This window comes from Pseudomonas sp. P1.8 (assembly GCF_001269805.1).
In the GTDB taxonomy this organism is placed as follows: Bacteria; Pseudomonadota; Gammaproteobacteria; order Pseudomonadales; family Pseudomonadaceae; genus Aquipseudomonas.
Genome location: NZ_LHVM01000007.1, coordinates 513,318 through 568,520 on the forward strand (window position 1 = coordinate 513,318; position 55,203 = coordinate 568,520).

General features: G+C 56.2%; 56 protein-coding genes, 1 tRNA gene and 1 pseudogene (2 of these 58 running past the window's edge). 39 read left to right on the top strand and 19 right to left on the bottom strand.

What is annotated here, in order from left to right; translation table 11 throughout:
* A protein-coding gene (gene nadB / locus AD668_RS06180) for an L-aspartate oxidase (RefSeq protein ID WP_053155747.1) crosses the window boundary here: on the bottom strand, positions 1-1,345 show its 5' portion. The gene continues 272 nt to the left of window position 1, outside the view; the window shows 1,345 of its 1,617 coding nt (coding positions 1-1,345); it begins with the start codon at positions 1,343-1,345; its stop codon lies beyond the left edge, outside the window.
* Between the two features lie 552 nt (positions 1,346-1,897).
* Between nadB and rpoE the strand changes: the two genes are divergently transcribed.
* From rpoE to AD668_RS06200, 4 genes are all read left to right on the top strand, one after another.
* Positions 1,898-2,479, top strand: coding sequence for an RNA polymerase sigma factor RpoE (gene rpoE, locus AD668_RS06185; RefSeq protein ID WP_003172477.1), 582 nt, complete (start codon positions 1,898-1,900; stop codon positions 2,477-2,479).
* 31 nt (positions 2,480-2,510) lie between these two features.
* Positions 2,511-3,098: a sigma-E factor negative regulatory protein gene (locus tag AD668_RS06190; RefSeq protein ID WP_053155749.1), complete on the top strand. Its 588-nt coding sequence runs from the start codon at positions 2,511-2,513 to the stop codon at positions 3,096-3,098.
* Positions 3,099-3,106: 8 nt separating this feature from the next.
* Positions 3,107-4,066 (top strand): MucB/RseB C-terminal domain-containing protein, encoded by a 960-nt coding sequence (locus AD668_RS06195; RefSeq protein ID WP_053155751.1) that lies wholly within the window; start codon positions 3,107-3,109, stop codon positions 4,064-4,066.
* 178 nt (positions 4,067-4,244) lie between these two features.
* A complete protein-coding gene (locus AD668_RS06200; RefSeq protein ID WP_053155753.1) occupies positions 4,245-5,672 on the top strand; it encodes a DegQ family serine endoprotease in 1,428 nt (475 codons plus the stop codon).
* A gap of 62 nt (positions 5,673-5,734) precedes the next feature.
* Here the strand turns inward: AD668_RS06200 and AD668_RS06205 are convergent, their stop codons facing one another.
* Entirely contained in the window at positions 5,735-7,168 is a 1,434-nt protein-coding gene (locus tag AD668_RS06205) for a M48 family metalloprotease (RefSeq protein ID WP_053155755.1), read from the bottom strand.
* A gap of 99 nt (positions 7,169-7,267) precedes the next feature.
* On the opposite strand from AD668_RS06205, the gene AD668_RS06210 reads away from it, so the two are divergent.
* Positions 7,268-7,507, top strand: coding sequence for a sulfurtransferase TusA family protein (locus AD668_RS06210; RefSeq protein ID WP_053155757.1), 240 nt, complete (start codon positions 7,268-7,270; stop codon positions 7,505-7,507).
* Between the two features lie 32 nt (positions 7,508-7,539).
* Complete coding sequence (locus tag AD668_RS06215) at positions 7,540-8,610, top strand: AI-2E family transporter (protein WP_053155758.1); 1,071 nt, start codon at positions 7,540-7,542, stop codon at positions 8,608-8,610.
* Between the two features lie 87 nt (positions 8,611-8,697).
* On the opposite strand, the gene AD668_RS06220 is transcribed toward AD668_RS06215, so the two are convergent.
* Positions 8,698-9,171: a peroxiredoxin gene (locus tag AD668_RS06220; RefSeq protein WP_053155759.1), complete on the bottom strand. Its 474-nt coding sequence runs from the start codon at positions 9,169-9,171 to the stop codon at positions 8,698-8,700.
* Between the two features lie 10 nt (positions 9,172-9,181).
* A complete protein-coding gene (locus tag AD668_RS06225; protein WP_053155761.1) occupies positions 9,182-9,742 on the bottom strand; it encodes a glycine cleavage system protein R in 561 nt (186 codons plus the stop codon).
* Between the two features lie 326 nt (positions 9,743-10,068).
* Here AD668_RS06225 and dapA point away from each other — a divergent pair, with 326 nt between their 5' ends.
* From dapA to AD668_RS28600, 8 genes are all read left to right on the top strand, one after another.
* Positions 10,069-10,947 (top strand): 4-hydroxy-tetrahydrodipicolinate synthase, encoded by an 879-nt coding sequence (gene dapA / locus AD668_RS06235; RefSeq protein ID WP_053155762.1) that lies wholly within the window; start codon positions 10,069-10,071, stop codon positions 10,945-10,947.
* Positions 10,948-10,964: 17 nt separating this feature from the next.
* The gene (bamC, locus tag AD668_RS06240; RefSeq protein WP_053155764.1) at positions 10,965-12,080 is read left to right on the top strand and encodes an outer membrane protein assembly factor BamC; all 1,116 of its coding nucleotides are present in this window, start codon (positions 10,965-10,967) and stop codon (positions 12,078-12,080) included.
* Between the two features lie 4 nt (positions 12,081-12,084).
* Positions 12,085-12,843 (top strand): MBL fold metallo-hydrolase, encoded by a 759-nt coding sequence (locus AD668_RS06245; protein WP_053155766.1) that lies wholly within the window; start codon positions 12,085-12,087, stop codon positions 12,841-12,843.
* A gap of 28 nt (positions 12,844-12,871) precedes the next feature.
* Positions 12,872-13,585 carry a phosphoribosylaminoimidazolesuccinocarboxamide synthase gene (gene purC / locus AD668_RS06250; RefSeq protein ID WP_007944067.1) on the top strand — a complete coding sequence of 238 codons (714 nt, stop codon included), beginning with the start codon at positions 12,872-12,874 and terminating at the stop codon, positions 13,583-13,585.
* Between the two features lie 83 nt (positions 13,586-13,668).
* Positions 13,669-13,758 (top strand) — tRNA-Ser (locus tag AD668_RS06255).
* A gap of 551 nt (positions 13,759-14,309) precedes the next feature.
* Positions 14,310-15,380 (top strand): DUF262 domain-containing protein, encoded by a 1,071-nt coding sequence (locus AD668_RS06260; protein WP_053155767.1) that lies wholly within the window; start codon positions 14,310-14,312, stop codon positions 15,378-15,380.
* A 1-nt stretch (position 15,381) separates the two neighbouring features.
* The gene (locus AD668_RS06265) at positions 15,382-16,116 is read left to right on the top strand and encodes an MAE_28990/MAE_18760 family HEPN-like nuclease (RefSeq protein ID WP_053155769.1); all 735 of its coding nucleotides are present in this window, start codon (positions 15,382-15,384) and stop codon (positions 16,114-16,116) included.
* Positions 16,113-17,180: a DNA cytosine methyltransferase gene (locus AD668_RS28600; protein WP_256220571.1), complete on the top strand. Its 1,068-nt coding sequence runs from the start codon at positions 16,113-16,115 to the stop codon at positions 17,178-17,180. Before AD668_RS06265 ends, AD668_RS28600 begins: the two co-directional genes overlap by 4 nt.
* Before the next feature lie 48 nt (positions 17,181-17,228).
* Here the strand turns inward: AD668_RS28600 and AD668_RS06270 are convergent, their stop codons facing one another.
* From AD668_RS06270 to AD668_RS06280, 3 genes are all read right to left on the bottom strand, one after another.
* A complete protein-coding gene (locus tag AD668_RS06270) occupies positions 17,229-17,534 on the bottom strand; it encodes a hypothetical protein (RefSeq protein WP_053155771.1) in 306 nt (101 codons plus the stop codon).
* A gap of 1,135 nt (positions 17,535-18,669) precedes the next feature.
* Positions 18,670-19,431 (bottom strand): IclR family transcriptional regulator, encoded by a 762-nt coding sequence (locus tag AD668_RS06275; RefSeq protein ID WP_053155773.1) that lies wholly within the window; start codon positions 19,429-19,431, stop codon positions 18,670-18,672.
* 51 nt (positions 19,432-19,482) lie between these two features.
* Positions 19,483-20,037 (bottom strand): VOC family protein, encoded by a 555-nt coding sequence (locus tag AD668_RS06280; protein WP_218187250.1) that lies wholly within the window; start codon positions 20,035-20,037, stop codon positions 19,483-19,485.
* A gap of 102 nt (positions 20,038-20,139) precedes the next feature.
* Between AD668_RS06280 and AD668_RS06285 the strand changes: the two genes are divergently transcribed.
* The 10 genes and pseudogenes from AD668_RS06285 to AD668_RS06325 all read left to right on the top strand — a co-directional run bounded on the left by AD668_RS06285 (position 20,140) and on the right by AD668_RS06325 (position 29,611).
* Entirely contained in the window at positions 20,140-20,991 is an 852-nt protein-coding gene (locus tag AD668_RS06285; RefSeq protein WP_053155777.1) for a fumarylacetoacetate hydrolase family protein, read from the top strand.
* Between the two features lie 67 nt (positions 20,992-21,058).
* Complete coding sequence (locus AD668_RS06290; RefSeq protein WP_053155779.1) at positions 21,059-22,594, top strand: bifunctional 3-(3-hydroxy-phenyl)propionate/3-hydroxycinnamic acid hydroxylase; 1,536 nt, start codon at positions 21,059-21,061, stop codon at positions 22,592-22,594.
* Positions 22,595-22,707: 113 nt separating this feature from the next.
* The gene (locus tag AD668_RS06295) at positions 22,708-24,063 is read left to right on the top strand and encodes an MFS transporter (RefSeq protein ID WP_256220572.1); all 1,356 of its coding nucleotides are present in this window, start codon (positions 22,708-22,710) and stop codon (positions 24,061-24,063) included.
* A 78-nt stretch (positions 24,064-24,141) separates the two neighbouring features.
* Positions 24,142-25,392 (top strand): OprD family porin, encoded by a 1,251-nt coding sequence (locus AD668_RS06300; protein ID WP_053155781.1) that lies wholly within the window; start codon positions 24,142-24,144, stop codon positions 25,390-25,392.
* 39 nt (positions 25,393-25,431) lie between these two features.
* On the top strand, positions 25,432-25,716 hold the full coding sequence (locus tag AD668_RS29400) for a hypothetical protein (RefSeq protein WP_156322306.1): 285 nt from the start codon (positions 25,432-25,434) through the stop codon (positions 25,714-25,716).
* Positions 25,717-27,152: 1,436 nt separating this feature from the next.
* Positions 27,153-27,557, top strand: coding sequence for a lipid II-degrading bacteriocin (locus AD668_RS30290; protein ID WP_371259764.1), 405 nt, complete (start codon positions 27,153-27,155; stop codon positions 27,555-27,557).
* 89 nt (positions 27,558-27,646) lie between these two features.
* The gene (locus tag AD668_RS06310; RefSeq protein ID WP_053155785.1) at positions 27,647-27,910 is read left to right on the top strand and encodes a hypothetical protein; all 264 of its coding nucleotides are present in this window, start codon (positions 27,647-27,649) and stop codon (positions 27,908-27,910) included.
* Positions 27,911-27,943: 33 nt separating this feature from the next.
* Positions 27,944-28,146, top strand: a pseudogene (locus tag AD668_RS06315) (YegP family protein).
* A gap of 112 nt (positions 28,147-28,258) precedes the next feature.
* Positions 28,259-29,185, top strand: coding sequence for a LysR substrate-binding domain-containing protein (locus tag AD668_RS06320; protein WP_053155786.1), 927 nt, complete (start codon positions 28,259-28,261; stop codon positions 29,183-29,185).
* Between the two features lie 60 nt (positions 29,186-29,245).
* The gene (locus tag AD668_RS06325; RefSeq protein ID WP_053155789.1) at positions 29,246-29,611 is read left to right on the top strand and encodes a 5-carboxymethyl-2-hydroxymuconate Delta-isomerase; all 366 of its coding nucleotides are present in this window, start codon (positions 29,246-29,248) and stop codon (positions 29,609-29,611) included.
* Positions 29,612-29,614: 3 nt separating this feature from the next.
* On the opposite strand, the gene AD668_RS06330 is transcribed toward AD668_RS06325, so the two are convergent.
* Positions 29,615-30,547, bottom strand: coding sequence for a LysR family transcriptional regulator (locus AD668_RS06330; protein WP_053155791.1), 933 nt, complete (start codon positions 30,545-30,547; stop codon positions 29,615-29,617).
* Positions 30,548-30,660: 113 nt separating this feature from the next.
* Positions 30,661-31,578 carry a DMT family transporter gene (locus AD668_RS06335; RefSeq protein WP_053155794.1) on the bottom strand — a complete coding sequence of 306 codons (918 nt, stop codon included), beginning with the start codon at positions 31,576-31,578 and terminating at the stop codon, positions 30,661-30,663.
* Positions 31,579-31,954: 376 nt separating this feature from the next.
* Between AD668_RS06335 and AD668_RS06340 the strand changes: the two genes are divergently transcribed.
* The 5 genes from AD668_RS06340 (at position 31,955) to AD668_RS06360 (ending at position 36,930) form a co-directional block, all read left to right on the top strand.
* Positions 31,955-33,604, top strand: coding sequence for a phosphoethanolamine transferase (locus AD668_RS06340; protein ID WP_053155797.1), 1,650 nt, complete (start codon positions 31,955-31,957; stop codon positions 33,602-33,604).
* A 65-nt stretch (positions 33,605-33,669) separates the two neighbouring features.
* A complete protein-coding gene (locus AD668_RS06345) occupies positions 33,670-34,332 on the top strand; it encodes a class I SAM-dependent methyltransferase (RefSeq protein WP_053155800.1) in 663 nt (220 codons plus the stop codon).
* A gap of 123 nt (positions 34,333-34,455) precedes the next feature.
* Entirely contained in the window at positions 34,456-35,589 is a 1,134-nt protein-coding gene (rnd, locus tag AD668_RS06350) for a ribonuclease D (RefSeq protein WP_053155803.1), read from the top strand.
* Positions 35,586-35,879 carry a YcgL domain-containing protein gene (locus AD668_RS06355; RefSeq protein WP_053155806.1) on the top strand — a complete coding sequence of 98 codons (294 nt, stop codon included), beginning with the start codon at positions 35,586-35,588 and terminating at the stop codon, positions 35,877-35,879. The genes rnd and AD668_RS06355 overlap by 4 nt, the downstream gene beginning before the upstream one ends.
* 118 nt (positions 35,880-35,997) lie before the next feature.
* A complete protein-coding gene (locus AD668_RS06360; protein ID WP_053155808.1) occupies positions 35,998-36,930 on the top strand; it encodes a D-2-hydroxyacid dehydrogenase in 933 nt (310 codons plus the stop codon).
* 69 nt (positions 36,931-36,999) lie between these two features.
* Here the strand turns inward: AD668_RS06360 and AD668_RS06365 are convergent, their stop codons facing one another.
* Positions 37,000-37,593 carry a nitroreductase family protein gene (locus AD668_RS06365; protein ID WP_053155811.1) on the bottom strand — a complete coding sequence of 198 codons (594 nt, stop codon included), beginning with the start codon at positions 37,591-37,593 and terminating at the stop codon, positions 37,000-37,002.
* Positions 37,594-37,757: 164 nt separating this feature from the next.
* On the opposite strand from AD668_RS06365, the gene AD668_RS06370 reads away from it, so the two are divergent.
* Positions 37,758-38,207, top strand: a complete 450-nt coding sequence (locus AD668_RS06370; RefSeq protein WP_053155815.1) for a YcgN family cysteine cluster protein — start codon at positions 37,758-37,760, stop codon at positions 38,205-38,207.
* A 36-nt stretch (positions 38,208-38,243) separates the two neighbouring features.
* Positions 38,244-39,473: a hypothetical protein gene (locus AD668_RS06375; RefSeq protein WP_053155818.1), complete on the top strand. Its 1,230-nt coding sequence runs from the start codon at positions 38,244-38,246 to the stop codon at positions 39,471-39,473.
* 89 nt (positions 39,474-39,562) lie between these two features.
* Here AD668_RS06375 and AD668_RS06380 read toward each other — a convergent pair whose 3' ends face one another.
* From AD668_RS06380 to AD668_RS06390, 3 genes are all read right to left on the bottom strand, one after another.
* Positions 39,563-39,940, bottom strand: coding sequence for a DUF2892 domain-containing protein (locus AD668_RS06380; RefSeq protein WP_053155821.1), 378 nt, complete (start codon positions 39,938-39,940; stop codon positions 39,563-39,565).
* Between the two features lie 91 nt (positions 39,941-40,031).
* Positions 40,032-40,502: an RNA methyltransferase gene (locus tag AD668_RS06385; RefSeq protein WP_046816778.1), complete on the bottom strand. Its 471-nt coding sequence runs from the start codon at positions 40,500-40,502 to the stop codon at positions 40,032-40,034.
* 136 nt (positions 40,503-40,638) lie between these two features.
* On the bottom strand, positions 40,639-41,100 hold the full coding sequence (locus AD668_RS06390) for a MarR family winged helix-turn-helix transcriptional regulator (RefSeq protein ID WP_053155824.1): 462 nt from the start codon (positions 41,098-41,100) through the stop codon (positions 40,639-40,641).
* A 185-nt stretch (positions 41,101-41,285) separates the two neighbouring features.
* Between AD668_RS06390 and AD668_RS06395 the strand changes: the two genes are divergently transcribed.
* On the top strand, positions 41,286-42,020 hold the full coding sequence (locus tag AD668_RS06395) for a sulfite exporter TauE/SafE family protein (protein WP_256220575.1): 735 nt from the start codon (positions 41,286-41,288) through the stop codon (positions 42,018-42,020).
* On the opposite strand, the gene AD668_RS06400 is transcribed toward AD668_RS06395, so the two are convergent.
* On the bottom strand, positions 42,010-42,864 hold the full coding sequence (locus AD668_RS06400; RefSeq protein WP_053155830.1) for a LysR substrate-binding domain-containing protein: 855 nt from the start codon (positions 42,862-42,864) through the stop codon (positions 42,010-42,012). The genes AD668_RS06395 and AD668_RS06400 overlap by 11 nt on opposite strands.
* A 95-nt stretch (positions 42,865-42,959) precedes the next feature.
* On the opposite strand from AD668_RS06400, the gene AD668_RS06405 reads away from it, so the two are divergent.
* Positions 42,960-43,175, top strand: coding sequence for a DUF1127 domain-containing protein (locus AD668_RS06405; protein ID WP_053155833.1), 216 nt, complete (start codon positions 42,960-42,962; stop codon positions 43,173-43,175).
* A gap of 64 nt (positions 43,176-43,239) precedes the next feature.
* Positions 43,240-44,469: a winged helix-turn-helix domain-containing protein gene (locus AD668_RS06410; protein ID WP_053155836.1), complete on the top strand. Its 1,230-nt coding sequence runs from the start codon at positions 43,240-43,242 to the stop codon at positions 44,467-44,469.
* Between the two features lie 87 nt (positions 44,470-44,556).
* On the opposite strand, the gene AD668_RS06415 is transcribed toward AD668_RS06410, so the two are convergent.
* A complete protein-coding gene (locus AD668_RS06415) occupies positions 44,557-45,903 on the bottom strand; it encodes a class II 3-deoxy-7-phosphoheptulonate synthase (protein ID WP_053155839.1) in 1,347 nt (448 codons plus the stop codon).
* 149 nt (positions 45,904-46,052) lie between these two features.
* On the opposite strand from AD668_RS06415, the gene AD668_RS06420 reads away from it, so the two are divergent.
* Positions 46,053-46,808 carry a spermidine synthase gene (locus tag AD668_RS06420; RefSeq protein ID WP_053155842.1) on the top strand — a complete coding sequence of 252 codons (756 nt, stop codon included), beginning with the start codon at positions 46,053-46,055 and terminating at the stop codon, positions 46,806-46,808.
* A gap of 95 nt (positions 46,809-46,903) precedes the next feature.
* Here the strand turns inward: AD668_RS06420 and AD668_RS06425 are convergent, their stop codons facing one another.
* Positions 46,904-47,695, bottom strand: a complete 792-nt coding sequence (locus AD668_RS06425) for a crotonase/enoyl-CoA hydratase family protein (RefSeq protein WP_053155844.1) — start codon at positions 47,693-47,695, stop codon at positions 46,904-46,906.
* A gap of 422 nt (positions 47,696-48,117) precedes the next feature.
* Here AD668_RS06425 and AD668_RS06430 point away from each other — a divergent pair, with 422 nt between their 5' ends.
* Positions 48,118-49,791, top strand: coding sequence for a DEAD/DEAH box helicase (locus tag AD668_RS06430; RefSeq protein WP_034150150.1), 1,674 nt, complete (start codon positions 48,118-48,120; stop codon positions 49,789-49,791).
* 152 nt (positions 49,792-49,943) lie between these two features.
* Here the strand turns inward: AD668_RS06430 and AD668_RS06435 are convergent, their stop codons facing one another.
* Positions 49,944-50,711 carry a class III extradiol ring-cleavage dioxygenase gene (locus AD668_RS06435; RefSeq protein ID WP_053155848.1) on the bottom strand — a complete coding sequence of 256 codons (768 nt, stop codon included), beginning with the start codon at positions 50,709-50,711 and terminating at the stop codon, positions 49,944-49,946.
* A 102-nt stretch (positions 50,712-50,813) separates the two neighbouring features.
* Between AD668_RS06435 and AD668_RS06440 the strand changes: the two genes are divergently transcribed.
* Positions 50,814-51,470 (top strand): thiopurine S-methyltransferase, encoded by a 657-nt coding sequence (locus AD668_RS06440; protein WP_053155850.1) that lies wholly within the window; start codon positions 50,814-50,816, stop codon positions 51,468-51,470.
* 125 nt (positions 51,471-51,595) lie between these two features.
* On the opposite strand, the gene htpX is transcribed toward AD668_RS06440, so the two are convergent.
* Together htpX and AD668_RS06450 are read right to left on the bottom strand one after the other, a co-directional pair.
* Positions 51,596-52,486, bottom strand: coding sequence for a protease HtpX (gene htpX, locus AD668_RS06445; protein WP_008059113.1), 891 nt, complete (start codon positions 52,484-52,486; stop codon positions 51,596-51,598).
* Positions 52,487-52,803: 317 nt separating this feature from the next.
* Positions 52,804-54,015 (bottom strand): pyridoxal phosphate-dependent aminotransferase, encoded by a 1,212-nt coding sequence (locus tag AD668_RS06450; protein ID WP_008030363.1) that lies wholly within the window; start codon positions 54,013-54,015, stop codon positions 52,804-52,806.
* Positions 54,016-54,241: 226 nt separating this feature from the next.
* On the opposite strand from AD668_RS06450, the gene msrB reads away from it, so the two are divergent.
* Together msrB and AD668_RS06460 are read left to right on the top strand one after the other, a co-directional pair.
* Complete coding sequence (msrB, locus tag AD668_RS06455; RefSeq protein ID WP_053156062.1) at positions 54,242-54,637, top strand: peptide-methionine (R)-S-oxide reductase MsrB; 396 nt, start codon at positions 54,242-54,244, stop codon at positions 54,635-54,637.
* Between the two features lie 175 nt (positions 54,638-54,812).
* Positions 54,813-55,203: the 5' portion of a glutathione peroxidase gene (locus tag AD668_RS06460; protein ID WP_053155853.1), read on the top strand. The gene runs 95 nt beyond the window's last position; only the first 391 of its 486 coding nucleotides appear in the window; the start codon lies at positions 54,813-54,815; the stop codon falls past the right edge of the window.

The following is a 55,203-nucleotide window of genomic DNA, read 5'->3' on the forward strand; positions in this document are numbered from 1 at the left end:
CCCACATGAATCGGCGCAGTTCATCCCAGTTGTGCGCAATGATCACGTCTTCGTCGGAGTCGGTGACCTGGCTCGCGTCCCACGCGGGGAGGCAGTCTGGCATGGTTACACGGGGCAATTGTTCAATAATGTCCATTGCCGCCGAACGTGCGTAGACAAAGCATTCCAGCAACGAGTTGCTGGCCATGCGATTGGCCCCGTGCAGGCCAGTGAAGCTGGTTTCGCCAATGGCATACAGGCCCGGCACGTCGGTGCGGCCCTGTTGATCAACCATCACGCCTCCGCAGGTGTAGTGCGCTGCAGGCACGACCGGGATGGGTTGTTTGGTGATATCGATCGAAAACTCCAGGCAGCGTTCATACACTGTCGGGAAGTGTGTCTTGATGAACGCTTCGGGTTTATGGCTGATGTCCAGATAGACACAATCGACTCCCAGGCGCTTCATCTCATGGTCGATGGCGCGGGCAACGATATCCCGTGGCGCCAGTTCGGCCCTGGGATCGAAGCGCTGCATGAAGCGTTCACCGTTAGGCAGCTTCAAGTGCGCACCTTCCCCGCGCAAGGCTTCGGTGATCAGGAAGCTCTTGGCCTGCGGGTGATAAAGGCAGGTCGGGTGGAACTGGTTAAACTCCAGGTTCGCCACCCGGCAACCCGAGCGCCAGGCCATGGCAATGCCGTCACCGCAGGCACCGTCGGGGTTACTGGTATAGAGGTAGACCTTGGCTGCGCCGCCGGAGGCGAGAATGACAAAGCGTGCGCCATAGGTGTCGACTTGTCCGGTGCCGCGATTGAGCACATAGGCCCCGAGGCAGCGATCGCCTTCCAGGCCCAGACGCTTTTCGGTGATCAGATCGACCGCGACCCGCTGCTCCAGCAGTTCAATGTTCGGTCGTTTTCCGGCTTGATCGAGCAAGGTCCTGAAAATCGCCGCCCCCGTGGCATCCGCAGCGTGAATGATACGTCGATGACTGTGTCCGCCTTCGCGAGTCAGATGAAACTCGAATGCGCCATCGTCTGTACTGGAGTGCTCATCGCGGGTGAAAGGCACACCTTGGTCGATCAGCCACTGGATGGCTTCCCTGCTGTGCTCGACAGTGAAGCGTACGGCATCTTCGTGGCACAGACCGCCGCCAGCGTTGAGCGTATCGTCGACGTGGGACTCCACGGTATCGGTATCATCCAGAACGGCAGCAACACCACCCTGTGCCCAGAAGGTCGAGCCATTGGCGAGGTTGCCTTTGCTCAATACCGCGATGCGCAAATGACCGGGCAAGGTTAGCGCAAGGCTCAAGCCGGCAGCGCCGCTGCCAATTACCAGAACATCGTGTTGAAACTGTTGGCTCATTTCAGGATTCCGCTCAAAGCGACCCGGGTCGGGGTTGGCGCACCTGGACTGGCGAGTCGAGGCAGCCGCACAGCCCACTAGTATATAGAGGGGGGGAGCGGCACAATACCCGAGCGGGCATGGCATTGTGAAACTACTGTGACGGAAAATATCGGACGCTTCGTCGGATGGTTTTTCTGCCATTTGGGCGACACGAGGACTGTATCGTCGATTTAACAGTATTTTTCCCTGCAGGGTTGCACAATGTCGGGGTGATGCCGCATAAATATTTGGAACTTTTGCCAAAGGGCCAAGATCAATAGACCGTTGCCTGAATCAAGGGACAGTGTCGGTTTCGGTGCGGGATCGGGGTTTGATCCTTGCCGGTGAATCCGATAACAAGATTATTCGCGCAGCCGGGTCAACTCGCGCTGCGCTTTTCGTGCGTGCCAAATCAGAGCCCGCAGGAAACTTGCCTGGAGGGGGAGAACTTTTGCGAAAAGCCCGAGTCTATGTTTGCAAGTCTGGTGGTTTAGTTCTGCAAGCCTCCTCCGAGCTTATCGAGGAGTGTTCATGCTAACCCAGGAAGAGGATCAGCAACTGGTCGAACGCGTTCAGCGCGGCGACAAGCGCGCTTTCGATCTGCTAGTGCTGAAATACCAGCACAAAATTCTCGGGTTGATCGTGCGTTTTGTGCACGACACCCATGAAGCCCAGGATGTGGCACAGGAAGCCTTTATCAAGGCGTACCGTGCACTTGGAAATTTTCGCGGAGACAGTGCGTTTTATACGTGGCTTTACCGCATCGCCATCAACACGGCGAAAAACTATCTGGTTTCACGCGGCCGTCGGCCGCCGGATAGCGATGTCAGTTCTGAAGATGCAGAGTTCTACGATGGCGATCATGGCCTCAAGGATCTCGAGTCGCCAGAGCGGGCGTTGCTGCGGGATGAGATCGAAGGCACCGTCCATCGAACCATTCAGCAACTGCCGGAAGATTTGCGTACGGCCTTAACTTTACGTGAGTTTGATGGTCTGAGTTACGAGGACATTGCGAGCGTCATGCAATGTCCGGTGGGCACCGTGCGCTCCCGGATCTTCCGCGCCCGGGAGGCCATCGATAAAGCCCTGCAGCCGTTGTTGCAGGAAAACTAAAGACAGCGGCGACAGCCAAGAGAGGAACGCCATGAGTCGTGAAGCCCTGCAGGAATCGCTGTCCGCAGTGATGGATAACGAAGCGGACGAATTGGAATTGCGTCGGGTATTGAATGCCTGTGACGATGTTGAAACCCGTGAAACCTGGGCTCGTTACCAGATCGCTCGGGCAGTGATGCACAAGGATCTCTTGCTTCCACGCCTGGACATCGCTGCGGCCGTTTCAGCTGCACTGGCGGACGAAGCGGTGCCGGCAAAAGCCACCCGTGGACCATGGCGCAGCCTGGGTCGTCTGGCGGTCGCTGCTTCGGTGACGCTTGCAGTGCTGGCGGGTGTTCGCCTGTATAATCAGGACGAGATCGCCGGTGTCGAACTTGCGCAGCAATCGAACCAGCCAGGCTTGACCGTTCCTCAAGTAAAAGGCCCAGCTGTTCTGGCCGGCTACAATGAAAGTTCGGAAGCCACCGGTCCTATGGCCAATGGCGTTCTGCAAGGTCAGCCAGGCTGGCACGATCAGCGTCTGCCAGGGTACTTGCGTCAACACGCACAACAGGCTGCATTGAAAGGTACGGAGAGCGCGCTGCCTTACGCTCGTGCTGCAAGCCTGGAAAACCGTTAAGGAGGATCATGCGCGCCATACCTCTACTTACGCTTCTGCTCGGTGGCTGGTTCATTGTTCCAGCCCACGCCGATGAGGCCCAGGACTGGTTGAACCGTCTTGGCCAGGCCGAGCAACAGCAAAGCTTTAAGGGTACTTTCGTCTACGAGCGTAACGGTAGTTTTTCTACCCACAACATCTGGCATCGCGTCCAGGATGGCAAGGTCCGTGAGCGGTTGCTACAGCTCGACGGGTCTGCTCAGGAAGTCGTACGCATTGATGGGCATACTCAATGCGTTAGTGGCACACTGATATCGGGGCTTGGAGATTCACCCAGTTCTGGCGCTCGTGCACTCGATCCCCAAAAGCTCAAGAATTGGTATGACCTTGCGGTGATCGGCAAGTCGCGTGTTGCCGGGCGATCCGCAGTGATCGTTTCGCTGACGCCACGCGACCAGCATCGATACGGTTTTGAACTGCATCTGGACAAAGAAACCGGCCTTCCACTCAAATCCTTGTTGCTTAACGACAAGGGTCAATTGTTGGAGCGTTTCCAGTTCACGCAACTGGATACCGCGCAGATTCCATCCGACAGCGCGTTGCAACCCGGCGCCGATTGCAAGCCCGTCAATCTTGAAAATGACAAGGCTTCCGCGGTCAAGGCTGCACAGGTTTGGCATTCCGACTGGCTGCCCCCAGGTTTCGAGTTGACCAGCAGCTCCGCGCGCAAAGATCCAGACACAAAAACTCAGGTCAACAGTCTGATGTACGACGATGGTCTGGCACGCTTCTCGGTGTTCCTCGAATCGCTCAATGGTGCACCCGTCACCGATATTCGCACTCAGTTAGGCCCCACCGTTGCCGTGTCTCGACGCTTGACTACCCCGCAGGGCGATATGATGGTGACCGTGGTTGGCGAGATACCGGTCGGCACCGCTGAACGGATTGCGCTTTCAATGCGCACCGATGCCGCTGCAACCAAGCAGTGAGCTGAAATCGAAATGTTTGGTGAGCATTTCAATTTGCATAAATCCCTAAAATTTCTTATAGGTCACAGCCCCTCGGCTCTGGCCTTGTTTGTTGTTCCCGGAACAAAAATACCGGCGTATTGTTCCCGGTGTTCCTTGCTCCATATCGCTTAACCCTGCTCGTCGTAACGGGAGCCGTATGTCGATACCACGTTTGAAGTCTTACCTTTCCATCTTTGCCACTGTGTTGTTGCTGGGGCAGGCAGTCACCGCTCAAGCGGTCGAATTGCCTGACTTTACGCAGCTGGTCGAACAAGCCTCGCCTGCGGTTGTGAACATCAGTACCACGCAGAAACTGCCGGATCGCAAGGTGAACCAGCAGATGCCTGATCTCGAAGGCTTGCCGCCGATGCTTCGCGAGTTCTTCGAGCGCGGCATGCCGCAGCAACCACGCTCGCCACGCGGTGATCGTCAGCGTGAGGCTCAGTCCCTGGGTTCGGGGTTCATCATTTCACCTGACGGCTACATCCTGACCAATAACCATGTGATCGCCGACGCCGACGAAATTCTCGTGCGCCTCGCTGATCGCAGTGAAATGAAGGCCAAGCTGATTGGCACGGATCCGCGTTCCGACGTGGCGCTGCTGAAAATCGAAGGCAAGGATCTCCCCGTTCTGAAGCTCGGCAAATCCCAGGATCTGAAAGCGGGTCAATGGGTTGTGGCGATTGGCTCGCCATTCGGTTTTGACCATACGGTCACCCAGGGTATCGTCAGTGCCGTGGGGCGCAGCCTGCCGAACGAAAACTACGTGCCGTTCATTCAGACTGACGTGCCGATCAACCCGGGCAACTCCGGTGGTCCGCTGTTCAACCTGAACGGTGAAGTGGTGGGCATCAACTCGCAGATCTATACCCGCTCCGGTGGTTTCATGGGGGTGTCGTTCGCGATCCCTATCGATGTGGCCATGGATGTTTCCAATCAGTTGAAATCCGGCGGCAAGGTCAGCCGTGGCTGGTTGGGTGTGGTGATTCAGGAAGTGAGCAAGGATCTGGCCGAATCGTTCGGTCTGGAGAAACCAGCCGGTGCGCTCGTTGCTCAAATTCAGGATGATGGCCCGGCTGCCAAAGGCGGCTTGCAGGTCGGTGACGTGATCCTGAGCATGAATGGCCAGCCGATCGTCATGTCGGCGGATCTGCCGCATTTGGTAGGTGCATTGAAGGAGGGCGCGAAAGCCGATCTGGAAGTGATTCGAGACGGTAAGCGCAAGAATGTCGCGTTGACAGTTGGCGCCATCCCGGATGAGGACAAAGAGCTGGATGCCTTGCCTGGTTCCAGCATTGAGCGCAGCAGCAACCGATTGGGCGTGTCGGTGGCTGAACTGACCGCCGAGCAGAAGAAGACCTACGACCTCAAGGGTGGTGTGGTGATCAAGGAAGTCCAGGACGGTCCTGCTGCCCTGATCGGCTTGCAGCCTGGCGATGTGATTACCCACCTGAACAATCAGGCCATCGGCTCCGCCAAGGAGTTTGCGGACATTGCCAAGGCGTTGCCGAAGAATCGTTCGGTGTCGATGCGGGTGTTGCGTCAAGGTCGTGCCAGCTTCATCACCTTCAAGCTGGCTGAGTAATCCGGTTGTTGGCTGAATAAAAAACCGCCTCGAAAGAGGCGGTTTTTTTATGCCAGAAAGAATCAGCCCATCATGTCCTTGATCATGCGTTCCTGCTCCATCAGCTCGCGTTGGCGTGCATCGATCCTTGACGACAGCGGGAAGTTGGTACCCGCTTTGCGTTTGGCGAAGTCCAGTTGTTGGATTGCCTGGCGATAATCGCCAACCAGTGCGAAGTATTCCGCACGAGCCTGATGCAGCCCGATGATATTGCCAGACAGGCCGCGAGTCTCTGCAACCTGGTACCACACGTCCGGGTCGTCCGGACGCGACTTGAGCAGGCCTTCAAGGGCCTTTTCCGCATCGGCGGTACGGTTCTGCTTGAGCAACAAATCAACGCGCACCTGATTCAGTGGATAGTTGCCGGGATACTGGGTCAGCATCCGGTCAACCCGGGACTGGGCATCTGGTAGGCGATTGTTGGTGATGTCCAGATCGACCTGAGCGAGGTTGTAGATGATCTCGTTCGGCGCCCTGGCCAGCAGCAACTTGAGATTCTCCCGGGCCTCATTCAGTTGGCCGCCCTTGATTTGAGCGATGGCCAAGCCATAACGGGCTACGTCGCTCTTGGGGTTTTCCTCAAGTTGAGCGCGAAAGCGTTTGGCGCCAAGGCCTGGGGTTTCTTCGTAGATCAGTTGGACTCGCGCACGAATCAATTGATAGCGCAGAGTGTCCTCGATGCCGCCTTGAGGGGCCTGCTCGGCGCGGTTGCGGGTGTCGGCGATCCGCGATTCGGTGACCGGGTGAGTCAGCAGAAATTCCGGCGGCTTGGCGTCAAAGCGGTACTGACGCCCCAGACGCTCGAACATGCTGGGCATCGATCGCGGGTCGTAGCCGGCCTTCTCCAGGTTGAGAATGCCGATGCGATCGGCCTCCTGCTCGTTTTGGCGCGAGAACCGTCGTTGTTCCTGAATTGCCGCCGCCTGCGTACCCGCAATGGCCGCGATCCCGGCATCGCCGGCGCCTGCTGCGGCAATCACGATGCCGGCCAGCAGGGCAGCCATCATCGGCACTTGCATACGCTGCTGGGCTTCGACGCCGCGGGCAAAGTGGCGTTGCGACAAGTGAGCCAATTCGTGCGCCAGTACTGAGGCATACTCGCCTTCGGTCTGGGCGTTTAGGAACAAACCGCCGTTGACCCCGACAATCCCACCCGGCGCCGCAAAGGCGTTGAGCTGAGGGCTGTTGATCAGAATGAACTCCAGTCGCCGGTCACTGACCTGGCTGGTTTCCACCAGTCGATAGACGCTGGATTCGACATAGTCCTTGAGTTGCGGATCGTTGAGCTGCGATACCTGGCTGCGCAGCATCGCCAGCCAGGCGCGGCCCAACTGGTATTCCTGTTGCGGCGAGACAATGGCAGAACTGGCGTCGCCGAGTGACGGCAAGTCGTCGGCGAAGCCCGGTGAGGCGAGCAGGCAAGCGAGCGTCAGCAGGGTAGGGCGCAAAAAAGTCATGCACAAAGCCTTAAAAGACAAAGACCTTACTGTAGCCGGACACCAGCGTTGCGACCAGATATTCTAGGCGACCCAAGCACCTGACACCGGAGTGATGCAATGATCGACGCTGTAGAGCATGACGTTGAGCTGGACGCCAGCGGCCTGAATTGCCCTTTGCCTTTGCTCAAGGCCAAGATGGAACTCAATCGGATGGCCAGCGGCGCGGTGCTCAAGGTGATTGCCACCGATGCGGGTTCGCAACGCGACTTTCGCACCTTTGCCCGATTGGCCGGTCATACGCTGCTTCGTGAAGAAGATGAGGCGGGTGTTTACCGCTATTGGTTGAAAAAAGCCTGAAATCTGCGGCGTTTTGTTCTTAAGGAATATTGATGTTCAAAGTGTTTCGCGACTGGATCCAGCGCTATTTCTCCGATGAAGAAGCGGTGGTGTTGGCCGTCCTGCTCTTTCTGGCGTTCACCGCTGTGCTCACGTTGGGCGGTATGCTCGCGCCGGTCCTGGCCGGGATGGTGCTGGCGTATCTGATGCAGGGACTGGTGGTGTCACTTGAGCGCCTGCGTGTTCCCGGAGGCGTGGCGGTGGGGCTGGTTTTTGCTTTGTTCATGGGGTTGTTGCTGGTATTCATCGTGGTGGTCGTACCGTTGCTGTGGCATCAGTTGATCACACTGTTCAATGAGCTTCCGGGCATGCTCGCCAAGTGGCAGTCGCTTTTGTTGCTCTTGCCCGAACGTTACCCACATCTGGTGTCCGACGAGCAGGTGCTGCGGGCCATCGAAGTGGCGCGGGGGGAAATCGGCAAGTTCGGTCAGTGGGCGCTGACCTTTTCACTGTCGAGCCTGCCTCTGCTGGTGAATATCATGATCTATCTGGTGCTGGTGCCGATTCTGGTGTTCTTCTTCCTCAAGGACCGCGCAATGATCGGTGAATGGGTACGCGGATATCTGCCGCGTGAACGGGCATTGATCACTCGGGTCGCACATGACATGAACCGGCAGATCGCCAATTACATTCGCGGCAAGGTCATCGAGATTTTCATTTGCGGCGGTGTTACCTACCTCGCTTTCGTCGTGCTGGAGCTCAACTATGCGGCGCTGCTGGCGTTGCTGGTGGGGATTTCGGTAGTGGTGCCGTATGTCGGCGCTGTTGTAGTGACGGTCCCGGTGTTTTTGATTGCGCTGTTCCAGTGGGGGTGGAGCGATCAATTCATATACTTGATGGCAGTGTACGGAATCATTCAGACGCTGGATGGCAACGTACTGGTTCCGTTATTGTTTTCGGAAGCCGTCAACATGCATCCGGTCGCGATCATCTGTGCGGTCTTGTTGTTTGGCGGGTTGTGGGGCTTCTGGGGGGTGTTCTTTGCGATTCCCCTGGCGACACTGTTCAAAGCCGTACTGGATGCCTGGCCGCGTAAAGAGCCTGTGGTGGCGCCGCTGCTTTAGATTGTAAAAAGATCGCAGCCTGCGGCAGCTCCTACCGGGAAATGCGTAATCCCGTAGGAGCTGTCGCAGGCTGCGATCTTTTAAGAATCAGGCTTTATTCAATGCCTGAGCTGCAGCCAATACAGCATCAACATGCCCGGGCACCTTCACGCCGCGCCATTCCTGACGTAGCACGCCATCCTTGTCGATCAGGAACGTGCTGCGATCCACGCCCATGTATTCCTTGCCATAGAGCTTTTTCAGCTTGATCACATCAAACAGTTGGCAAAGCGCTTCTTCTTTGTCGCTGATCAGCTCGAACGTAAAGGCTTGCTTGGTCTTGAAGTTTTCGTGGGACTTCAGGCTGTCGCGAGATACGCCGAACACTTCGGTGTTAGCCGCTTTGAAAGCGTCCAGTTGATCCCTGAAGCCCTGGCCCTGAGTGGTGCAGCCTGGCGTGCTGTCCTTCGGATAGAAATAGAGCACCACCTGCTTGCCCTTCAGACCCGAGAGGCTGACGGTCTGCCCGCTGGTCGCGGGCGCTTCGAAATCGGCAACCGGTTGGTCGATGGCAACGGCCATGAAAGCTTCCTTACATTGGGTTCTGTGGGCGCCACGGCTCGATCAGGGCATCAAGGTTCAACGCGTCAGCGAAGTCCAGGAATTGATCACGCAGCCAGCTGATCTGCACACCCGCCGGCAGGGTCACGGTAAACGTGGCATTGAGCATGGTGCCGCCGGTTTGCGGTGCCTGATAGGTATCGCAGGTCAGGTTTTCCAGTTCGACGTTGTGGTCGGTGAAGAACTGGCAGAGCTCGTTGATGATGTCCGAGCGGTAGGCCGAGCTGACGTAAGCGACGTACGGCAGGGCTTGCGGGCGGTTTTCCAGGGCGGCGCTGCGCACCACGTTGACGGTGAATGCGTGTCGCTTGGCCAGGATGGGGAGGCTGCCTTCAAGGCGTGCCAGTGCATCCCAACTGCCGGTGATTTCCAGTACGAGTGCACTGCATTCGCCGTGACGGGTCAGCCGGGAGGTGACCACGGCGCAGCGGTTTTCATGGCTGGCGCGGCACAGGACGTTGGTCAGCTCCATGGGGTTGGCGCCGAGGGCACTGATGACAAGGAATTGTTCGCGAACTGTGGGGGTGGACATGCAGCATTCCTAAAGCGATGAGCGGTCGGTACATTCAGGGCTGTATTTTTCGTGAGCAAGCCTGCGGATGCGAATTCAGAAAGCCTCACGCGCTGGTTGCACGTGCTCCAGTATGGCAGGAGCGAGGAGTGGCAACGCTGGAATGGGGCTTGTGATGCCGAAAATGGAGGCTGAAACCCGACGGACGAGCTTGTCAGTACCGATCAAAGTCTGAAGGGTAGCGAAAAGCGGCGCCAAGGGGAATGGCGGCAGCGCAGTACTTCGCTTGTGCAAGCATCTTGGCGCCAGTACCATTACCGCTCTCTTTTTCCGGCAGGAGCGGTTTCATGATTGCGGGCAGTATGGTGGCACTGGTCACACCCATGGATGCACAAGGGCGTCTTGACTGGGACAGCCTCAGCAAACTCGTGGACTTCCACCTTGAAAACGGCACCCATGCCATTGTTGCCGTCGGCACTACCGGCGAATCGGCAACCCTCGATGTAAACGAACATATCGAAGTCATCCGTGCCGTGGTCAAGCAAGTCAACGGCCGTATCCCGGTAATTGCCGGTACCGGCGCCAACTCGACCCGCGAAGCTGTCGAGTTGACCCGTAACGCCAAAGAGGCCGGCGCCGACGCCTGCCTGCTGGTCGTACCGTATTACAACAAGCCGACCCAGGAAGGCCTGTACCTGCATTTCAAGCACATTGCCGAATCCGTCGATATCCCGCAGATCCTCTACAACGTGCCTGGCCGTACCTCCTGCGACATGCAGGCGGAGACCGTGATCCGTCTTTCCACCGTGCCAAACATCATCGGCATCAAGGAAGCGACTGGCGACCTGAAGCGTGCGAAGGCCATCCTTGATGGCGTAAGCAAGGATTTCATCGTGTTGTCCGGTGATGATCCGACCGCGGTTGAGCTGATCCTGCTGGGTGGCAAGGGCAACATTTCCGTTACCGCCAACGTCGCTCCGCGCGAAATGGCAGACCTGTGCGAGGCCGCGCTCAAGGGTGACGCCGAGACTGCACGCGCCATCAACGAAAAACTGATGCCGTTGCACAAGGACCTGTTCATCGAGGCCAACCCGATTCCGGTGAAGTGGGCCTTGGTCGAAATGGGCCTGATGCACGAAGGCATTCGCTTGCCGCTGACCTGGCTGAGCGCACCCTGTCATGAAACGCTTCGCACGGCCCTGCGCCAGTGCAGCGTCCTGGTTTAATTGAGGAAGTACAACGCATGAAGCGAATGGCCGGACTTTCCGCACTTGCCTTGATCATCTCCAGCACGAGTGGCTGTGGATGGGTCTGGGGCCCGGAAGGTTATTTCCGTGACCGTGGTAGCGACTACCTGGAAGCGCAACAGACTGCACCGATGCAATTGCCGCCGGACATCACCTCCGCCAAGCGTCTGGACCCGTTGCTGCCGATCCCGCGCAACGTAGCCGATGACACCGTCAAGGGTGAATACATCGTTCCTCGACCGCAACCGTTGACGGCGGCGGCTAACGCCAGTGCGTATTCCTTGCAGAAGAGCGGTGACTCGCGCTCGATCCTGGCGCAAAACCCGCCGGCCGAAGTCTGGCCCGTGGCCGTTCAGTTCTTCCAGGACAATGGGTACCGCCTGGATGAGCAGCGTCCGCAAACCGGCGAATTCACTACCACCTGGCAACATTCCGATGAACTGTCGGCAGCCATGGCCAAGCGTCTGAGTGCGGCCGGTGTCAGCACCGACAGCGAAACCCGAGTGCGCGTGCGCATCGAGCCGGGCGTGCAACGCAACACCAGTGAAGTCTATGTGGTCAGCGCCGAGCGGCCCGCCGGCAGCACCGCCGACGTCGATTTCACCAACCGTTCGGTCAATACCGGTCTGGACGCGGCCCTGGTCGACGACATGCTCGCGAGCATGAGCCGCATCTCGGAGAAGGGCGGTTCGGTTTCCATGCTGGCTTCGCGAGATTTCGATGCGCCTAGCCGTGTGAGCCTGAGCGAGGACGGCAGCGGTAACCCGGTGCTGAACGTCGGTACCGATCTGGATCGTGCCTGGTCGAGTGTCGGTCGTGCGCTGGAACAGGGTGAATGGCGCGTTGAAGACATCAACCGCAGCCTGGGCCTGTACTACATCAACCTGGCGGAAAAAGCCGAGAAGAAAGACGACAAGCCTGGCTTCTTCAGCAGCTTGTTCGGCAGCGCGCCGAACAAGGAAGAAGTTGAAGCCCGTGCCGAGCGTTATCAGGTTCGCCTGAGCAAGGTCGGCGAGAACATCCAGGTTACCGTCGAGAAAAACATCAACACCGTCGCGCCTGCTGATGTAGCGCGCAAAGTGTTGAGCGTGATTCAGGACAATTTGGGCTGATGACATGCGTTTTGCCGTTCTCGGCAGCGGTAGCCAAGGGAACGGCACGCTGATAGCCAGCGCTGATACGTACGTGCTGGTAGATTGTGGTTTCTCCCTGCGGGAAACCGAAAAACGCTTGCTGCGCCTGGGTGTGAACCCGGCGCAGTTGAGCGCGATACTCGTGACCCACGAACATGCCGACCACGTGCATGGCGTGGGTTTGCTGTCTCGGCGTTACAATCTGCCTGTCTACCTCAGTCGCGGAACCCTGCGCGGGATGCGCAAACCGATTGAGCCTGCGGGCCTTCTGGCAGGCGGCGAGCAGCTGCAAATCGGTGACTTGAGCATTGGTGTCATCGCCGTGGCCCACGATGCGCAAGAGCCGACGCAATACGTGTTCAGTGATGGTGAGCGGCGCTTCGGCCTGTTGACCGACCTGGGGTCCTATTGTGACAAGGTGCTGGAGGGCTATCGGGACCTCGATGCATTGATGATCGAGTCCAATCATTGCCGTGACATGCTGGCTCGGGGTCATTATCCGTACTTTCTCAAGCAGCGGGTTGGCGGTGAGCTGGGACATTTGAATAACCACCAGGCGGCATTCCTGGTGTCCGAGTTGGGCTGGCAAGGCCTGCAACACCTGGTCCTGGCCCATCTGAGCAGCAAGAACAACCTGCCGCAGCTGGCCCGGCAATGTTTTGTCGACACCCTCGGGTGCGACCCGGACTGGCTGCAACTGGCCGATCAAGATTCAGGGCTCGACTGGCGACATATCGCCTAGCCCATCTACTTAGCAAGCGGAGCCCATCATGGAAAAACGTGAAGAACTCTACCGCGGCAAAGCCAAATCGGTTTACAAGACCGATGACGCTAACCGCTTGATCCTGCTGTTTCGCAACGACACCTCGGCGTTCGACGGCAAGCGCATCGAGCAGCTCGACCGCAAAGGCATGGTGAACAACAAGTTCAACGCCTTCATCATGCAGAAACTCGAAGCGGCCGGCGTACCGACCCAATTCGACAAGCTGCTGGGCGACAACGAATGCCTGGTCAAGAAGCTGGACATGATTCCGGTCGAATGCGTCGTGCGTAACTATGCCGCCGGCAGCCTGGTCAAGCGTCTGGGCGTGGAAGAGGGCATGAAGCTCAACCCTTACACCTTCGAACTGTTCCTCAAGGACGACGCCAAGGGCGACCCGTTCATCAACGAATCCCACGTCGTGGCTTTCGGTTGGGGCACGGCTGAGCAATTGGTTCGCATGAAAGAATTGTCGCTCAAGGTCAACGAAGTGCTGAGCAAGCTGTTCGACGACGCTGGCCTGCTGCTGGTCGACTTCAAACTTGAGTTCGGCGTATTCCACGACGGCAGCATCGTCCTGGGTGACGAATTCAGCCCGGACGGCTGCCGCCTGTGGGACAAGGCTACCGGCAAGAAAATGGACAAGGACCGCTTCCGTCAGGGCCTTGGTGACGTCATCGAAGCCTACGAAGAAGTCGCCAATCGTCTGGGCGTACCGCTTTAATCGACGCAAGCATCTGATAGCACAGAAATATTTCGCCAAGGGGGTTCGCTTCCGACGAAAGTGTTGTTATGATGCGCGCCGTTGGAGAGATGCCAGAGTGGCCGAATGGGACGGATTCGAAATCCGTTGTACCTTCACCGGTACCTAGGGTTCGAATCCCTATCTCTCCGCCATTATTTATAGCCTTATCAGTGACTTACGTTTTTTTGAAAGAATCTGATAGGGCTTGCAAGGGAACCGTGATCCCACCACGATCCCACTGAACCCGCATCATGCTTTAGCATGGTGCGGGTTTTTTGTTTGGGCGAATGCCTTCCGGTCACACCTCAGCTAGATTGTCGCCCGCACATGTCGGGTGCTATCTGCTCGACTTTCCCGCTTCAGGCGTCCTCATTGGTATCTACTGGCCGCGAACGCAAGACAGTCCTCATAACGCATAGGTTTAACAGGATGCGCTGATAGTGGAAGCTGGAACTCCTTGAGATTTCTTGCCGCATTTGACAGCAGAGAGGAGGGGGAAATCAAAATGCCCCGGGTCGCTAAAAGGCTACTGATTGGTGTGATATCGTAGACAGCGTTTTGTACCATGCCCGCGAATTTAGCTTATGGAGCCTAAGCTGGCAGCGCACAGGGAGTCACCGCTAGGTCCGGGCAATTGCGTAAATAAAGTGCCAAGGATCAATGAGCGTTGAACTATCAACGACACTTCAAAATTTGAGCGTATATGAGAAGTCCGAGACAGCAACCGACAAAAACCGCGCAAGAGGTGGCGAGTGCAGAAGCACAAATTGTCGAGCTTTCAAAGCGTATTGAGTTCTACTTAACTGAATACTCAATCGAGTTGCTAGCTAAAAAAATGCATGAAAACGACTTCGTTGTCCCTTCATATCAACGTGAGTTCACTTGGGAAAGTGAGCGAAAATCTCGATTTATTGAGTCTCTACTCCTTGGGCTGCCAATACCATTCCTGTTTTTTTGGGAAATGCCGGATGGGAAGTTGGAAATCGTAGATGGTTCTCAGCGGTTGCGTACCATTGAGGAGTTTGTTCACGGTAATTTCCGGCTTAACGAGTTAGAAAGTTTAACCCACTTATCAAATTTTGTGTTTACGGATTTGCCTCCGTCTAGACAACGTAAGATTCATAATAGATCGATTCGCGGTATTGTTTTGAATGAGCATGCAGACGAACAGGCTCGATTCGATCTGTTTGAACGGATTAATACTGGAAGCAAGATTGCGAATAAAGCAGAGGTTCGCAGGGGGGCTCTTGCCGGGCCGTTCATGAATCTCGTAATAGAGCTTGCGGAAACCGATATTCTTAAGAAACTTGCGCCAGTGTCCCGTAAAAATGCTGATGAGAGAGGGCGTGAAGATTTGGTTACTAGGTTTTTTGCCTATGGCGATGGACTTGATGGATACAGAGACCGTCCCTCGGAGTTTCTTTTTGATTATGTCAAAGCGATGAATAAGAGTTTCGAAAAAACTCCTCTTCTTAGCAAGAAATACAAAAAGATCTTCAACGACACGATGGAGTTTGTAGATAAGTTTTTCCCATATGGATTTCGGAAGACCGCAACTGGGAATGCTACTCCACGCGCTCGATTTGAAGCGATTGCTATCGGTTCAAGGCATGCTCTTAGCGAAAAGCCAGCTATTGCTAAAAAGCGAGCTATAAATGTTAATTGGTTGAATGAAGCGGAATTTATAAAAGTTACAGGCTCCGACGGCGCGAACGCAGTAGCTCGCTTGCGCGAAAGGATCAGTTTTGTTCAAAGAAAATTGTTAGGCAATTAATATGGACGAGTTGATTGCAGCATTTGAGGAACGGCTGTCAGAGGTTGAAACTTATCTGGATTTTCTCCAGGTGATGCAAGGTGTCGCGCAGCAGGGACCACCCAAATTTGAGGGTGCAGCACACCCTATTACCACGCAGCAGCAAAAAATATTGTACTCTAGTGTTTATTTGCAGCTTTATAACTTGGTGGAGTCGACAATGACTCTATGCATTGATTTCGTGGCTACGGCGACCACAAACGAAGCAACATGGGGGCCACAGCACCTAAGTGATCAATTGTTGCGGGAGTGGATTCGGTTAACTGCTAGAACGCATACCGAACTGACTCCTGAACATCGATTGGAGTGTGCTCTGAAGTTGTGCGCGCAGTTGATCTCTCCAGATCCTATAGCCGAGTTCTCTATAGAAAAGGGCGGTGGAGGGAATTGGGATGATAACGAGATAGAGGCAATAAGCAAACGCTTAGGTTTTAAGCTAAAAGTTAAGAAGAAAATCTACGATGATGTTAAGCGCCCATTTAGAGATGACTTAGGGCCGTTGGCTCTAGTCAAGCGGTTGCGCAATAGGCTTGCCCATGGATCCATCTCTTTTACCGAATGCGCAGAGTATGAAACAGTAATGCGCTTGGCTGAACTTAAAGATAAGACCGTGAGTTACCTTCGCGAAGTGATATCTTGTTTTTGTAATTATGTTGAGAAACATGAATTTCTTATTCCTGAGCGGCGACCAGCTTGAATCAGTTAGTGCAAATTGATATACAAACAGATGTGAAAATTTCAGCTGTAGATTTGTTTTGCGGTGTTGGCGGGCTTACGCATGGGCTAGTACGTGGTGGGATTCAAGTTGCCGCAGGGGTAGACTTAGATCCCAACAGCCGGTTTCCATTTGAAGAAAATAACGCGGCGCAGTTCATCGAGCGCGATGTTAGCCTCTTGCAAGCGAGTGAAATTCGACCTTATCTGAGTCAGTCCGATTTCAGTTTGTTAGCCGGATGCGCTCCTTGCCAGCCATTTTCGACATACAGCCGCAGTGGTCGTAATAGCCAGTATGAAACGCAATGGCCGTTAGCTCTGGCTTTCGGGAGTTTAGTAAATAAACTAAAGCCAGATCTGGTTGCGATGGAAAATGTTCCACAGCTAGCAGACCATAATGTTTTTCAAGACTTTGTAAAAAGCCTGAAAGGTTATCATACATGGTGGGCGGTGGTTGATTGCTCTTTGTATGGTATACCTCAGACACGAAAACGATTAGTTCTCCTTGCGTCTCGACTCGGCAGTGTAGGTTTAAAGTTGGAGCCCACACATAGCAAGGCCGTTACTGTAAGAGATACGATTGCGGGACTTCCTTCAATTCGTGCCGGGGAAAAAGATTCCTCTGATGCTATGCATTATGCCTCTTCATTAAGTGAGCTGAACTTAAGGCGAATTGAAGCCTCAACCCCCGGTGGAACATGGAGGGATTGGCCAGAGGAATTGCAGGCGGCTTGCCATAAAAAAGCTACCGGTGCTACGTATCCTAGTGTTTATGGCCGGATGGAATGGGATAAGCCAGGTCCGACAATAACTACTCAATGTTTCGGGTTTGGGAATGGGAGGTTTGGACATCCTGAGCAAAGTAGGGCGATCTCCCTAAGAGAGGCTGCTATGCTTCAAACGTTTCCTGCCAACTATAAATTTGTACCTTCAGGGACCCCAATTAGATTCAATAAGATGGGGCGACTTATTGGAAATGCCGTGCCGGTAAGATTGGGGGAAGTAATTGCACAAGCATTAATTTCGCACGTTAATAACTATCGATAAGACAGTGTTAGTTGGGTTCGTTAAAAAAAGCGGCTACTAGCCGCTTTTTTATTTCTTCATTCCGAATTCTTCAATTTTGGAGGGTGCCTTCTTAAAAGGGCTAGAGGTTTTGTTGTTGGTTTTATCTCCGTCTGTTTCTTCGCTTGAAGCATAAAGTTTTTGTGCTGCGGTTTCGGGCATGTGTTGGAAGATAAGTCGTTCTTGCAGTTCTTGAGTCCTATCTTGCATCCTTAATAAAAGCACTCTTATTTCCGACATGGTATTGAAATACAGGAGCGCCTTCTCGTGGATTTCTTGAACGTCATCAATGTAATCTATAATGTCCTGCTCTAGTGCTGTTCTTGTCAAGTTCATGGCTGTATCACCCTAGCGGCTGAGTAATTTATAAAGTTATGTAAGAGAGAGTGAAGAAGATAGGTTGTGGGAAGTGACGCTAGCGGTCCGAGAAAATACCCTAAATATGTTTTCCAGGTAGCAGGAGGTGTCTCTATTAGCTCAAAGTCTTCTTCGTCGGGAGCTGAAGTTTGTATTGGGTTATTTGAAGTTTTCATAATGAGGGACCTATTATTTCTTGTTTTTGTTGTTGGGCGTTTCTCATATTCATCGCGGAAGCATCCGCGCGCTTGCTTCTTATCACTCGATCTGCATCCGCATCACCACTATCAGTATCGCCCTCAATACTAGCTGATTCAGCGCCATAACATGCAGGAGTGCTCGGTATAGAAATATACGTATTTCGGTTCAGTGGTTCCGGTGCAATTTTGCGACTTGCATCGTGAGCAACGCTAGTTGCCCGTTGAACGTCACGACCTGCAGTTTCTAAGCGAGTCCAGCAGTGATCTGTCGATCGATCTGATTCGCATCGTTGTAATTGGGACCATCATCTGACCGACACCAACGCACGAACGCTTGCCAGCGATTGTCTGTTGGCGCCGACGCTGAATTGACCAAGTTACCTAGATGCCACTGACTCAGTCTGATTCCTCGCGAACCAATTCCTGTGCTGGATTTCTGCCGAATGGAGTTGGGTCAGTCTTGCTTTGGCACCTAGGTCAATTCGGCGTCGGCGCCAATAGCCACCCTCTATATGTGTAAAGGAATGGATTGAGCTGTATGGCACTGCAACTGAACTCCGAGCAATCCGCAGCACTCACTGCCATCAAGGTGTTCTTACAGTTGGCCGGACGCTTAGTGCACCAGTGAAAGCTGGCGGAAGATAGAAGATCATCAGCCTGGGCTTGCTGTTACCGAATGCACTGGTCGGGCAGTTTTTGGTCACAGTGACGTACATGATGGCAGCTCGTTGACTCTCACGGGCGGGCTGCAACTGTTCTTCATCCGGTTACACCGTCTGTCCACGGCGCTGGAAGACCTGGAATACGATGCCTTCATGTTGTCATCGCGGTAGCGGTTCTTACGGGTACAAAAAAGGCACTGGCGATTATCGTCAGTGCCTTTTTTCTGTCTACCGGTTTTGATTTACAGTTGATCAAGGTGCTTCGAGCACGCCGGCAGCCGCTGCTCGTTCAGTAATTTGCTGCGATGCCTGGCGCATGAGCTCCAACAGTTTGTTCTGGTCGATCAGCTCGAACCGCGTGGTCGAAGTGACAAGGGCCAACGCCGCATAACTATCCTTGGCCGAGAGTTTGACCGGTACGGAAATGGATGAGATGCCGGCCTCCAGCTCACCATTGGAAATGTAAAAACCTTCGCGGCGGATCCGGGACATTGTTTCCTGAAAATCTTTCCAGGTCGTTCCCAGATCAATTTGGCCGATTTCTTCGACGTGTTGATCATAAAGGCTGCGCAGCCTGCGCGCCGGTAGGTTGGCGATGATCACTTTGGGGGCGCTGCCCTTGAACAGCGGGCGAGGTCGGCCTCGACCGTAGGTCAGTTGCAGATCCTGGGGCACGCCTTCATGGTGCAAATCGAGAAAAACGGGGCCGTCCATTCTCGACAGAATGCAGCGGCAGTCGGTTTTCTCGACCAGTTCACGCATGATTGCAATGCTGATCTCCAGCAGCGGATCAGAGCTGCGGATGATGTAATCCAGCAAAGCGATCCGCGGCCCCAGTGCGTAAGAACCGCCGTTGAGACGTTGCAATAGACCCGCTTGCATCAGCTCCTTGACGTAGCGATAACCCGTCGGCGTCGAGCAACCGATGGCGTCGGAAATCTGCTCGGCGTCTAGTTTCGGCTGCTCGGCACTGAACAGGTTCAGTACCGAGAGCATGCGGCTAAGGCTGGTCATGCAGGCTCCAGAGAAAAATCTCATTGTAGCGCCTGGCGTCGTTCGGGATGGTCATTGAATGCTCATCAAACGTTCCATTTTTTTCTCCCATTCATCTCTCGGGCAGAACCCCGGCAGCGAGCGCGCATGCTGCTCGACAAAGCCCATCAATGCCTCGTCGCCCAAGTTCATGTCCACCGGAACTTTCATCGGTTGGCTGACGTACCAGGGTGTGTCGATGAACAGTTCAAGACGGTTGCCTTCCGGGTCTCGCACGTAAAACGAAATCGCATTGCCGTGGGTAATCGCGTCAATATCGGGGGCTCCCGACGCGATAAATTTCCGATGAATCTCTTTCAGGGTGCTCAGCGAATCGGCGGACAGTGAGATCTGATTGATGGGGTTGTAGGGGATCTCGGCGGGTCTACCGCTGGCCAGGACAATTTGATGGTGCGTGCGAGGGTCGCGGCTGAGAAAGACCAGGTTGACCAGTCCCTGTGGGCCTTGAAGCGATCCGCGGTCAGTCACGGAGAAGCCCAGGAATTGCGTGTAGAAGCCTTCCATGTTGGCGAGGTCATGGACGTAAATGCCCATGTGATTGAAAGAAAGACCTGATTTTTTCGTCATTTTTATCACCATTTAATAATTGTGTTGACGTTAATCTAGCTTGAGTGCAGGATTTGCTCAACAAATTATCGTTATTTGATAAAACAAAAGGTGGTGGTCGATATGAAACTGGTGAGCTTCGAAGTCTCTGGCAAGGCAAGCTTCGGCGTGGTCGAGGATGGCAATGTCTATGATCTGGGCCTGCGTCTGGCAGGAAGTTACGCAGACCTCAAGGACTTGATCGGAGCCGACGCTTTCGCTCTGGCAGCCGCAGAAGTCGGCAAAGGTATACCTGAGTATCGTCTCGACGATGTGGTGCTTTTGCCGGTGATTCCGAACCCGGAGCAAATTTTTTGCATCGGCCTGAATTACGCCGACCACGTTGCCGAAACCCAGCGTCAGTCCACCGAACGCCCCATGATTTTCATGCGCGTCCCAGCCTCACAAGTGGGCCACAACCAGCCCATGTTGCGCCCTGGTGAATCGGAGAAATTCGACTACGAAGGCGAGATCGCAATCATCATTGGCAAGGGCGGTCGCCGTATCAGTGAAGAGGAGTCCTGGGATCACATCGCCGGTTATGCCTGCTACAACGATGGTTCGATTCGAGACTGGCAGCTGCATACGGCGCAGTGGGGGCCGGGGAAAAACTTCTATCGCACGGGCAGCTTCGGGCCGTGGATGGTCACCGCCGATGAAATTCCGGCGAATGCCGAGATGACACTGGTCACCCGACTCAACGGCGTAGAGTTGCAGCGCGCCACCACGCCGCAGCTCATTCACAGCATTCCCAAGTTGATCGCCTACATCTCGACATTCACGCCATTGAGCCCGGGTGACGTCATCGTGACCGGCACGCCAGGCGGTATCGGCCTCAAACGCACACCGCCGTTATTCCTCAAGCCAGGTGATGTGGTGGAGATCGAAGTCGATCGAATCGGGACTTTGGTCAATACCGTGGAGAATGAACTCTAACCCTTGGGCAAGGCCCGGCGCGCCGCGGCTTCCTGCCTAGCGGCCGCCCATCGGCAACGTGATTATGATGAATAACAATAAATCTCTTATCGATACCTCCGCTTGTGAATATGACGTCGCGATAATTGGCTTCGGGCCCACGGGGGCCGTACTCGCCAACCTGTTGGCCCAGTCGCAATTGAAAGTGCTGGTGCTGGAACGCGAAGCGGATGTGTTGCAACTGCCCCGTGCGATCCGTTTTGATGCTGAATGCATGCGAGTCTTCCAGACAATTGGCCTGGCCGACACGCTGCTGGAACAGGTCAGCGCGGCGCCTGGCATGAAGTTCGTGAATGCCCAGGGCGATCTGTTGATCGAATGGCAGCGCCCCACAGAAATCGGCAGCCATGGCTGGAGTTCCTGCTACCGGGTTCACCAACCTGAACTTGAGCACGCACTGCGCCAGCGACTGACGCAAAACCCGCTACTGAACATCAAGACGCGTCATGACGTCTTCGCCCTCGCGCAACACGAAGACCACGTCCGTATCCAGTATGAAAACATGCGCAACGGTGAACTACTGGCCGCTAATGCGCGCTATGTCGTGGGATGTGACGGTGCTCGCTCGCTGGTCCGACGGCTCATGGGTTCGTCGCTCAGTGATCTGAAATTGCACGAACGCTGGCTGGTCGTGGATCTGCTGTTAAAGCGGCCAATGCCCGAGTTGGGCGAATACTCGATCCAGTACTGTGACCCGCAACGACCGTCCACCTACATCTGTGGCGCGGGTGAACGCCGCCGCTGGGAGATCATGGTCATGCCAGACGATGACCTGGCGAAGATCAACACCCCCGAATGGCTATGGCAGCAATTGGCGCGCTGGATTACACCCCGGGACGCAGAGATCGAGCGGTCGGCGATCTACATGTTTCACTCCGTGGTTGCTCATCAGTGGCGTAATTGCCGGTTGTTGCTTGCCGGGGATGCGGCTCATCAAACGCCGCCCTTCATGGGGCAGGGCATGGCCGCAGGTATCCGTGACGCCGCCAATCTGGCCTGGAAGCTGCGCGACGTTATCAACGGAAGCGCTGCGGATTCACTGCTCGATACCTACGAGTCGGAGCGCAGCCCGCATGTGAAAGAGTTTATTGAGGGCGCCGTCCGTTTTGGCGAAATCATCCAGACGACGGATCTGCAGGCCGTTGCCGACCGCGACACTCTGTTATCCAGCGCGATCGAAAATTTCCGCACACCCGAACCGAGGCTCGGCCCCGGCGCTCATGATGAATGCACTCAAGGCGTCTGCGCACAGATCGCGCCGCAATTCAGCCTGGAGAATGGCGAGTTGATCGACAACCATGTTGGCTATCAACATGTCCTGCTGGTGACCGAAGAAGCGGCGTCAGCGGTGAGCGATCATCGATGCGTCGTGTTGCAAGGGCAGGCTATCAAAGCATGGCTGCAGTCCGTCGGCGCCTGTGCAGTGTTGGTTCGCCCTGATCGCTATGTCTTTGGTCTGGCGCATAGCCCTTCGGAAATAACCGCACTTCTCGATCGCGCCTTTACTGGCGGAACGAGATCGTCGATTGAACCTCAGCGACAGAGGCAGGCCGCCAACCACTGATCCCCTAAGCGGAAAGATCCGTTCTGGGCGGCGACATGCAACGCGCCGCCCGCGCCCGGAAGCACCGATACAAAAACAATATGCATGCCTGAAGCGTGCCGGAGTGCTCAACAATGCAAAGTCAGAAATCCATCACGATGGACTCGGCGACGATTGTTCATGATCCCGAAGAGATTCAAATGGTCACGTCCGTGATGAGTAAGGTGTCCCGACGATTGCTGGGATTCTTGTTCATTCTGTTCATGTTTTCCTTCCTGGACCGAATCAACATCGGCTTCGCCGGGGCTTCCATGAGTAAGGACCTGGGCCTTAGTGCTGCCGCCTTCGGCTTGGCCAACACGGTGTTCTATATCGTCTACATCACCTGCGGCATTCCCAGCAATCTGATGCTGGAAAAAGTCGGGGCGCGCCGCTGGATTGCCTTGCTCGTGGTGGCCTGGGGCGTGGCTTCCACCTGCACAATGTTCGCCCGAGACGAGTACAGCCTGTATGCGCTGCGTGTACTGGTAGGAATTACCGAAGCGGGTTTCTTGCCGGGCATGCTGCTGTATATCAGTCGCTGGTTTCCCGCTAGTCACCGCTCACGGGCCAATGCTAAGTTCATGATTGCAATGCCTGTGACGGCTATGCTCGGCTCGATCGTTTCGGGTTTCCTGCTCGACCTGGATGGTCTTCTGGGCCTCAAGGGCTGGCAGTGGCTGTTCATGCTCGAAGGTCTGCCCTGCGTATTCCTCGGTGTGTTGGTGTGGCTGCGTCTGGATGATGATCCCGCCCAGGCGAAATGGCTGTCGGATAAGGAAAAAACCGTACTCGCCAACCTGATGGAGAAAGATCGCCGAGAAGCCCGGGTTTCAGGTCAGACATTCGACTCCATGAAGTTGATTCACCAGTTGCTGTCACCGGCCATCATCAAGTTCGCGCTGTTGTACTTTTGTATGGTCACCAGCATGGGCATGGTTAATATCTGGGGGCCGCAGATGATTGCCGGTTTCAACACCGGCAGTAATAACGTCACCACCGGTGTGTTGGTGGCGATACCGCAACTGTTCACGATCATGGCAATGCTGTGGTTGGGCTGGCATTCGGATAAGTATCAGGAGCGCAAACTGCATACGCTGTTTCCGCTATTGATAGGCGCCTTGGGGTGGTTGAGTGTGGCCTGGATTCATTCACCGGTTCTCCAACTGATGGGGATCACGCTGGCTTCGGCGGGTGCATTTGGCGCAATGACAGTGTTCTGGGCATTCTCCGATCAGAATCTGTCGACCCACGCTAAGGTCGTCGGCATCGCTTTCATCAATGCTTTCGGCAATGCGGCGACCATTGTCAGCTCCTTGATGGTCGGCGTACTCAAGGACCTCACCCACAGCTTTACCGCTGGGTTGATCTATGCCGCTGTCCTGCTCATGATCGGCGCACTGATCACCCTGACCCTGTCCAGAAGTACGGTTTCAACGCTCAACGTCTGAGATGTTTCTCCCGTAAACACACTGCAAGCAAGACTTGCAGTGTGTTCAATCACGCCTGAAAAAAAGAACAAGAAGAGCATGAAAAACACACATAGCATTGCGTTAAAGGCTGCGTTGATCGTTGCGACTACACAAGTCCAGGCCCAGGGTTTTCTGGAGGACAGCAGCGGCAGCGTTCTCATTCGTAACTATTATTTCGATCGCGATTTTCGTGACGGCAGTGGTCAATCCCAGGCTCAGGAATGGGCGCAAGGTTTCATTCTTAAATTGAACTCTGGCTACACCGAAGGGCAGGTCGGGCTCGGCCTGGATCTCACCAGCAGAGCCGGGTTCAAACTCGATAGTTCTGCGGATCGCACGGGCACTGGCTTGTTGCCTTATGGCTCATCAAGCCACGAACCAGAATCTGAATTCGCCGAGGCGGGATTAACGGCAAAAATGAAGCTGTCGCGCACGGAGCTACGTGTGGGGGAGGTCGCCCCCTTTCTGCCCGTCATTCTGCCTGTGACGTCCAGGTTGTTCCCGCCGAGCTTTCGCGGTGTAGATCTGACTTCAAAGGACGTGGAAGACCTGACCCTTCACGTGGGGAAAATTGATCGCATCAATCTGCGTGACTCAACAAACTGGGAACCGATGCGCGTCTCAAGTCAATTTGGCCGGTTCAACTCCAGCGCCCAATCGAAGAATTTCGATTACGCCGGTGGCGACTGGAAAATCGGCGCGGACACTACGGCCAGCTATTACTACGCGCAGTTGGAGAATATCTACCAGCAGCACTATGTCGGGTTGGTCAAATCGTTCTCGCTGGGGTCGGGAACGCTCAAAACCGATTTGCGCTTCCACGGCAGTCAAGCAAATGGTGATGCGCTGGCCGGGCGAGTGGATAACCGCACTTATCAATACAACCTCAGCTACAGCCTGGGCGGTCACACTGCCAGTTTTGGACAGATGCGGCTGACCGGTGATACGGCGCTGCCCTACCTGGCCGGAACAGACGTCAATGTGATCACCGAAGGGTCGCTGGTCTCAGAGTTCAGCAATCCACATGAAAGAGTCTGGCAGGCACGCTACCTCTATAACTTCGCCGCCGCCGGCATACCTGGCCTGACGTTCCTGTATCGCTACATCGATGGTTCGCATGTGGACCTCGGAAGCAGTGATGGCAAGGGCAATGAAATCGAACGCTCCTCCGAACTCGCCTACGTCGTGCAATCCGGTCTGTTGAAGGATGTGGGGTTTCGTTTTCGACAAGGTCATTACACCAGCAACTACTTCCGAAACGTCGACGAAACGCGGGTCAATATCGATTACACGTTGGCGCTGTTCTAAGAGAACCTAGCGTCATGCAAAACCATGAGGATTTAGGAAATGAACCAGCAGGCAATCAAGCAAGTTCTCGAAAAACTGGAAACACTGCGTTGTGAGTCGACAGTGAACGGCGATCTGGAAACGCTGCAACAGATATTTGGCGAGGAACTTTTGTTTGTTCAATCTGCGGGGTATTCCCACAATAAAACCAGATTATCTGGGATTCCTGTCGAAAAAAATAAAAATGCTCAAGATTGCGCGCCCTGCGCCTTTGGATTACCGGTTTCTCGGCGAAGCGGTAGTGTCCTACGGACCTTTGGACCAGTTGTTATAACGACGCATTGATCAAAAACTTGTCCCGATCAAGGCGATGGTCACTCAAATATGGACAAGGCAAGGCGACGATTGGAAACTTTCACATCTCCACTCGACTCGCCGTCCGGAATGAACGGGGGCGCTGAAGTAGGCGGAGGTTGCCTGATGTGTCCCCTTATCCGGCATTACGCCTCATTCAGCTATCAATTGCGCTGGGCTCTACGTTAGGCGGCCTGCTGTTCGACGGCAGTGTCTGTTGCATGACTGTTGGCGTCGCCAAATCACCCCAGTCACCGAGATGCCACTGACCCAGTCTAATTCTTGCGAACCATTTCCTGTGCTGGATATCTGTCGATTGGAGCCCATACTCCAGCCCATACCTTGGACCTTGGCTTCCCGTAGTCGTGCTTGGACCATCAATGAAAAAATATACTCCAACTATATGATTTTATAGAATATATATAGAGGTCATTAAACTTCTATGGACTTCTAGAAATACTAAAGTGGGTGCCTTCCTCTCCGCCATTATATAGAAAAGGCCCCGTAACTGAAAAGTTACGGGGCCTTTTAATTTGTGGCGTTTTTTAGTCGTCTTGCTGCTTGGATGAACGATTTTTTCTGAGCTGGGCAACTAGTCCCGCATGGATTTCATGTTAGGCACCATTTTTTGAGTGGGGCTGAGGCCGCCGCTTTAATCGAGCATATCGTCATTCCTTTCAGCATCTCCTGCACACCAGCTCTTGAATGCGTGCTGCAGTGTTCGCAGTCTAAATGTTGCTACTTTTTTGTGTTGTATATGGTGAGGTGAACCTCCTGAGATCGATGCTGATTTCAGAATGCTTTATATTGACAGCATATATGGGCTGCATATTTCGTGTTTTTCAGTGCTCAAGTAACCGCTAAGTAGATTTCGCGTTGGTCGAAGTTGTCGAGTCTGACTCGTTAAAGGTTGTAAGTTAACTGCAATTTTTTAGGAGGTGTCCTGCATCTTCCTGCGCTGTTTCGTATTGCGGTGTATCGATCTGAATGATTACCTTGCTTCAACTCGTCAATGATTGGCGGGCCAACCATTTATTCAAAACCATGGAGAGTTTATGGCTAATGGTATTTCTTTGCCGGCACTCAATATTAATGCGGTTGCACCTGCCTTTTCCTCATCTACACTTGGCCTTGCTCCCCCAATGCCTAATCCAGCGGCTGTCGTAGCTTCGCAGCATCTCGTCGTCTACAACTGTATGCCGAAGTGTATTGGAGAGAGATGATGATAAAGCATATGGAGGAGTGAATAGGCAGATCCAGAATGGATGGCGTTATATTCCGACTGCAGAGTAGGAGTTTGATCTGGTTAAAGTTCCAATTGCTGACAAATACATGAGCCTTAATCCTTGCGCGCTCTCAGCCGAAGCAGTGCGGGAGGCAATATATGGATGGGGCTATAAGAGAAAAAATTCTGAGGCTCGTGAATTATCAGGAGGGATTCTAAATTCGCGGCATGGTCTCATTATCTTGAAGGAAGTGGAGTGGATGTAGCTACCCACCTAAGTCGTTTAGGGCTTAATTTATCGGTTACCAAAATTCCTGCGCTAGAAAGTGCTTTCGCTTCCGCAATAGTTGGGACCCCGCCTGTTAGCCTGCCGAGCGTGTCTTACAATACTCGTCAGGACTCCTACATTACGTGGGCATGGCTGGGCCATATCACTCTTAAGATTGAGAGCACAGTGCATAAGGGTCACGATGGTCGTGTATCTTTTGATGGAGTTGCGCGGGCATATCACGATACGTATGATTTCAATCCAAGCACCCACCGCTCTGAAATTGGAGAGATCGCCACTGCTGGTGCTAAGCTCTTGGATAACATTAATAAAAGGTAAGCCTTATCAGGTGATCATTCAGGGAGAGCTAGCGATCTCCATTCGAAGGTGATCTAGAAAGTTATATTCTTAATTTGATCGAGAGAATAATGCCCGGAACGGAAAAGCGTTTAATTGAGAAAGGCTTCATTGCCTCTATTTTGCTATTTAACGTGGTTACTTTGATTCCGTGGGTGACATTTTTTTGGCATAGCCAGGGCTATGACGCCGGAGGTGATGGCCCGGCTGCCATGTTTTTGCTGGTTGTTACGGCAGTCGGGACTGTGTTTATTATGCCGGTTTACAGTTCGGCAATTTATTTGACCGGGATTATCAATCCAGGAGATCGCTTAAAGTGGGTAGTGGATCACTGATCTGCAGTTACCAGCCATCGCAAGGAGCGAACGATGTATTTTGAGATCTACAGGCAGACCCGAGGGACTCTACAGACTGGCAAGGGGCAGTGGCGCTGGCGCTTGAGGGCGGGCAATCATGAAACGGTAGCCAGTGGCGAGGCTTACGAGAAAAAGGTGATTGCGTGCACGCCATCAGTTTGATCAAGGGTACGCATGATCAGACGCCAACCAAGGAGTCTGATGGTGTGTGGTGAAGCTGCTCGCTCAGAGCAGCTTCGCTTCAACAGATCTCAGGGTTGTGAATAGACGCCTGTTGTGTCCACTACCTAAACTGTCAGCAGACTTAGGGATTGAGGGGGGCAATGGATGAATCGCAACGAGCTACGCAAGGCCGATATCAACCTGATGGTGGTGTTCGAAACGCTGATGCTTGAGCGCAACGTTACTCGCGTAGCGGAAAAGCTGTTTTTGGGTCAACCGACCATCAGCTCTGCGCTCAACCGTCTGCGGGCGATGTTCAATGATCCACTGTTTATTCGGGTTGGACGTCGCATGGAGCCAACGGCGCGAGCCGAGGAGATCATCCGGCATCTGTCTCCGGCGCTGGATTCGCTGTCAGTGGCTTTGAGCCTTACCCATGATTTCGATCCTTCCAGCAGCACCATGACCTTTCGTATCGGGCTGTCCGACGACGTCGAATTTGGCCTGTTGCCGCCCTTGCTGCGTGCGTTGCGCCAGGAGGCACCCAGCGTGGTGTTTGTGGTGCAGCATGTCGATTACTGGCGGATTCCCGACCTGTTGGCGTCCGGCGATATCACGGTGGGTATCAGCCAGACCCGCGGCCTGCCGGCCAATGCCAAGCGCAAGTTGTTGCGTCACATCCAGCCCAGCATTTTACGGGCCGACGCCTCCGACACGCCGCTGACTCTGGATGAGTATTGCTCACGCCCCCATGTGCTGGTCTCCCATACCGCCAACGTCAGTGGCTACGCCGATGAGTGGCTGGCGGAGATTGGTCGTACGCGACAGGTGGTACTCTCCGTTCCGCAATACAGTTCGTTGCCGGCCCTGCTGGCCGGGACCGATCTGATTGCCAGTCTGCCGGACTACACCGCTGAGGCGATGGCCGTATCCGGGCATTTGTTCAAGGAGCCGTTTCCGTTCAAGACGCCGACCCTGGACCTGTCCATGGTCTGGCTCAGTCATGTCGATACCGACCCTGCCGAGCGCTGGTTGCGTTCGCGTCTGGAAGGGTTCATGAGTGAGCGAGCTGTGTTGCCGCTGCCTGAGTGAGCAGGGCGTCGCCGTGATATATGTAGGATCTTTCCCCCCCCCACTATCAGGATCAATGCCATGCCTCACCTGCACATGGAATACACCGCCAATTTACCTGAACTGAATGCCGACGTAGCGTTGATGCGGCTGAACAATACGCTGGTGGGGTCCGGTCAGTTCGGCGCCGAAATCGACATCAAGAGCCGTGCAGTGAAGGTCGAGACATTCAAGGTCGGTACGGCGTTGACAGAACGGGCGTTCGTGCATGTGAAACTGGCGTTGTTGAGCGGTCGTTCCGCGCAGATCAAGCAGCAATTGTCGCAAAGTTTATTGGCTGTGGTGCAGGAGTTGTGTGAATGGCCGGCGGGTGTCGAAGTCCAGTTGTGTGTGGAAATCCTCGACATCGATCGCGAGTCCTACAGCAAGACGGCCATCAACAACTGAATCTCAGGCAATTTCCTGTTCTGTGCAGGCCTGGATCACTTGTTCGCGAAGCCATCTGTTGGCGTCGTCCTGATCTAGGTTTTGACGCCATTGCATATCGAGGCTGAACCCGGGCAAGCCATCGGGTGCTTCGCAATGATTGAACGCCGCGTCGGTGGCGAGCAATTGCTGAATGCGCCGAGGCAGGGTCAGGATGAAGTCAGTACTGGCGATCATCTTCAGCGCCGCGCTGTAACTGTTGGCGCGCGCGACGATCTGGCGTCTTTGTCCCTGTTGTGCGAGCCAGCCATCGACCATGTTGGTGGTGGAGGTCCAGGGTGTCGGAAATACATGCCGGCGTTCAACGTACGCTTGCAGGTTTAAATGCTCCAGCGGTGTAGCGCGTTTATCGAATACACACACCAGATCGTCTTCAAGCAGCGTGCGCGATTTGAGGTCGGCGTGGTTGCGATGAAAATTCGGGCCGAAGCAAATCACCAGGTCAAGACGGCCATCGCGCAAGGCGTCGACAGGAATGTCGGCGTCGAGCTTGTGCATGTTGACCGTCACCGGAAGCTCGGCGAGAGCAAAGCGTTTCAACAAGCGCGGCAGGATTAGCTGTTCGAAGTATTCCGGTGCGCAGAGGTTGAAGGTCACTGAGCGCAAGGTCGGGTCGAACGTCGGTGAGCCGGCGTGACACAGGTTGATGCTGTCGAGGATCCTCAGGATGTGAGGGTACATCGTGCCTGCCTTGTCAGTTGGCTGCATGCCTGAGCGGGTATTGATGAACAGTTCGTCATCGAAGCAGTTGCGCAGTTTTTTCAGGCAGTAACTCACCGTGGACTGGCTGACGCAAAGCCTCTCGGAGACATCGGTGACGTTGTTTCGCTCGAACACGGCGACGAACACCATGAGGTCCTGCATGTCGAGCTTTCTGAGCAAATTGCTGTTCAGCATCCTTTCTGTCTCGCAGAGCTACTGGCGCAGAACGTGCGCAAGGTATGTGAGTGATCCTAGCGGAGCAGAGGAATCAGGAGAATGCCTTGTGGGACTTTTCATGCAGGCTCGCGTCAGCCTTGTACCGTGACCGGTACGGATCGGCGGCTGGATCTCAACAGGGCCAACATACCGATGGCCACCAAAGCGGCCCCGGCAACCTCCCATGGCAGTGGCAACTGACGCCCCAACAGCCAGTGATACATCGTGATGAACAGCGTGCTCAGGTAAATGTACGAAATCACTGAGGAGGGTGCGATCTCACCGATAGCACGATGCAGCAGCCAGAAAGTCGCCAGCGTCGCAAACAACGCCAGATAAATCAGCCAGAAAAAGTCGTGGGCAGTCAGCATCGACGCTGAGCGCCAGCCGCCGCTGAATCCGCAGAACACCAGCAGAAACAATGCGCCGAACAACATGTTCCAGAACGTCATTGCCACCGGGCTGCGACCCTTCAGGCTGCCAGCTTTAAAACGCTGGCTCAGTGGCGCGTAAAGTGCCATTGCCAGACAACCGACACCAAACACCGAGAGTGCGTAAAACGATGGCGGTTCGTCGGGCCCACTTCCCTTCATGATCAGCAGAACAGCGCCTGTAGCGGCAGTCAGCATGGGCAATATTCGTTGTTTCAGGCTGCTGTCAGGTGTCAGCACGGACTCGAAAAACAGGGTCAGTAATGGCACCAGCGTGAACACGGTCCCGGTGTTGACCGCCGAGGTATAGCGCAGAGCCTCGAACAGCGACCCGAAGTACATCGCCAACAGCAATCCGAGGACGCCATGCTCAAGCAGTCCGCGAATAGTCACGCCTGTATCGCCTTTAACCAGTAGCAACGGCAGAAACGCCGCCGCGCAAAACAGCAGTCGTAATCCGGTCAGCAGGACCGGGTCTATGACCTGGCTGACCTGTGCTGCCGCGGAAAATGATGCGGCGACCAACAAGGCCCAAAGCAGCATGCCGAGGTGGGCGGCGGCGAAGCCGGTGGTTTTCATGGAGGCATTCCGAGTCAGTGGGGGAGATTGGCGTGGGTGAAATGAAGTTCGATTAGGCGCGCAAGATCGGGAGGCTGCAAATCAGAATGTGCAGAATGAAATCCAGAAATTAAATAGCGCTGGTGCGGATCGTGGGTGGGTCATGCATTTGGACGGCAGTTGATGAGCAGTTGAGCGTGCTTATTTAAGTAATTCCTGAACAAAAGCTGAACCATTCTCAAATGGTATGGAAGTTAAGCTCGATATCAGTCGGCAACTAATCGTTGGCTTATTTTTCACAAAAAATTGATGGTTGGCTGCTTAAAGTTAGTGCTGTCTCGGTTAATGAAATTTTCACATTTACCGCAGGCGCTCTTTTTAGGAATAGTCAAACATCATGTTGAAGATTAAAGCCGTGCGCCCGGAATGGGTGACACTGATTGCCAGTGCCTTTTTATTAATGGGCTTCAATTTTGTTCTCTGGCAACATCTTTTCGAAATCACCGCGTCAGATGGCAAAGGCATCGTCCTGCGCGTGGCATTCGGGTTGATGATCTTCGCGGCGTTCAATATTTTGTTGACGCTGATGGCTTTTCGATCGCTGCTTAAACCCGTTCTCACACTGCTCTTCCTGGTCAGTGCAAGTGTGGCGTATTTCATGGGCCAATACGGTGTTTTGCTGGACGCCGGCATGTTGCGTAACTTTGCAGAAACCAATGTCACTGAAGTGCGTGGTTTGCTGTCGATCAAGTTGTTTATCTATATTCTTCTGCTGGGTGTCCTGCCGTCGTTATTGTTGTGGAAACTTCCGATTGCATATCGTCGCTGGCACCGCGAGTTGCTGAGCAAAGCTTTAGTGTCGCTGGCGTGCGCAGCGGTTATCGGTGGTGTCGCATTGATTAACTATCAAGGCCTGTCTTCACTGTTTCGAAATCACCATGAATTGCGTTTGATGGTGGTGCCGAGCAATTACATCGGCGCGACGGCCAGGTATCTGGGTGAGCAGCTGGTGTCAGCGCAGCAGCCGTTTGTCAAAGTTGGCGAGGATGCGCAGTTAAATTCGAGTTGGCAAACTCATGGTCGTAAATCCCTGACGGTACTGGTGGTGGGAGAAAGTGCGCGCGCGGAGAATTTCGGCGTCCTCGGCTATGACCGTGATACCACGCCAAAGCTCGATAAGGAACGCGGCCTGATAGCGTTTACCGATGTGACCTCGTGTGGCACTGAAACCGCTGTATCGGTGCCTTGCATGTTTTCCAATATGGGTCGCAAGGATTACAACGCGAGCAAGGCAAAGAATGAAGAAGGTTTGCTGGATGTGCTCAAGCGTGCCGGACTGGAGGTAATCTGGCGTGACAATCAGTCAGGCTGCAAAGGCACCTGCGATCGCGTCACCCTTCAGGATGTGAGTAATCTGAAAGACCCGGGCCTGTGCGCCAACAGTGAATGCCGCGACGAAATCCTGCTGCAGGGACTGCAGCACTTTATCGATACTCTGGATAAGGACACGGTACTGGTATTGCACCAGATGGGCAGTCACGGTCCGGAGTACTTCAAGCGCTATCCGAAAGAATATGAACGCTTTACCCCGGTCTGCGAAAGCAATGCACTGAACAATTGCAGTCGCGAAAGCATCATCAACGGTTATGACAACACGTTGGTGTATACCGATCATGTGTTGTCGACCCTGATCGATTTACTGCGCAAGAACCAGGACAAGGTTGATACCGCCATGCTGTATCTGTCGGACCATGGTGAATCCCTGGGGGAATACAACCTGTTCCTCCATGGTACGCCTTACATGTTGGCGCCAGAGCAACAGAAGCGTGTGGCGATGCTGGCCTGGTTCTCCGACAGCTATCAAAAGTCGTTCTCGGTGGACACTCATTGCCTGCAGCTGAGTCGCGAAAAACCCTTGAGCCAGGATAATTTGTTCCATTCGATGTTGGGTCTGCTGGAGGTCAACAGCAAGGTCTACAACCAGGACCTGGACATGTTTGCCGGGTGTCGAAGCGCAGTGATCGATGGCGTGCTGGCCAAAGATTGAGGGCAGCGTTGGCGTTTCACTCAATGGCCGCAAGCCTGTAGATCGTTCACCAAGAGTCATTGCACATGTCCGCTCAACCCCCATCCGCCATAGAGCTCGAGATCACTCGGCGCTACGTTCAGGAGCACGCGCGCGTCTGCCTCCAGCCGCAATCCCCAGGCCTGGCCGGGCGCCTGACGCTCTGGCGCGAGGAACGCCTGGTTCGCAATGCGCTGAAGATTGCCGGCGAACCGGGCCTGATCCTCGACGTTACATGCGATGTCGGCCGCTTCTGGCCTGTGCTGGCCGAGCACGCGAATCGGGTGGTGCTGGCCACCGCACCCTCGCAAGACATTCTCGATCACGCCCGTACTCACCACCCCCAAAGTTTGTTGAAGCGGGTCAAGACCTTTCAAAGTTCTGCATTCACCATTGGCTTGTCGGAAAACGCGGTCGACAGCATTTTTTGCATGCGACTGTTTCAGCACTTGGTCAGCCCCGAGCATCGTTTGGCGATGCTCGGCGAGTTTCATAGGGTCAGTCGCGATACGGTCATCGTTGCTGTGCGGATCGACGCTCGATTCATGCCGCAAACTGCCGGTGCTCAGGGCTCGGCGCCCCAGCGGCAGGCGAGCAAAGCCCAGGTGGAAAGCGAATTCAGACAGGTCGGGTTCCGTTTGATCAGCCATCAGGATTTCCTGCCCGGTTGCACGCGAATGCGCATTTACGTGCTCGGTAAGCCCAACTAACGCAGCTTTGTCGGACTATTCTTTTTGTCTGGCATGAATTTTCGCTAATGCTCTTGTTCAGTGGATGCGCGGAAATCGCCGGGGGCGATATATACTGCGCGCCATTCTTCAAGGGAGAGCCGTGTGGCCATCGATATTCACTGGATTCGCGACAACGATAGCCTCGGTCGGTTTTGCACCGAGTGGCAACAGCTGCCTTTCGTTGCCCTCGACACCGAATTCATGCGGGTCGACACCTTCTACCCGATTGCCGGCCTGCTGCAGATCGGCGACGGCCAACGCGCTTACCTGATTGATCCGCTGACCATCAATGACTGGAAGCCCTTATCCGCGCTGCTGGAAAATCCGGCCGTGGTCAAGGTCGTCCACGCCTGTAGCGAAGACCTCGAAGTCTTGCTGCGCCTGACCGGCAGCCTGCCGGTGCCGTTGTTCGATACGCAATTGGCTGCCGCTTACCTGAACCTGGGTTTCTCCATGGGGTACTCGCGGTTGGTGCAGGAAGTGCTCGGTATCGACCTGCCCAAAGGCGAAACCCGTTCCGACTGGCTGCAACGTCCGCTTTCCGATACGCAGATCAGCTATGCCGCCGAGGACGCCCTGCACCTGGCGGAGGTTTTCGTACAGCTGCGTCCGAAGCTTTCCGACGAGAAATATGCCTGGGTACTGGAAGATGGCGCCGAACTGGTGGCCAACCTGCGCCGCGAAATCGATCCGTACGAGGTCTATCGCGACGCCAAGCTGGCCTGGAAGTTGTCCCGCGCCCAACTCGTCGTATTGCGTGAGCTCTGTGCCTGGCGCGAGAAGGAAGCCCGCGCCCGTGACCTGCCTCGCAACCGCATCATCCGTGAGCATTCGCTGTGGCCGCTGGCGCGCACCCAGCCGGACAACCTTGGCGCACTGGCGAAAATCGAAGACATGCACCCGCGTACCGTGCGTCAGGACGGCGAGTTTCTGCTTGATCTGATCAAACGCTCTGGCAGTGTGTCGCCTGATCAATGGCCGCCAGCCGTGCCGGAGCCATTGCCGGTGGACGCCGCCGCGTTGCTCAAGCAAATGAAAGCCATCGGCCAGGCTGAGGCCGAGCGCCTGAACATCGCGCCGGAACTGATGCTGCGCAAGAAAACCCTGGAAGCGCTGCTCAAGAGCGGCTTCCCCAATGGTCCCTACCAATTGCCTGATTCGCTGCGTGGCTGGCGCCGCGAATTGATGGGCCAGGCGCTGCTCGACAGCCTGGCCACCGCCGGAGAACAGCCTTGAAACGAATTTGCTCGATCTATCGCAGTACCAAAAGAAACGAAATGTACCTGTATGTGCTCAAGAGCGATGCCCTGGAGCGCGTGCCGGAAACGTTGATGGCCGCCTTCGGCAAAGCCATTCACGCCTTTGACCTGGTGTTGAGCCCAGAGCGCAAGCTGTCGCGGGAAGACATCACGGTCGTGCTGGAAAACCTTGATAAACAGGGTTATCACCTGCAAATGCCGCCGGCCGAAGACGAGTACATCGAACATTTGCCGGAAGAGTTGTTGCGCCGCAACGATCCGATGTGATCGGCAGACAGGCTCCGTTCAGAGCCACTGTGAAACACTGATTGATTTTGGCGATGGCCGCATCGATGGATTGATACTTTATCGACGGCTGTCCGCACCGCTTTTGAAAGGTTGAAGCATGCGCGTTCTGATTGCTGAACACGACCACCCCGAGTACGCCCGGTTGTTGCGCGAGGCAGCGCCGGAACTGGACGTGCTGACCAGCGGGGATTCTGCTGAATTGGCCAGCCAGGCCGTCGATTGCCCGGTCTGGCTCGGTCAGCCTGATCTGCTGGCGACGCTGTTGCGTCAGGGCCATCAGCCACAATGGCTGCAATCGACTTGGGCGGGCATCACGCCGCTGCTGGCCGACGGTTTGCCACGGCACTATCGTTTGACCCGCGCGGTGGGGATTTTCGGGCAGGTCATGGCCGAATATGTGCTCACGTACATGCTCGGGCACGAGCGTGAAGTGCTGGCCAGGCTGGTCAGTCAGGTCGAGCGCAAGTGGGACAGTCGCCACGGCCAGAGTCTGGCGGGGCGCAAGGTGTTGATTGTCGGTACGGGTGATATCGGGCAAACCGTCGCGCAATTTCTCGTGCCGTTTGGCGTCGAGTTGTACGGTGTTGCCAGTAGCGCTCGCGAGCAGGCGCCGTTTGTCGAAGTCGGTTCGCTGGCGGATCTGCCGCGCCTGGTCGGTGAAATGGATTTCGTGGTCAACCTGCTGCCCAATACGCCAGACACCCACGACATTTATGATGCCGCGCTGTTCAAGCAATTCAAGGCGACCGGGTTGTTCATCAACGTCGGACGCGGCGTGGCGGTGGTCGATGCGGATCTGGTTGAAGCTTTGAAGGAAGGGCATCTGGCGGGGGCAGTGATTGACGTGTGCCGCCAGGAGCCGTTGCCGCAGCGCCATCCTTTCTGGACTGCCTGGGGCTTGCTGCTGACCGGTCACAGTTCCGCGCCGACATCGCCATCGATGATGGTGCAGTTGTTTGTCGAGAACCTGCGGGCGTATCAGGCGGGCGAGGCGTTGCGCGGAGAAGTGGATTTCAATCGCGGGTATTGAGGCGCAGGAAAAAGATCGCAGCCTGCGACAGCTCCTGTAGGAGCTGTCGCAGGCTGCGATCTTTTGCTTTTAGAGGGTGAAATCACCTTCCGCCGCCAACTCGCTCAACGGACGACGCGGGCTTGGCTCCTCTCGCGCTTGCAGGTACTCCGCCAGGCTGGCCTTGTCGCCCAGCTTGCCGACGGCCACGGCCGCGTGCAGCGCGTAACCTTCAGGAATGTTCAGTTCTTTGCGGGTCAGTTCCTGATCGAAACCGGCCATGCCGTGGGTGTGCCAGCCGCTGATGCTCGCTTGCAGCGCCAGATGACCCCAGGCGGAACCTGTGTCGAAGGTATGCCACAGCGCCGGGGTTTCTTCGCTGGCACCAGGCGCGGCGAAGGTGGTTTTCGAGATCACGATCACCAATGCCGAAGCATGCTGTGCCCAGCTGCGATTGAACTCGTTCAGCAGGCCCAGGTAACGCTCCCAGTTTGGCGTATCGCGACGCGCGTAGAGAAACCGCCAAGGTTGAGAGTTGTACGCCGACGGTGCCCAGCGTGCAGCTTCGAAGAAGCTCAGCAGGGTTTCTTCGGGAATGGCTTCGCCGGTGAAGGCGCGGGGCGACCAGCGATCGGTGAACTGTCGGTGGATGGCGTATTCGGCAACGCGTGGGTTAGCACTCATCAAGAGATTCCTTGCTACGTTTGAAGGTGGAAGCGACGCGAAACCCTACTTGGCGGCGCTAAAACTGACAAGCACGTTCTACCGGCAGTCGCCAATGCTTGGCCGCAAGGCCTGCGGGCACTAGACTGGCGGCCTTTTCACCATCTGATGTCGATGCTCGAACCATGGCTGCCAAAGTAGAACCGTTCTGGATACGCAAAACCCTCGATCAACTCGATCAGGAGGAATGGGAATCGCTGTGCGACGGTTGTGGCCTGTGCTGCCTGCAAAAGCTTGAAGATGAAGACGACAACAGTGTCTATTACACCCGCATCGCCTGCAAACTGCTGGACCTGAAAACCTGTCAGTGCAGCGATTACCCGAATCGTCGCGATTCGGTGCCGGACTGTATCCAGCTCACGCCGGGCAAGGCCGACGAGTTCAAGTGGTTGCCGCCGACCTGCGGCTATCGCCTGGTCAGTGAAGGCAAGGACCTGCCGCTGTGGCATCACCTGGTGTGCGGTGATCGCGATGCGGTGCACCACGAACGCATCTCCCAGTCCGGGCGCATGCTCGCCGAGGGCAGCGTGTCGGAAGACGACTGGGAAGATCATCTGATTTTCAGGGCTGGCTGATCGCCCACGGATCTGACGTTTCACGAAGGAGTGTGTATGGCTGTGGGATGGCGGCTGGCGTTGACGGTTGGATGTCTGCTCTTGGGCTCGCCCGTGTGGGCCGCTCAGAAGGTTGATCTGGATTATCACGTGCGCCTGTTGCCGCAAAGCGACCAGGCCGAAGTGCGCCTGACGCTGGCACGAGGTTCGGTGGTGCGCAGCCTGGATTTCGACCTCGGCGACGGCAGTCACTACAGCGACTTCAAGGCCGATGGGCAATGGCAGCTGAGCCCAGGCAAGGAGGCGCGCGGTCTCTGGCGACCGGCCGCCGACAAGGCCAGCCTGACCTATCGCGTTCGTATCAGCCACGGTCGCAAGAGCGGCAGTTTCGATACGCGCATGACACCGAACTGGGCATTGATACGCGGCGACGATCTGGTGCCGGCCGCCCGCCTCGATCAGCAGGACGGTATCGAATTGGTTTCACGTCTTGAGCTCGAGCTTCCCGGCGGCTGGAAGAGCGTCGAAACTGCCTGGCCGCGGATCGGCAAAAATAAATTCCGTATCGATAATCCGTCCCGACTGTTCGACCGACCCACAGGCTGGATGCTCGCTGGTCAACTTGGTAGCCGTCGCACTCGACTGGGCGAAACCGAGGTCACCGTCAGCTCCCCGCAAGGGCAGGGCATGCGCCGGATGGATGTGCTGACGCTGTTGACGTTTGTCTGGCCGCAAGTGCAAGCGGTGTTTCCTCGTCATCCCAACAAGCTGTTGATCGTGGGCGCCAGCGATCCTATGTGGCGCGGCAGTCTGGCGGCACATGAGTCGATCTACCTGAACAGCCGTCTGCCGTTGGTCAGCGAAAGCGGCACCAGTGCGTTGGTGCGGGAGTTGGCACAGGTATTGGGGCGGATCAACGACAAGCAGCGCAGCGACTGGATCAGCGAAGGGTTTGCCGAGTATTACGCCATTGAACTGGTGCGCCGTGCTGGTGGCATGAGCGATGAACGGTTCGACAGCTTGCATGGAAAACTGCTGAAGAGCAGCCAGAAGGTCACGACCTTGCGCGGTGAGCAGGCCAGCCCGGCGCAGGTGGCCAAGGCCGTTCTGTTGTTGCAGGAGCTGGATCGCGAGATTCGCTTGAAGACTCGCAATAAGCGATCACTGGATGATGTGCTGCGCGGCGCGATGCGTCTGGAGAGCGTTGATACCAAGGACTTTGTTGAGCTGTCAGAAAGTGTTATCGGCGACTCCTCCAAAGTCCTCGATACCGGGTTGCTCGAATAGGGAGCAGAAGATCGCAGCCTTCGGCGCCTCCTGCAGGGTGCGTACACCCATAGGAGCCGCCGAAGGCTGCGAGCTTTTGCTTTGAATCATCAAACGCCGGTTTTCGGTGAATTCAATGAATCATTGCCCGTCACCGTTGCGGTTTTGGTTGCCGCCTCAGCATTGGCTTTCAACTGGCTCAGCTCTTCACCCGCCCGCTGGATTTTCGCCCGCACGTTGTTCATGTCCTGACGGCTTTTCTCCAACAGGCTTTTCGCCGAACTGTGGCCGGTAATACCACGGGCCAGAGCAACACCGCCGATGGCGACCTGGATCAACCCGAAGATCCCGCCGCGACGCAGGCCCTTACCCACCATCACTACGCCACCGGCGATAGAACCGATGCGTTCCCAGCCCTGAACATTCTGATCGACAGGGGTCTGGAATGGGGTGGATTCGATTCGTTCGACGCGCTTGAGTTCTCTCATGATCTTTCTCCAGGCAGGAAGGGCTGCTTCAGACTCGATAGTAAAGCTGACTGCCGGGGCGGGCCGCTTGTTCCATCGAATATGCGTTGACTCAGCGAAATTTCGGTCCCGAGCGGGTGTTGAGCCCTTTGGCCATGCGGTCGTAGAGCACGACGTTGACCGTCGCGGCCAGGTTCATGCAACCCGTGGTCGGGATGTACACCACGTCTTCGCACCAGTCGCGAATCTCTTTATCCAGCGAGCCGTCTTCCGGACCGAAGATGTAAAGCGCGCGATCGGGGTGGGTGTACTCCGGCAACGGACGGGCGCCATCGACCAGTTCCACGGCGACCGGAACGCAGTTCAGTGGCAGGATTTTTTTCAGGTCGTCGATGCCGATCAGCGGGATATCGTAGTGGACACGCTTGGTATCGGTGACGAAATCGGCGGCGCGTTCATAGCGCTTGCCGGTGTAAAACACCGAGGCCACGCCATAACAGCCAGCGGCGCGCATCACCGAACCGACGTTCTCCGGTGATTTGGGGTTATACAAACCAATGCAGCTGTACCGTTTGTCTGCCACGAGCGGGGTGCCTTTCTAAAAAAAGCGCGATTATACGGGGATTGGGGGAGGGTGGTCAGTTTGTAGATTGGTGGTGTTCGGACGGCCGCCTTCCCGGGCAACTGCGCTCCCACAGGGGATTTTTTTACTTGGAACATTACAGGCGGTCTTGCAGGTGGCTGCGCAGCTCTTGCAGATCGGCTTGCAATTTTTGCAGGCGCTCGAGCGTCAGGCCGCTGGCGCCGAGGATGCACTGGGGAATATCCCGGGCCTTGTCCCGCAAGGCGCGACCCTGCTCGGTCAACTCGACGTTCACCACCCGTTCATCTTCGCGGCTGCGAGTACGGCTGAGCAAACCTTCAGCTTCCAGGCGTTTGAGCAGCGGAGTGAGTGAGCCAGGATCGGTCAGCAGTCGCGTGCTTATTTCGCCTACGGTCAAACCGTCCCGTTCCCACAGCACCATCATTGCCAGGTATTGCGGATAAGTCAGCCCCAGTGTCTGCAGCAGCGGTTTGTAGACCTTGGTCATCATCAACGACGTGGAATGCAGGGCGAAGCAGACCTGATTATCCAGCAACAGCTGCTCGCAGTTATCCGGTGTGATGCGCTCGGTGGTCATGTGGAAACCTTTTTCAGTGATCCTTGGAATCTAGCGGGCAAATCTTTAATGCGCCAGATAGTTCTGGCCGGCGTTGAGGCGAGTATCGCGAAGTCGATAGGTTGCTTTTTATTTCCGCGCCAGAATCATCTGCGTAGGATGAAAGGCCTGACGCAAAGGGAAAATCGCTTGTGATTGAGTTTTTGATGTACCTGGTTTTTGGCGCAGCCCTGGGCACGCTCGGTGGACTGTTTGGCATCGGCGGGGGATTGATCGCCATCCCGCTGCTGGGTGTGCTGTTCGGCCTCGATCAGCAGATTGCCCAAGGCACAGCTCTGGTAATGGTGGTGCCCAACGTCATGTTGGCGCTGTGGCGCTATCACCAGCGCAACCGTATTGTACTGCGCCACGCACTGCCGCTGGCTTCGATGGGTTTTTGCTTCGCCTGGCTCGGGTCCATCTGGGCGGTAGGGATCGATGCCCAAACCATGCGTATCGGTTTCGTTGCGTTCCTGGTGGCGTTATCGGCCTACAACCTGCTGAGAATGTTTTCCGCCAGCGCACCGGACGCGTCGCAGATGAACTATTCCTGGCCCTGGTTGGGTGTGCTCGGCGCTGCATCCGGTGCGATGGGCGGTCTGTTCGGGGTGGGCGGGGCGGTAGTGGCGACGCCAGTGCTGACCAGTGTGTTCGGCACCAGTCAGGTAGTGGCTCAGGGGTTGTCGCTGGCATTGGCGCTGCCCAGCACGGGCGTCACACTGGTGACGTACGCCGTGCACCACCAGGTTGACTGGTTGATTGGCATACCCTTGGCGATCGGAGGCCTGATGAGCATCAGCTGGGGGGTGAAAATTGCCCACGCGTTGCCTGAGCGACGATTGCGCGGTCTTTTTTGCGGCTTCCTGGTGTTTTGCGCAGTGATGCTCGCATTTAAAGTTTGAAGCCCTCGATGATGTGCTCGGCCAGGCATTCGGTAATGGGCGAAGGGTTGTGCAGGTTACGCACCAGCATGATGCTGGCCTCTGGCAGTACCGGGAGATCTTCGGCCTCACCCAGAATGCGCATGTCCGCAGTGATCAGGCTTTCCAGTTGTGCGGTGACGGCCAGACCTGCGCTGACCACGGCCATGATCGCCGACAGGCTGTCGCTGTTGTACGCGACGCGGTAATCGCGCCCCTGGGCATCGAGCGCATTGCACGCCCACAAGCGGCAGAAGCAATCACTGTTGAACATAGCCAGCGGCAGGGGCGTCTGTTCATGGGCGCTGTAACACTGTGCTTCGGCCCAGACAAACCGTTCCTTGCGCAACAGCTGGCCGATCTCGCTACCCGGCTCGCGGGTGACGATGGACAGGTCGAGATCCTGCCGCATCAACAGCTGTTTTGAGGATTCGCAGTGCACTTCGATCTGGATCAGCGGATAGGACTGGGCAAACTGCCGCAAAATCCCGGGCAGGAAACGCATCACATAATCGTCCGGCGTGCCGATGCGCACCATGCCGACCATGTCCGGTTCGCGCAGCGTATTGAACACCTCGCTGTGCAGCTTGAGGATTCGTCGCGCATACCCGAGCAATACCTGACCTTCGGCAGTCAGGCGCACTTGCCGCCCGTCACGCTGGAATAACTGACGTTGCAGCACGTCCTCTTCCAGTCGCTTCATCTGCATGCTCACCGCCGACTGGGTGCGATTGACCAGTGCACCGGCGCGGGTAAAACCGCCCTGGTCGGCAATGGCGACGAAGGTGCGCAGTACATCGGTATCGATACTCGGGTAGGCCGACATGCATCAATCTCCGAGATATGTGACATCAGAAACATTCGTTGGATTGATCTTAGACCTGGCGCGAGACTGGAGCCATCCAAACGGAGGGCAACAAGATGAAAGGTCAACATGAGTTTCATGGCGCAGAACACCATTCGGTTCACCTGATCTCCGATCTGCTGCACAAGGTCAGCCGCTGGTACGAATTGCATCGCGAACGCGAATTGCTGGCGAGCCTGAGCGACGAGGCACTCAAGGACATCGGCATGAGCCGTGCGGATGTGGAGAACGAGTCGATCAAGCCGTTCTGGAACGACCCGATGCATAAATGATGGGAGCCACGCTACACAAACCCCTTACCGGTGAGGTAGGTTGCGAGCAGACAAGGAGATGCCCATGCCCGCAACATTGTCCTTTACCCTCAAACAGGCTCGGCGTCTGGCGCTGGCCGCCCAAGGGTTCAATGGGCGGTCTTCGCCAGCGACGATCAAAGCTGTTGCGCTCAATCGCCTGATCGAACGGCTGGGCATTTTGCAGATCGATTCAGTCAATGCGTTGGTGCGATCGCACTACCTTCCGCTGTTTTCCCGCCTCGGCAACTACTCATCCGATTTGCTTGATCAGGCTGCCTGGAGTCAGGGCCGACGACGTACGTTGTTCGAGTATTGGGGGCATGAAGCTTCGTTGCTGCCTCTGTCGATGTACCCGTTGATGCGCTGGCGCATGCAGCGCGCGAGCCGTGGCGAAGACATTTATCAGCAATTGGCGCGTTTTGGTCATGAACAGCAGGACACGATTCGTCGGGTGCTGGCTTTGGTCGAGGAGCGGGGCGCGCTGGGGGCGGGGAGTTTGTCGACCCGTCAGGAGCGGGCCGGACCGTGGTGGGACTGGAGCGCAGAAAAGCACGCACTGGAATGGCTGTTCGCCGCTGGCGAAGTGACCGTGGCCGGACGTCGCGGATTCGAACGACTTTACGATTTGCCGGAGCGGGTGATTCCCTCGGCGATCCTCGCGCAACCGCCTCTGAATGAAGCCGAAGCGCAGCGTGGACTGTTGCTGCATGCAGCGACCGCGTTGGGTGTCGGCACGGAAAAGGATCTGCGCGATTACTTTCGACTCAATCCCGCGGACAGTCGTCCGCGATTGGCGGAGTTGGTCGAAGCGGGCGAGTTGCTTATCTGCGAAGTTCAAGGCTGGAAGCAACCGGCCTATTGCCTGTCCGAGCCCAAGGTGCCGCGCAAGGTCGAGGCCAGTGCATTGTTGTCACCCTTCGATTCGCTGATCTGGGAGCGCAGCCGGACGGAGCGTCTGTTCGACTTTCGCTATCGGCTGGAGATTTACACGCCGCAGGACAAGCGGGTCTACGGCTATTACGTCTTGCCGTTTTTGCACAACGAGCGAATTGCTGCACGGGTTGATTTGCGTGCGGAAAGGGCGGCGGGGCGATTGGCGGTGCACGCGGTGCATGAAGAGGAGACGGAGCTGGATGACGAGGGGATGCTGGCGCTGGCGGTCAATCTGCGGCAGATGGCGGATTGGCTGGGGTTGGCGCAGGTTCAGTTGAATTGCCCTAGGGCGAGTGCGGACAGGTTGCGGGTTGCATTGGCACAGGTTGGTGGCGACTGAGCTGACGCCATCGCTGGCAAGCCAGCTCCTGCAAGGGGTTGCACATTCCTGTAGGAGCTGGCTTGCCGGCGATAAGTGCGACGCGATTTAGCGTCGAACCTGCTTCAAGGTTTCGGCAATCAAAAACGCCAATTCCAGCGACTGATCGGCATTCATCCGCGGGTCGCAATGGGTGTGGTATCGATCCGACAATCCATCCTCGGTAATCGGCCGAGCACCACCGATGCACTCGGTAACGTTCTGCCCGGTCATCTCGATATGGATGCCGCCGGCATAGGTGCCTTCCGCTTCGTGGACCTGGAAGAATTGCTTCACTTCCCCAAGGATCTGCGCGAAGTCGCGGGTCTTGTAGCCGCTGCTGGCCTTGATGGTATTGCCGTGCATCGGGTCCGAACTCCACAGCACTTGCTTGCCTTCACGCTGCACCGCGCGGATCAACTGCGGCAAGTGATCGCCGACCTTGTTCGCGCCCATCCGCGCGATCAGGTTCAGTCGACCCGGGTCGTTGTCCGGGTTGAGCACGTCGATCAGACGAATCAGGTCGTCCGGGTTCATGCTCGGGCCGACTTTGACGCCTATCGGGTTGTTCACCCCGCGCAGGAACTCGACGTGGGCGCCGTCGAGCTGGCGGGTGCGGTCGCCGATCCACAGCATATGTGCCGAGCAGTCGTAATAATCGTTGGTCAGGCTGTCGCGGCGCACGAACGCTTCTTCGTAGTTGAGCAGCAACGCTTCGTGGGCGGTGAAGAAGCTGGTCTCGCGCAGTTGTGGCGAGGTGTCCATGCCGCAGGCGCGCATAAACGCCAGGGTTTCATCGATACGGTCGGCCAGGTGACTGTACTTTTCCGCCAGTGCCGAGTTGGCAATAAAATCGAGGTTCCACTTGTGCACCTGATGCAAGTCGGCAAACCCGCCCTGGGCGAAGGCGCGCAACAGGTTCAGGGTGGCAGTGGACTGGTGATAGGACTGCAGCAGGCGTTCCGGGTCCGGCACGCGGCTTTTCTCGTCGAAACCGATGCCGTTGACGATGTCCCCACGGTAGGCGGGCAGGGTCACGCCATCGATGGTTTCGTCGTTGGCCGAGCGGGGCTTGGCGAACTGACCGGCCATGCGCCCGACCTTGACCACCGGACAACCGGCCGCAAACGTCATGACAATCGCCATTTGCAGCAGCACCTTGAAGGTGTCGCGGATTTTTGCCGCGGAGAATTCGGCAAAGCTTTCGGCGCAATCGCCACCCTGCAACAGGAAAGCGCGGCCCTGGGTCACTTCGGCAAACTGACGCCGCAACTCCCGGGCCTCACCGGCAAACACCAGCGGCGGATAGCTGGCCAGGGTTTGCTCGACATGCTGCAAATGTGCGGCGTCGGGGTATTGGGGTTGTTGCTGGATCGGCAGGGCGCGCCAGCTGTCAGGGCTCCAGGGTTGGCTCATCACGGTCTCTAGTGTTTTTCGCTCGGACGGTCATGTTATCAGCAAATTAGTGCGTGACCTGTTCCCGTCGCTTCGCGGACAATCGCGCCTTTGCCGCTTCATGTTGCGGTTCAGCGCGTTGCCGGGCCAGGCAGCGATCAGGAGACGAAATGACTGAGGAGCGCGTCGAGCATCTGCTCGCCGAGGTGCAGGACGAGTTTGGTGTGATCCGCGTGCTGGAAGTGGCCGATTACCGTTTTCTCGAGTTCGGTGATGCCATCGAACAAAGCTGTGTGTTCACCGCCGATCCGAGTTGGCTCGAGTACGACTACACCCGCGCGATGCTGATCGGTGCGCTGTGCCATGAGCAGCCGGAAAGCGCGCTGTTCCTCGGCCTCGGTGCCGGTACGCTGACCCAGGCCTGTCTCAAGTTCCTGCCGCTGGAAGATGTCGAGGCCATCGAGTTGCGCCCCGACGTCCCGCGTTTGGCTATCGAGTACCTGGGGCTGGATGACGATCCGCGCCTGTACATCCGGGTGGGCGATGCGCTGGAATTGCTCGATACCGCAGAGCCGGCGGACCTGATTTTCGTCGATCTGTACACCGACGTCGGTCCCGGTGTCGGGCATCTGGCCTGGAGTTTCCTGGAAAACTGCCAGAAACGCCTGAACCCCGGTGGCTGGCTGGTGATCAACCAATGGGCCACCGACGATGGCAAACCGTTGGGCGCCGCCCTGTTGCGCGGGTTGTATCACCGCCATTATTGGGAACTGCCGGTGAAAGAGGGCAATGTGATCCTGATCGTGCCGTCGGAGCTGGATCAGGTGCTGGACAGGCAAGGCCTGGCCGCCCGCGCCGAAGCGCTGGCGCCGCGGTTGGGGTATTCGCTGGATTCGCTGATCAAGTGCATTCGCCCGGCGACTTGAGGCATACAAATCTCCGTGTAGGAGCTGCCGAAGGCTGCGATCTTTTGGTCTTGAACGTCAAAAGATCGCAGCCTTCGGCAGCTCCTACGCGTTTTTCAGCAGCCTTTGAAAACTCCGGGTCTGCGCTCCACCATCGACCGCACGCCTTCGGCAGCATCCTCGCTGGCCATCAGCTTCTTCACCAGCGGCGGCAACCCCTGCGCCGCTGCGGTTTCCCCTTCATAACGGGCCTGTCGCGCAGACATGAGCGTGGCCTGAACGCCAAGCGGCGCCTGCCGGGCAATGCGTTCGGCCAGTTCAATCGCCCGGGGGAGCAGATCCTCACTGGCCATGACTTCCTGCACCAATCCCAGGTGCAGCGCATCGTGGGCGTCGAATTCATCTCCAGTCAGCAACCAACGCATCGCATTGCCCCAGCCTGAGACTTGATGCAGTCGCAGGGTGGCACCGCCAAATGGAAAAATTCCGCGCTGCACTTCCATTTGCGCGAACCGGGTGTTGCTGGCGCAAAGGTTGATGTCGGCTGCCAGCATCAATTCGATGCCAATGGTCAGGCAATAGCCTTGCGCGGCGACAATCACCGGTTTATTGACTCGCGGGCCTGCGAACACGCCCCACGGATCGCAGCCGCCCGGCGGCGCCTGCCAGCCTTCAGTCAGGGTGACGCTGGCGTTCACCAGGTCGAGTCCGGCGGTAAAATGCTCGCCATGACCAAACACCACCGCCACCCGCGCCGCAGCGTCGGCTTCGAACTCGCCATACGCCAGGCTCAGTTCATTGAGCAGGTCGAGATCGAAGGCATTGCGCTTGGCCACCCGATCCAGACCGATCAAGAACACATGACCCTTGCTTTCGCGGCTGACACGACTGGAGCAGGGCTGATTCATGGAGCGGTCCTCGGGGTGGGAGAGGCGTGTCAGACAGGCGGTCTGCACAGCAAAGGGTGAAGCGTTTTAGCGCTATCACCTGCAAGGCCGGGCCTTTGAAAAATAGACGGCTGATCGATTATTCGCAAAGCCTGTGACACAAAGGTGTATTCGGTGCATATCTGATAAAAAAAGCTCCCTTTTCGAGCTAATTCCGGTATAGTGCGCGCCGGCCTTTAACCGGGCCGCGTTTAGGTAGCGCAATTCCCCGAAGCCAGCTTCGGCTGCACGTCCGCCCCGCGGACTCTTCCTTGACGATTCTTTTCATTCATTCGTTTTCGCAAATCCCCGCCGACAAAGCTGCCAGGGCGACTCTTGAGTCTCAACACGGCACGCGCAGCTTTGGAGCATGGGTCTTTGCGGATGCACTTAGAGGCAGACCCATGACCCAGGAAACCGGCGGCTTCGCCGCTTTTAATCTTAATCCGAATATTCTTGCAGCCGTCACCGCGACTGGCTACGAAGAGCCATCGGCTATTCAGCAGCAATCGATCCCGATCATCATGGCCGGTCACGACATGATTGGTCAGGCGCAAACCGGTACGGGTAAAACCGCTGCGTTCGCCCTGCCGATCCTGCATCGCATCGATCCTGCAAAGCGCGAACCGCAAGCCCTGATCCTGGCCCCAACTCGTGAGTTGGCGCTACAAGTTGCAACCGCTTTCGAAACTTACGCCAAGCAAATGCCGGGCGTAACTGTTGTGGCTGTCTACGGCGGCGCGCCGATGGGCCCACAATTGAAAGCAATCCGTAATGGCGCACAGATCGTTGTCGCCACTCCGGGCCGTCTGTGCGATCACCTGCGTCGCGACGAAAAAGTACTGGCGACCGTGAACCACCTGGTTCTCGACGAAGCCGACGAAATGCTCAAGCTGGGCTTCATGGACGACCTGGAAGTTATCTTCAAGGCCCTGCCTGCAACCCGTCAGACCGTATTGTTCTCGGCCACCTTGCCGCAGTCGATCCGTGCCATTGCTGAACGCCATCTGCGCGATCCGCAACACGTGAAGATCCAGACCAAGACCCAGACCGTTACCGCGATCGAACAGGCTCACCTGTTGGTTCACGCCGACCAGAAGACTTCTGCCGTTCTCAGCTTGCTGGAAGTGGAAGATTTCGACGCCCTGATCATGTTCGTGCGCACCAAGCAAGCGACCCTGGACCTGGCCAGTGCCCTGGAAGCCAAAGGCTATAAAGCCGCTGCGCTGAACGGCGACATCGCCCAGAACCAGCGTGAGCGCGTGATCGACTCCCTCAAGGATGGCCGTCTGGACATCGTTGTGGCGACCGACGTTGCCGCTCGTGGTCTGGACGTTCCGCGCATCACTCACGTGTTCAACGTGGACATGCCGTACGACCCAGAGTCCTACGTTCACCGTATCGGCCGTACCGGCCGTGCCGGTCGCGAAGGTCGTGCGCTGCTGCTGGTGACTCCACGTGAGCGCCGCATGCTGCAAGTGATCGAGCGTGTAACCGGTCAGAAGGTTGCTGAAGTTCGCCTGCCGGACGCTCAAGCCGTTCTGGATGCGCGCATCAAGAAACTGACCAACAGCCTGTCGCCGCTGGTGGCTGAGGCCGAATCGACTCACGGTGATCTGCTCGATCGCCTGACCGCCGACATCGGTTGCAGCCCACGTGCCCTGGCCGCAGCCCTGCTGCGCAAGGCTACCAACGGTCAAGCGCTGAACCTGGCCGCTATCGAGAAAGAACGTCCACTGGTGCCGAACAACGCACCGCGTGGCGATCGTCCAGAGCGTTCCGGTGATCGTCCTGAGCGTGGCGACCGCGAGCGTCGCGCTCCGATGCCACTGGGTGAAGGTCGTGCACGTTGCCGTACCGCGCTGGGTGCGCGTGACGGTATCGCTGCCAAAAACCTGCTGGGCGCCATCCTCAACGAAGGTGGCCTGGCGCGTGAAGCGATCGGTCGCATCCAGGTGCGTGACAGCTTCAGCCTCGTCGAGCTGCCGGAAGATGGTCTGGAGAAGTTGCTGACCAAGCTGAAGGACACTCGCGTTGCCGGCAAGCAGTTGAAGCTGCGTCGCTACCGCGAAGATTGATCCGCTCTCGGGCTGATTGATCGAACATAAAAAATCCCCGACTGGTTCGGGGATTTTTTTTTGCCTGGGAAAAAATTGCAGCCTTTGCCAGCTCCTACAAAGAAATGCGATCCCTTAGGAGCTGTCGAAGGCTGCGATCTTTTGCTTTTCCGCTAGCCGAATCGGTAGATGTCCATGCCCAGCGCGCCCAGGGTGAATCCTTGATGCGCAATGCTGAAATCGCCACCGGAGGCGCGAGCAAAGTACAGCGGCAACAAATGCTCATCACTCGGATGGTTGCGCACGGCGTTTGGCGCTTGCGCACGATAGTCATGCAGCACGGCTTCATCGTCCGCCGCGAGTTTTTCGATCATCCAGTCACGGAATGATTGCGCCCAGGGTTCAACGCTTTCCGGGCCGGCATGCCAGTCCAGCTCCCGCAGATTATGGGTAATGCTGCCGGAGCCGATCAGTAACACGCCTTGCTCGCGCAGTCCGGCCAAGGCATGACCGACGCGGGTTTGCAGGGCAGGGCCGCCACGGGTGGGCAGGGAAACCTGAACAATCGGGATATCCGCCTGCGGATACATCAACGACAAGGGGACCCAAACGCCATGGTCGAACGGTCGCTGGGTGTCGAGGCGTGCGGCAAGGTCATTGGACTTCAGCAGCTCGACAACCTTTGCGGCCAACGCTGGATCACCCGCTGCCGGGTACTGCACGTCGAACAGGGCCTTGGGAAAACCACCGAAGTCATGCCAGGTTTCAGGCTGCGGATTTGCGCTGACCAGCAGCTCATTGCTTTCCCAGTGCGCCGAAACAATCACGATGGCCTCGGGTTTCGGCATCTCGGCGGCGAGGCGCGCAAGGGCTGGTCCGCTGGCGCCGGGTTCGAGTGCCAGCATGGGGGAGCCATGAGATATGTATAGGCTGGGGAACATGAATAAGCTCCTGAGAGTTAAGATGCTGTCATCTTCAATCAGTCATTGATCTAAATCTAATATAAGTTTTAGGGTTTTTTGATCGAATTTTCGGGGTTATTTATGCAGCCGGAGTTTTGGCACAAGAAATGGGCGTCGAACCAGATCGGCTTTCATCTGCCGCAGGTGAACCCTTATCTGAAACGGTTCTGGCCAGCGTTAAGCCTGGAAGAAGGCGCGCGCGTATTGGTGCCCTTGTGTGGGAAAAGCCTGGATCTGCTGTGGCTCGCCCATCAGGGTCATGAGGTTTTGGGAATCGAACTGTCGGAAAAAGCCGTTGAGCATTTTTTCAGCGAACATGGCTTTGACCCGGCCGTCAGCGAGCAGGGACCGTTCAAGGTTTATCGGGCAGGTTCCATTGAGTTGTGGTGTGGCGATTTCTTTGAGCTGACGGCCGGGGATGTTGCCGATTGCTCTGCGCTTTATGATCGTGCGGCATTGATCGCATTGCCGACCGAAATGCGCGAGCGCTATGCCGCCCATTTGAAGCGGGTATTGCCGAAGGAGTCCCTTGGCCTGTTGATTACTCTGGACTATGAGCAGGCACAAATGCCCGGTCCACCGTTTGCCGTACTTGATGATGAGGTGCAGAGGCTGTTCGGGGATTCATGGGCGCTGAAAATCCTGGAAGATCAGGATGTGCTGGGCGAGAGCGGGAAATTCCTGGAGGCAGGTGTCACACGGCTTGAGGAGCGGGTGTATCGGGTTTCCAGCCGCTAATAAAGTTCCCAGTCCCGGCCTCATCGCGGGCTTGCCCGCGATGAGGCCCTGAAAAACACTGACTTTTTCGACCAGAAAAAAGGCCCGCATCGCTGCGGGCCTTTCAATTTTTGCTGTGAAGTCTCTTAGCCGCGACGACGCGCCAGCGCATCGATACGCTCTTCCAGTGGCGGGTGGCTCATGAACATGCGGGCAAACCCCTGCTTGATACCACCGTTGATACCAAATGCATTGAGGGTGTCCGGCATGTGCACTGGCAGCCCCTGTTCCGCACGCAGTCGCTGCAGGGCACCGATCATTGCGGCAGTGCCCGCCAGGTTGGCACCGGCTTCGTCTGCACGGAACTCGCGCTTGCGCGAGAACCACATGACGATGGCGCTGGCCAGGATGCCCAGAACCAGTTCAGCGAAGATGGTCGCCACGTAGTAGGCGATGCCCTGGCCTTCTTCGTTCTTGAAGATCACTTTATCGACGAAGTTACCGATGATCCGTGCGAAGAACATCACAAAGGTGTTCACCACACCCTGGATCAGCGCCAGCGTGACCATGTCGCCATTGGCGACGTGGCCAATTTCGTGGGCCAGGACGGCTTTCACTTCATCCGGCGAGAAGCGCTCGAGCAAACCCTGGCTGACGGCGACCAAAGCGTCGTTCTTGTTCCAGCCCGTAGCGAACGCGTTCGCTTCGTAAGCCGGGAAGATACCCACTTCCGGCATCTTGATTCCGGCTTCGCGGGACAGCTGCTCGACGGTTTGCAGCAGCCATTGTTCATGGCGAGTGCGCGGCTGGCTGATGATCTGGGTGCTGGTGCTCATCTTCGCCATCCACTTGGAGATGAACAGCGAGAACAGCGAGCCGGCGAAACCAAAGACCGCACAGAAAATCAGCAGCTGATTGAGGTTGAGATCAACCCCATTGGCCGCCATGAACCCGTTGAAGCCGAAAAGGCTCAGGGTGATGCTGGCAATCAGCACGACCGCCAGGTTAGTGGCCAAAAACAGCAGGATGCGCATCATGGTTGTAGAAATCTCCTTGAGCTAAAGATGTAGCGTACTGCGGGGTATATAAGGTGCTGCACCGGGGTATTCAACTGGGTGACTATTTCAAACTGTGTCCTACGGCAATAGCTTAGCTGTTTGCAGGACATTTCCGAGGCGCAAGACGGAAGTGTTTAAAAGTCGATTTACCTCGAAGTCCCACGGTCCGTCAGGCGCAAACAGGTACGGCGTTATCGGTTGAGGACGGCAGGGGCAGAGAATTGCGGGACGTCAGTATGTGTTGCTGAATGAATCACCGGGCGACGGACACTCACGTCGCGCGGTGGTAAGGCCGTTTACTGGCGGTAAGACTTGAGGAAGTTGCCGATGCGCCCGATGGCCATGTCCAGGTCGTCTACCCGTGGCAGGGTCACGACACGGAAGTGGTCCGGCCATGGCCAGTTGAACGCGGTGCCTTGCACCACCAGCAGCTTCTCGGAAAGCAGCAGGTCGAGGACAAATTTCTCGTCGTTGTGAATCGGGCACACCTTCGGGTCAATGCGCGGGAATGCATACAGCGCCCCCATCGGCTTGACGCAGCTCACGCCCGGGATGTCGTTGAGCAACTCCCAGGTGCGGTTGCGCTGCTCCAGCAGGCGGCCCTGCGGCAGTACCAGGTCATTGATGCTCTGATAGCCGCCAAGCGCGGTCTGGATCGCGTGCTGGCTCGGCACGTTGGCACACAGACGCATGTTGGCCAGCATGTCGATGCCTTCAATGTAGCTTTGGGCATGGTGCTTGGGACCGGAAATGGCGATCCAGCCGGAGCGGAAGCCGGCTACACGATAGGACTTTGACAGACCATTGAAGGTCAGGCACAGCAGGTCCGGTGCCAGGGAGGCGGTGCAGATGTGCACGGCATCGTCATAGAGGATCTTGTCGTAGATTTCGTCGGAGAACACCACCAGATTGTGTTGGCGGGCCAGTTCCAGCATGCCCAGCAACACTTCTTTGGAATACACCGCGCCGGTCGGGTTGTTCGGGTTGATGATCACCAGCGCCTTGGTGTTCGGGGTGATCTTGGCCTTTATGTCGGCCAGGTCCGGCCACCAGTTGGCTTGCTCGTCGCACAGGTAGTGCACCGGATTGCCGCCGGACAGGCTCACGGCTGCGGTCCATAACGGATAATCAGGTGCCGGCACCAGCACTTCGTCGCCATTGTTGAGCAAGGCCTGCATCGACATCACGATCAGTTCGGAAACGCCGTTGCCCAGGTAGATGTCTTCAATGCCAACGCCTTCCACCTGCTTTTGCTGGTAGTACTGCATTACAGCCTTGCGCGCGCTGAACAGGCCTTTGGAGTCGCTGTAGCCTTGTGCTGTTGGCAAATTGCGGATGACGTCCTGGAGGATTTCATCCGGCGCTTCGAAACCAAAGGGCGCCGGGTTGCCGATGTTCAGCTTGAGGATGCGATGGCCTTCCTCTTCCAGGCGTTTGGCGTGCTTGAGCACTGGGCCGCGAATGTCGTAGCAGACGTTGGCGAGCTTGTTCGATTTGCTGACCTGCATGGCGATGTGTTCCCGAAAATGAACGATCCAGGCGGCGTGTGAACAACCGTGCTGGGAATCCTGCGTATTCACACAGGCCTGACGCCTTGAGATGCGGCACCCATAAATCCGTTTGAATGCGCGCGGTCCGGCTGCCAGACTGGGCTTTGACGAGGCGCAATCATACGTGCCGCCCGATCCGTGGAAAAGGTACAGATCGGGCTTTTTCAGCTGCTGAGGTGTGATGATGGAAAAGTTGGAAAAAACCCTGGAAGAATGGAAGGCGATGCTCGATCCAGAGCAATACAACGTGTGCCGCCTCAAAGGTACCGAACGACCGTTCTCCGGCAAATACAACGACAGCAAGATCGACGGTATCTTCCACTGCATCTGCTGCAACGAGCCGCTGTTCGACTCCAAAACCAAATTTGATTCCGGCTGCGGCTGGCCGAGCTTCTACGCACCGATCGGTGACAGTGCCATGACCGAGATCCGCGATGTCAGCCACGGCATGATCCGTACCGAAGTGGTTTGCGCCAAATGCGATGCACACCTGGGTCATGTGTTCCCGGATGGGCCACCACCTACCGGCCTGCGATATTGCATCAACTCGGTGTGCCTGGACCTGGTACCGCGAGGGTAATGCGAGCCCCGTAGGAGCTGCCGAAGGCTGCGATCTTTTGGCCTCAAATAGAGGTGATTAAGAGATCGCAGCCTTCGGCAGCTCCTACGGGTGTCGCTGGGTTGATTATTTAAATTGCACACAATTCAATTGTTAGCTACCTTTACGGTTCTTCCTCCCATCGGAAACCTTAACCATGAGCGACAATCTGCTGAACATCCCTTGCACCACCATCAAGGGTGAGCAAAAGACCCTGTCGGATTTCGCCGGCAAAGCCGTGCTGGTGGTCAATACGGCCAGTAAATGTGGCTTCACCCCTCAATACAAGGGACTGGAAGAGCTCTGGCAGACCTACAAGGATCAAGGCCTGGTGGTGCTCGGTTTTCCCTGCAACCAGTTCGGCAAGCAGGAGCCGGGCAACGAAGGGGCAATTTCCGAGTTCTGCGAGCTGAATTTCGGCGTCACTTTTCCGCTGTTCAAAAAGATTGATGTCAACGGCTCTGACGCCCATCCGCTGTTTGTGCAACTGAAAAAACGCGCGCCAGGTGTGCTGGGTTCCCAAGGGATCAAATGGAATTTCACCAAAT

What these genes read in the sequence shown, in the direction of transcription:
- AD668_RS06365 (WP_053155811.1), bottom strand. Translation starts at nt 37,593, where the DNA reads ATGAGTGCTAACCCACGCGTTGCCGAATACGCCATCCACCGACAGTTC.
- AD668_RS06260 (WP_053155767.1), top strand. Translation starts at nt 14,310, where the DNA reads ATGAGAAGTCCGAGACAGCAACCGACAAAAACCGCGCAAGAGGTGGCG.
- AD668_RS06450 (WP_008030363.1), bottom strand. Translation starts at nt 54,015, where the DNA reads ATGCAGGTCAGCAAATCGAACAAGCTCGCCAACGTCTGCTACGACATT.
- purC (WP_007944067.1), top strand. Translation starts at nt 12,872, where the DNA reads ATGGAAAAACGTGAAGAACTCTACCGCGGCAAAGCCAAATCGGTTTAC.
- AD668_RS06435 (WP_053155848.1), bottom strand. Translation starts at nt 50,711, where the DNA reads ATGTTCCCCAGCCTATACATATCTCATGGCTCCCCCATGCTGGCACTC.
- AD668_RS06195 (WP_053155751.1), top strand. Translation starts at nt 3,107, where the DNA reads ATGCGCGCCATACCTCTACTTACGCTTCTGCTCGGTGGCTGGTTCATT.
- dapA (WP_053155762.1), top strand. Translation starts at nt 10,069, where the DNA reads ATGATTGCGGGCAGTATGGTGGCACTGGTCACACCCATGGATGCACAA.
- AD668_RS06440 (WP_053155850.1), top strand. Translation starts at nt 50,814, where the DNA reads ATGCAGCCGGAGTTTTGGCACAAGAAATGGGCGTCGAACCAGATCGGC.
- AD668_RS06325 (WP_053155789.1), top strand. Translation starts at nt 29,246, where the DNA reads ATGCCTCACCTGCACATGGAATACACCGCCAATTTACCTGAACTGAAT.
- AD668_RS06425 (WP_053155844.1), bottom strand. Translation starts at nt 47,695, where the DNA reads ATGAATCAGCCCTGCTCCAGTCGTGTCAGCCGCGAAAGCAAGGGTCAT.
- AD668_RS06410 (WP_053155836.1), top strand. Translation starts at nt 43,240, where the DNA reads ATGCCCGCAACATTGTCCTTTACCCTCAAACAGGCTCGGCGTCTGGCG.
- AD668_RS06275 (WP_053155773.1), bottom strand. Translation starts at nt 19,431, where the DNA reads ATGACCAGCCTTAGCCGCATGCTCTCGGTACTGAACCTGTTCAGTGCC.
- AD668_RS06430 (WP_034150150.1), top strand. Translation starts at nt 48,118, where the DNA reads ATGACCCAGGAAACCGGCGGCTTCGCCGCTTTTAATCTTAATCCGAAT.
- AD668_RS06200 (WP_053155753.1), top strand. Translation starts at nt 4,245, where the DNA reads ATGTCGATACCACGTTTGAAGTCTTACCTTTCCATCTTTGCCACTGTG.
- AD668_RS06400 (WP_053155830.1), bottom strand. Translation starts at nt 42,864, where the DNA reads ATGTCGGCCTACCCGAGTATCGATACCGATGTACTGCGCACCTTCGTC.
- AD668_RS06310 (WP_053155785.1), top strand. Translation starts at nt 27,647, where the DNA reads ATGCCCGGAACGGAAAAGCGTTTAATTGAGAAAGGCTTCATTGCCTCT.
- AD668_RS06295 (WP_256220572.1), top strand. Translation starts at nt 22,708, where the DNA reads ATGCAAAGTCAGAAATCCATCACGATGGACTCGGCGACGATTGTTCAT.
- AD668_RS06190 (WP_053155749.1), top strand. Translation starts at nt 2,511, where the DNA reads ATGAGTCGTGAAGCCCTGCAGGAATCGCTGTCCGCAGTGATGGATAAC.
- AD668_RS06290 (WP_053155779.1), top strand. Translation starts at nt 21,059, where the DNA reads ATGAATAACAATAAATCTCTTATCGATACCTCCGCTTGTGAATATGAC.
- AD668_RS06340 (WP_053155797.1), top strand. Translation starts at nt 31,955, where the DNA reads ATGTTGAAGATTAAAGCCGTGCGCCCGGAATGGGTGACACTGATTGCC.
- AD668_RS06205 (WP_053155755.1), bottom strand. Translation starts at nt 7,168, where the DNA reads ATGACTTTTTTGCGCCCTACCCTGCTGACGCTCGCTTGCCTGCTCGCC.
- AD668_RS06265 (WP_053155769.1), top strand. Translation starts at nt 15,382, where the DNA reads ATGGACGAGTTGATTGCAGCATTTGAGGAACGGCTGTCAGAGGTTGAA.
- rpoE (WP_003172477.1), top strand. Translation starts at nt 1,898, where the DNA reads ATGCTAACCCAGGAAGAGGATCAGCAACTGGTCGAACGCGTTCAGCGC.
- AD668_RS06405 (WP_053155833.1), top strand. Translation starts at nt 42,960, where the DNA reads ATGAAAGGTCAACATGAGTTTCATGGCGCAGAACACCATTCGGTTCAC.
- AD668_RS06380 (WP_053155821.1), bottom strand. Translation starts at nt 39,940, where the DNA reads ATGAGAGAACTCAAGCGCGTCGAACGAATCGAATCCACCCCATTCCAG.
- AD668_RS29400 (WP_156322306.1), top strand. Translation starts at nt 25,432, where the DNA reads ATGAACCAGCAGGCAATCAAGCAAGTTCTCGAAAAACTGGAAACACTG.
- AD668_RS06330 (WP_053155791.1), bottom strand. Translation starts at nt 30,547, where the DNA reads ATGCTGAACAGCAATTTGCTCAGAAAGCTCGACATGCAGGACCTCATG.
- AD668_RS06225 (WP_053155761.1), bottom strand. Translation starts at nt 9,742, where the DNA reads ATGTCCACCCCCACAGTTCGCGAACAATTCCTTGTCATCAGTGCCCTC.
- AD668_RS06360 (WP_053155808.1), top strand. Translation starts at nt 35,998, where the DNA reads ATGCGCGTTCTGATTGCTGAACACGACCACCCCGAGTACGCCCGGTTG.
- AD668_RS06370 (WP_053155815.1), top strand. Translation starts at nt 37,758, where the DNA reads ATGGCTGCCAAAGTAGAACCGTTCTGGATACGCAAAACCCTCGATCAA.
- AD668_RS06345 (WP_053155800.1), top strand. Translation starts at nt 33,670, where the DNA reads ATGTCCGCTCAACCCCCATCCGCCATAGAGCTCGAGATCACTCGGCGC.
- AD668_RS06390 (WP_053155824.1), bottom strand. Translation starts at nt 41,100, where the DNA reads ATGACCACCGAGCGCATCACACCGGATAACTGCGAGCAGCTGTTGCTG.
- AD668_RS06395 (WP_256220575.1), top strand. Translation starts at nt 41,286, where the DNA reads ATGTACCTGGTTTTTGGCGCAGCCCTGGGCACGCTCGGTGGACTGTTT.
- AD668_RS06245 (WP_053155766.1), top strand. Translation starts at nt 12,085, where the DNA reads ATGCGTTTTGCCGTTCTCGGCAGCGGTAGCCAAGGGAACGGCACGCTG.
- AD668_RS06300 (WP_053155781.1), top strand. Translation starts at nt 24,142, where the DNA reads ATGAAAAACACACATAGCATTGCGTTAAAGGCTGCGTTGATCGTTGCG.
- msrB (WP_053156062.1), top strand. Translation starts at nt 54,242, where the DNA reads ATGGAAAAGTTGGAAAAAACCCTGGAAGAATGGAAGGCGATGCTCGAT.
- AD668_RS06220 (WP_053155759.1), bottom strand. Translation starts at nt 9,171, where the DNA reads ATGGCCGTTGCCATCGACCAACCGGTTGCCGATTTCGAAGCGCCCGCG.
- htpX (WP_008059113.1), bottom strand. Translation starts at nt 52,486, where the DNA reads ATGATGCGCATCCTGCTGTTTTTGGCCACTAACCTGGCGGTCGTGCTG.
- AD668_RS06270 (WP_053155771.1), bottom strand. Translation starts at nt 17,534, where the DNA reads ATGAACTTGACAAGAACAGCACTAGAGCAGGACATTATAGATTACATT.
- AD668_RS06335 (WP_053155794.1), bottom strand. Translation starts at nt 31,578, where the DNA reads ATGAAAACCACCGGCTTCGCCGCCGCCCACCTCGGCATGCTGCTTTGG.
- AD668_RS06320 (WP_053155786.1), top strand. Translation starts at nt 28,259, where the DNA reads ATGAATCGCAACGAGCTACGCAAGGCCGATATCAACCTGATGGTGGTG.
- AD668_RS06420 (WP_053155842.1), top strand. Translation starts at nt 46,053, where the DNA reads ATGACTGAGGAGCGCGTCGAGCATCTGCTCGCCGAGGTGCAGGACGAG.
- bamC (WP_053155764.1), top strand. Translation starts at nt 10,965, where the DNA reads ATGAAGCGAATGGCCGGACTTTCCGCACTTGCCTTGATCATCTCCAGC.
- AD668_RS06285 (WP_053155777.1), top strand. Translation starts at nt 20,140, where the DNA reads ATGAAACTGGTGAGCTTCGAAGTCTCTGGCAAGGCAAGCTTCGGCGTG.
- AD668_RS06280 (WP_218187250.1), bottom strand. Translation starts at nt 20,037, where the DNA reads ATGACGAAAAAATCAGGTCTTTCTTTCAATCACATGGGCATTTACGTC.
- AD668_RS06210 (WP_053155757.1), top strand. Translation starts at nt 7,268, where the DNA reads ATGATCGACGCTGTAGAGCATGACGTTGAGCTGGACGCCAGCGGCCTG.
- AD668_RS06375 (WP_053155818.1), top strand. Translation starts at nt 38,244, where the DNA reads ATGGCTGTGGGATGGCGGCTGGCGTTGACGGTTGGATGTCTGCTCTTG.
- AD668_RS06415 (WP_053155839.1), bottom strand. Translation starts at nt 45,903, where the DNA reads ATGAGCCAACCCTGGAGCCCTGACAGCTGGCGCGCCCTGCCGATCCAG.
- AD668_RS06215 (WP_053155758.1), top strand. Translation starts at nt 7,540, where the DNA reads ATGTTCAAAGTGTTTCGCGACTGGATCCAGCGCTATTTCTCCGATGAA.